Annotated in this window: 44 protein-coding genes, 1 tRNA gene and 12 pseudogenes (1 of these 57 running past the window's edge); 33 read left to right on the top strand and 24 right to left on the bottom strand. The window is 69.0% G+C overall.

The window, feature by feature from the left end:
* From AQJ46_RS49425 to AQJ46_RS49415, 3 genes and pseudogenes are all read right to left on the bottom strand, one after another.
* On the bottom strand, positions 1-932 hold the 5' portion of the coding sequence (locus tag AQJ46_RS49425) for an ornithine cyclodeaminase family protein (RefSeq protein ID WP_059211912.1). The gene continues 58 nt to the left of window position 1, outside the view; 932 of the gene's 990 nt are visible here — the first part of the coding sequence; it begins with the start codon at positions 930-932; the stop codon falls past the left edge of the window.
* A gap of 123 nt (positions 933-1055) precedes the next feature.
* Positions 1056-1348 (bottom strand): annotated as a pseudogene (locus AQJ46_RS49420) (integrase core domain-containing protein); the annotation flags it as partial.
* 4 nt (positions 1349-1352) lie between these two features.
* Positions 1353-1901: pseudogene (locus tag AQJ46_RS49415) on the bottom strand (IS30 family transposase); the annotation flags it as partial.
* Between the two features lie 368 nt (positions 1902-2269).
* Here AQJ46_RS49415 and AQJ46_RS49410 point away from each other — a divergent pair.
* On the top strand, positions 2270-3316 hold the full coding sequence (locus tag AQJ46_RS49410) for a TRAP transporter substrate-binding protein (protein WP_059211911.1): 1047 nt from the start codon (positions 2270-2272) through the stop codon (positions 3314-3316).
* Between the two features lie 196 nt (positions 3317-3512).
* Complete coding sequence (locus AQJ46_RS49405; protein ID WP_037722250.1) at positions 3513-3683, top strand: hypothetical protein; 171 nt, start codon at positions 3513-3515, stop codon at positions 3681-3683.
* Between the two features lie 714 nt (positions 3684-4397).
* Here the strand turns inward: AQJ46_RS49405 and AQJ46_RS49400 are convergent.
* Positions 4398-7703, bottom strand: coding sequence for an alpha-L-rhamnosidase (locus tag AQJ46_RS49400; RefSeq protein WP_059211910.1), 3306 nt, complete (start codon positions 7701-7703; stop codon positions 4398-4400).
* Positions 7704-8043: 340 nt separating this feature from the next.
* Between AQJ46_RS49400 and AQJ46_RS49395 the strand changes: the two genes are divergently transcribed.
* Positions 8044-8958 (top strand): DUF1963 domain-containing protein, encoded by a 915-nt coding sequence (locus tag AQJ46_RS49395; RefSeq protein ID WP_059211909.1) that lies wholly within the window; start codon positions 8044-8046, stop codon positions 8956-8958.
* A 404-nt stretch (positions 8959-9362) separates the two neighbouring features.
* Here AQJ46_RS49395 and AQJ46_RS49390 read toward each other — a convergent pair whose 3' ends face one another.
* Positions 9363-9782 carry a hypothetical protein gene (locus AQJ46_RS49390; protein ID WP_059211908.1) on the bottom strand — a complete coding sequence of 140 codons (420 nt, stop codon included), beginning with the start codon at positions 9780-9782 and terminating at the stop codon, positions 9363-9365.
* A gap of 306 nt (positions 9783-10088) precedes the next feature.
* On the opposite strand from AQJ46_RS49390, the gene AQJ46_RS49385 reads away from it, so the two are divergent.
* Positions 10089-10604, top strand: coding sequence for a DUF402 domain-containing protein (locus tag AQJ46_RS49385; protein WP_059211907.1), 516 nt, complete (start codon positions 10089-10091; stop codon positions 10602-10604).
* Between the two features lie 235 nt (positions 10605-10839).
* Here AQJ46_RS49385 and AQJ46_RS55945 read toward each other — a convergent pair whose 3' ends face one another.
* Positions 10840-11016: a hypothetical protein gene (locus AQJ46_RS55945; RefSeq protein ID WP_159064241.1), complete on the bottom strand. Its 177-nt coding sequence runs from the start codon at positions 11014-11016 to the stop codon at positions 10840-10842.
* 206 nt (positions 11017-11222) lie between these two features.
* Here AQJ46_RS55945 and AQJ46_RS49380 point away from each other — a divergent pair, with 206 nt between their 5' ends.
* Positions 11223-11537, top strand: a complete 315-nt coding sequence (locus AQJ46_RS49380; protein WP_063803963.1) for a trypco2 family protein — start codon at positions 11223-11225, stop codon at positions 11535-11537.
* 13 nt (positions 11538-11550) lie between these two features.
* On the opposite strand, the gene AQJ46_RS49375 is transcribed toward AQJ46_RS49380, so the two are convergent.
* On the bottom strand, positions 11551-12759 hold the full coding sequence (locus AQJ46_RS49375) for an RNA-guided endonuclease InsQ/TnpB family protein (RefSeq protein WP_059211906.1): 1209 nt from the start codon (positions 12757-12759) through the stop codon (positions 11551-11553).
* Between the two features lie 161 nt (positions 12760-12920).
* Between AQJ46_RS49375 and AQJ46_RS49370 the strand changes: the two genes are divergently transcribed.
* Complete coding sequence (locus AQJ46_RS49370; RefSeq protein ID WP_059211905.1) at positions 12921-16625, top strand: S1 family peptidase; 3705 nt, start codon at positions 12921-12923, stop codon at positions 16623-16625.
* On the opposite strand, the pseudogene AQJ46_RS53650 reads toward AQJ46_RS49370, so the two are convergent.
* Together AQJ46_RS53650 and AQJ46_RS55940 are read right to left on the bottom strand one after the other, a co-directional pair.
* Positions 16592-17455 (bottom strand): annotated as a pseudogene (locus tag AQJ46_RS53650) (transposase). The gene AQJ46_RS49370 and the pseudogene AQJ46_RS53650 overlap by 34 nt on opposite strands.
* A 335-nt stretch (positions 17456-17790) precedes the next feature.
* The gene (locus AQJ46_RS55940) at positions 17791-18003 is read right to left on the bottom strand and encodes a hypothetical protein (RefSeq protein ID WP_059211903.1); all 213 of its coding nucleotides are present in this window, start codon (positions 18001-18003) and stop codon (positions 17791-17793) included.
* A gap of 344 nt (positions 18004-18347) precedes the next feature.
* Here AQJ46_RS55940 and AQJ46_RS49355 point away from each other — a divergent pair, with 344 nt between their 5' ends.
* Positions 18348-18848, top strand: a complete 501-nt coding sequence (locus tag AQJ46_RS49355) for a hypothetical protein (RefSeq protein WP_059211902.1) — start codon at positions 18348-18350, stop codon at positions 18846-18848.
* Between the two features lie 185 nt (positions 18849-19033).
* Entirely contained in the window at positions 19034-19618 is a 585-nt protein-coding gene (locus tag AQJ46_RS49350) for a class F sortase (protein ID WP_167368271.1), read from the top strand.
* A 63-nt stretch (positions 19619-19681) separates the two neighbouring features.
* Here AQJ46_RS49350 and AQJ46_RS58190 read toward each other — a convergent pair whose 3' ends face one another.
* Entirely contained in the window at positions 19682-20281 is a 600-nt protein-coding gene (locus AQJ46_RS58190) for a hypothetical protein (RefSeq protein WP_059211901.1), read from the bottom strand.
* A 705-nt stretch (positions 20282-20986) separates the two neighbouring features.
* On the opposite strand from AQJ46_RS58190, the gene AQJ46_RS59320 reads away from it, so the two are divergent.
* The 7 genes and pseudogenes from AQJ46_RS59320 to AQJ46_RS49315 all read left to right on the top strand — a co-directional run bounded on the left by AQJ46_RS59320 (position 20987) and on the right by AQJ46_RS49315 (position 26296).
* Positions 20987-21259 (top strand): hypothetical protein, encoded by a 273-nt coding sequence (locus tag AQJ46_RS59320; protein WP_208617128.1) that lies wholly within the window; start codon positions 20987-20989, stop codon positions 21257-21259.
* Positions 21241-22053, top strand: coding sequence for a transposase (locus AQJ46_RS59315; RefSeq protein WP_208617127.1), 813 nt, complete (start codon positions 21241-21243; stop codon positions 22051-22053). The genes AQJ46_RS59320 and AQJ46_RS59315 overlap by 19 nt, the downstream gene beginning before the upstream one ends.
* A 217-nt stretch (positions 22054-22270) precedes the next feature.
* Positions 22271-23138, top strand: a pseudogene (locus AQJ46_RS49335) (AraC family transcriptional regulator).
* Between the two features lie 191 nt (positions 23139-23329).
* A pseudogene (locus AQJ46_RS49330) lies at positions 23330-24562 on the top strand (IS3 family transposase).
* 33 nt (positions 24563-24595) lie between these two features.
* The gene (locus AQJ46_RS49325) at positions 24596-25159 is read left to right on the top strand and encodes a dihydrofolate reductase family protein (RefSeq protein ID WP_059211900.1); all 564 of its coding nucleotides are present in this window, start codon (positions 24596-24598) and stop codon (positions 25157-25159) included.
* An 86-nt stretch (positions 25160-25245) separates the two neighbouring features.
* Positions 25246-25434: pseudogene (locus tag AQJ46_RS49320) on the top strand (transposase); the annotation flags it as partial.
* 331 nt (positions 25435-25765) lie between these two features.
* Positions 25766-26296, top strand: coding sequence for a GNAT family N-acetyltransferase (locus AQJ46_RS49315; RefSeq protein ID WP_063803962.1), 531 nt, complete (start codon positions 25766-25768; stop codon positions 26294-26296).
* Between the two features lie 766 nt (positions 26297-27062).
* Here AQJ46_RS49315 and AQJ46_RS49310 read toward each other — a convergent pair.
* A tRNA-Met gene (locus AQJ46_RS49310) sits at positions 27063-27136 on the bottom strand.
* A gap of 311 nt (positions 27137-27447) precedes the next feature.
* Between AQJ46_RS49310 and AQJ46_RS49305 the strand changes: the two genes are divergently transcribed.
* Both AQJ46_RS49305 and AQJ46_RS49300 read left to right on the top strand, forming a co-directional pair.
* Positions 27448-27783, top strand: coding sequence for a WhiB family transcriptional regulator (locus tag AQJ46_RS49305; protein ID WP_059211897.1), 336 nt, complete (start codon positions 27448-27450; stop codon positions 27781-27783).
* Positions 27784-27863: 80 nt separating this feature from the next.
* Positions 27864-28061 carry a hypothetical protein gene (locus AQJ46_RS49300; protein ID WP_059211896.1) on the top strand — a complete coding sequence of 66 codons (198 nt, stop codon included), beginning with the start codon at positions 27864-27866 and terminating at the stop codon, positions 28059-28061.
* 349 nt (positions 28062-28410) lie between these two features.
* On the opposite strand, the gene AQJ46_RS49295 is transcribed toward AQJ46_RS49300, so the two are convergent.
* Positions 28411-28866, bottom strand: coding sequence for a hypothetical protein (locus AQJ46_RS49295; RefSeq protein ID WP_225887654.1), 456 nt, complete (start codon positions 28864-28866; stop codon positions 28411-28413).
* A 217-nt stretch (positions 28867-29083) separates the two neighbouring features.
* Positions 29084-29692, bottom strand: coding sequence for a TetR/AcrR family transcriptional regulator (locus AQJ46_RS49285; RefSeq protein WP_059211895.1), 609 nt, complete (start codon positions 29690-29692; stop codon positions 29084-29086).
* 57 nt (positions 29693-29749) lie between these two features.
* Here AQJ46_RS49285 and AQJ46_RS49280 point away from each other — a divergent pair, with 57 nt between their 5' ends.
* A complete protein-coding gene (locus AQJ46_RS49280; protein ID WP_079072836.1) occupies positions 29750-30649 on the top strand; it encodes an alpha/beta fold hydrolase in 900 nt (299 codons plus the stop codon).
* A 1834-nt stretch (positions 30650-32483) separates the two neighbouring features.
* On the opposite strand, the pseudogene AQJ46_RS49275 reads toward AQJ46_RS49280, so the two are convergent.
* Together AQJ46_RS49275 and AQJ46_RS53625 are read right to left on the bottom strand one after the other, a co-directional pair.
* Positions 32484-32835 (bottom strand): annotated as a pseudogene (locus AQJ46_RS49275) (ABC transporter ATP-binding protein); the annotation flags it as partial.
* 2 nt (positions 32836-32837) lie between these two features.
* Positions 32838-33048, bottom strand: a pseudogene (locus AQJ46_RS53625) (DUF1775 domain-containing protein); the annotation flags it as partial.
* Between the two features lie 104 nt (positions 33049-33152).
* Between AQJ46_RS53625 and AQJ46_RS49270 the strand changes: the two are divergent.
* The 4 genes from AQJ46_RS49270 to AQJ46_RS49255 all read left to right on the top strand — a co-directional run bounded on the left by AQJ46_RS49270 (position 33153) and on the right by AQJ46_RS49255 (position 35983).
* A complete protein-coding gene (locus AQJ46_RS49270; protein WP_059211894.1) occupies positions 33153-33701 on the top strand; it encodes a SigE family RNA polymerase sigma factor in 549 nt (182 codons plus the stop codon).
* Positions 33698-34414 (top strand): SecDF P1 head subdomain-containing protein, encoded by a 717-nt coding sequence (locus AQJ46_RS49265; protein WP_059211893.1) that lies wholly within the window; start codon positions 33698-33700, stop codon positions 34412-34414. The genes AQJ46_RS49270 and AQJ46_RS49265 overlap by 4 nt, the downstream gene beginning before the upstream one ends.
* A gap of 118 nt (positions 34415-34532) precedes the next feature.
* Positions 34533-35777: an MFS transporter gene (locus AQJ46_RS49260; RefSeq protein ID WP_059211892.1), complete on the top strand. Its 1245-nt coding sequence runs from the start codon at positions 34533-34535 to the stop codon at positions 35775-35777.
* 14 nt (positions 35778-35791) lie between these two features.
* A complete protein-coding gene (locus AQJ46_RS49255; protein WP_059211891.1) occupies positions 35792-35983 on the top strand; it encodes a hypothetical protein in 192 nt (63 codons plus the stop codon).
* Between the two features lie 27 nt (positions 35984-36010).
* Here AQJ46_RS49255 and AQJ46_RS49250 read toward each other — a convergent pair whose 3' ends face one another.
* Positions 36011-37489 (bottom strand): MFS transporter, encoded by a 1479-nt coding sequence (locus tag AQJ46_RS49250; protein ID WP_059211890.1) that lies wholly within the window; start codon positions 37487-37489, stop codon positions 36011-36013.
* 245 nt (positions 37490-37734) lie between these two features.
* On the opposite strand from AQJ46_RS49250, the gene AQJ46_RS49245 reads away from it, so the two are divergent.
* From AQJ46_RS49245 to AQJ46_RS53615, 4 genes and pseudogenes are all read left to right on the top strand, one after another.
* The gene (locus AQJ46_RS49245; protein ID WP_059211889.1) at positions 37735-38679 is read left to right on the top strand and encodes a helix-turn-helix domain-containing protein; all 945 of its coding nucleotides are present in this window, start codon (positions 37735-37737) and stop codon (positions 38677-38679) included.
* A 121-nt stretch (positions 38680-38800) separates the two neighbouring features.
* Positions 38801-39644 (top strand): annotated as a pseudogene (locus AQJ46_RS59560) (winged helix-turn-helix domain-containing protein); the annotation flags it as partial.
* A gap of 128 nt (positions 39645-39772) precedes the next feature.
* On the top strand, positions 39773-40864 hold the full coding sequence (locus AQJ46_RS49235; RefSeq protein ID WP_059211887.1) for an IS110 family RNA-guided transposase: 1092 nt from the start codon (positions 39773-39775) through the stop codon (positions 40862-40864).
* Between the two features lie 17 nt (positions 40865-40881).
* Positions 40882-41165, top strand: a pseudogene (locus AQJ46_RS53615) (transposase); the annotation flags it as partial.
* Between the two features lie 44 nt (positions 41166-41209).
* Here the strand turns inward: AQJ46_RS53615 and AQJ46_RS59310 are convergent.
* The 6 genes from AQJ46_RS59310 to AQJ46_RS56775 form a co-directional block, all read right to left on the bottom strand.
* On the bottom strand, positions 41210-41656 hold the full coding sequence (locus AQJ46_RS59310; RefSeq protein ID WP_225887653.1) for a transposase: 447 nt from the start codon (positions 41654-41656) through the stop codon (positions 41210-41212).
* A 37-nt stretch (positions 41657-41693) separates the two neighbouring features.
* On the bottom strand, positions 41694-42344 hold the full coding sequence (locus tag AQJ46_RS49230; RefSeq protein WP_059211886.1) for a hypothetical protein: 651 nt from the start codon (positions 42342-42344) through the stop codon (positions 41694-41696).
* A gap of 317 nt (positions 42345-42661) precedes the next feature.
* Positions 42662-44401 carry a PhzF family phenazine biosynthesis isomerase gene (locus AQJ46_RS55050; protein WP_159064238.1) on the bottom strand — a complete coding sequence of 580 codons (1740 nt, stop codon included), beginning with the start codon at positions 44399-44401 and terminating at the stop codon, positions 42662-42664.
* A gap of 4 nt (positions 44402-44405) precedes the next feature.
* Complete coding sequence (locus AQJ46_RS51415) at positions 44406-45320, bottom strand: GNAT family N-acetyltransferase (protein WP_063803961.1); 915 nt, start codon at positions 45318-45320, stop codon at positions 44406-44408.
* A 128-nt stretch (positions 45321-45448) separates the two neighbouring features.
* Positions 45449-47029, bottom strand: coding sequence for an MFS transporter (locus AQJ46_RS49210; protein ID WP_059211885.1), 1581 nt, complete (start codon positions 47027-47029; stop codon positions 45449-45451).
* Positions 47030-47096: 67 nt separating this feature from the next.
* The gene (locus AQJ46_RS56775; protein ID WP_225887652.1) at positions 47097-48299 is read right to left on the bottom strand and encodes an Acg family FMN-binding oxidoreductase; all 1203 of its coding nucleotides are present in this window, start codon (positions 48297-48299) and stop codon (positions 47097-47099) included.
* Positions 48300-48488: 189 nt separating this feature from the next.
* Between AQJ46_RS56775 and AQJ46_RS49200 the strand changes: the two genes are divergently transcribed.
* Together AQJ46_RS49200 and AQJ46_RS49195 are read left to right on the top strand one after the other, a co-directional pair.
* A complete protein-coding gene (locus AQJ46_RS49200) occupies positions 48489-50690 on the top strand; it encodes a helix-turn-helix transcriptional regulator (RefSeq protein WP_225887651.1) in 2202 nt (733 codons plus the stop codon).
* A gap of 67 nt (positions 50691-50757) precedes the next feature.
* Entirely contained in the window at positions 50758-50970 is a 213-nt protein-coding gene (locus AQJ46_RS49195; RefSeq protein ID WP_225887650.1) for a hypothetical protein, read from the top strand.
* Between the two features lie 20 nt (positions 50971-50990).
* Here the strand turns inward: AQJ46_RS49195 and AQJ46_RS49190 are convergent, their stop codons facing one another.
* Positions 50991-52121 (bottom strand): FAD-dependent oxidoreductase, encoded by a 1131-nt coding sequence (locus AQJ46_RS49190; protein ID WP_059211914.1) that lies wholly within the window; start codon positions 52119-52121, stop codon positions 50991-50993.
* A gap of 128 nt (positions 52122-52249) precedes the next feature.
* Here AQJ46_RS49190 and AQJ46_RS49185 point away from each other — a divergent pair, with 128 nt between their 5' ends.
* Positions 52250-52831 carry a TetR/AcrR family transcriptional regulator gene (locus tag AQJ46_RS49185; protein ID WP_059211882.1) on the top strand — a complete coding sequence of 194 codons (582 nt, stop codon included), beginning with the start codon at positions 52250-52252 and terminating at the stop codon, positions 52829-52831.
* Between the two features lie 164 nt (positions 52832-52995).
* On the opposite strand, the gene AQJ46_RS49180 is transcribed toward AQJ46_RS49185, so the two are convergent.
* Positions 52996-53208: a hypothetical protein gene (locus AQJ46_RS49180; protein ID WP_159064237.1), complete on the bottom strand. Its 213-nt coding sequence runs from the start codon at positions 53206-53208 to the stop codon at positions 52996-52998.
* Positions 53209-53325: 117 nt separating this feature from the next.
* Between AQJ46_RS49180 and AQJ46_RS49175 the strand changes: the two genes are divergently transcribed.
* The 4 genes and pseudogenes from AQJ46_RS49175 to AQJ46_RS53600 form a co-directional block, all read left to right on the top strand.
* Complete coding sequence (locus AQJ46_RS49175; protein WP_059211880.1) at positions 53326-54543, top strand: HEAT repeat domain-containing protein; 1218 nt, start codon at positions 53326-53328, stop codon at positions 54541-54543.
* Positions 54544-54728: 185 nt separating this feature from the next.
* Positions 54729-54925 (top strand): annotated as a pseudogene (locus AQJ46_RS59305) (hypothetical protein); the annotation flags it as partial.
* A 533-nt stretch (positions 54926-55458) separates the two neighbouring features.
* Positions 55459-56316, top strand: a complete 858-nt coding sequence (locus tag AQJ46_RS49170) for an ANTAR domain-containing protein (RefSeq protein WP_225887649.1) — start codon at positions 55459-55461, stop codon at positions 56314-56316.
* A gap of 825 nt (positions 56317-57141) precedes the next feature.
* Positions 57142-57671 (top strand): annotated as a pseudogene (locus AQJ46_RS53600) (hypothetical protein); the annotation flags it as partial.

The raw sequence follows: 57671 nt of genomic DNA, 5'->3' as shown, positions 1-57671 counted from the left end.
GCCGTGGCTGCGGCATCCTGCACAGCCACACCGACGGACTTGTAGAGGGTGATCTGGTCCGGCCCGGTGCGCCCCGCTTTGCTGCCGATGATGAGTTCGCCTAGCTCGGCGTGCACGTGATCGGCTGTGATGAGGCCGTCTCGGATCGGGGTGAGCAGATCGTTGCTGCCCGCAGGGGGCGGGGCGAGGGCGGCCCGGCGGGATTCGACGCACACCAGCGCCTCGGCGATCGTGGCGTCGTCGATCTCGCGGCCGGCCGGGTTGTAGCCCACGGACGTGATGTGGACGCCGGGCGTGAGCCAGGGGCGGCGGATCACGGGGTCGACGGTGTGCGTCGTCGCCGCAGCGATGTCCGCGCCGTCGAGCGCCTCGGCGTAGCCGGACACGGCCTGTACGTCGGCCTCCAGTACATCCGCGAGTTCCTCGGCCAGGGCAGCGGCTCTCGCCGGATCTCGGCCGGCCACGCGGATCTGCTGGATCGGGCGAACCCTGAAGATCGCGCGGGCGTGGGAGCGGGCCTGCACGCCAGTGCCCAGAACCGCCAGCACCGTGGCGTCCTCGCAGGCCAACAGCCGCGCCGACAGTGCGGAGCAGGCGCCGGTCCGGGCCGCGGTGATGGCCGTACCGTCCAGCAGGGCCGTGGGCTCACCAGTGTCCGGATCAAAGGCCGTGATCAACGCCTGATGGGTAGGCAGTTGTGCCCCGTCGTTGTGGGGGAAGAGCGACACCAGCTTGGTCATGAGCATCCCGGCGGACGGCAAAAAGCCCGGCATGGCCGCCAGAAATCCATCGTGCTCGGGCACCAGGGCGGCGACACGGGCGGGTACCGAGGCGCGGCCCGCACTGAGGTCTGCCATCGCCGACGCCAAGGCATCGATCAGCGCGTCCATGTTGAGCAGGGACTCGACCTGCGAGCGGCTCAGAACGAGCATGCGCCTCAACCTCTTATTGCCGATCATTCGGTTAGCGACCGCACAAGAGTCGAGCCCCAGCCCCCGTCGCCCCTGTCACGACACGCCGCACGGGTCTGATGCAGGTTTGGGTGACAGGTTCGATCACGCGGCCTGGAGGGCCGGCGTGGTCATGACGGTTTCGTATTCGACAGGTGTCAGTCGGCCGAGCGAGGCCTCACGGCGGCGTCGGTGGTAGGTCCGCTCGATCCAGGTCACGATCGCGATCCGCAGCTCCTCGCGGGTGGCCCAGACAAGGCGGTCGAGGACGTTCTTCTGCAGCAGACTGAAGAAGAACTCCATGGCCGCGTTGTCCCGGCAGCTCCGACTCTCCCTATCGATCCGGACATCCTGTGGCGATCAAGCGCCCGGACGAACTTCCGGGAGCGGAACTGGGCAAGTTCAACGGGTCGATGCAACACCGACTTGTTGAAGCGAGCGTAGTTGCTCCTCGAAGACTTCAGCGGGTGTCCTCCACCCGAGGATCTTTCGTGGCCGGTTGTTGAGCGCGCGAGCGACGGCCTCGAGTTCGTCTGCGGACCAGCGCGACAGATCGGTGCCTTTGGGGAAGTACTGCCGCAGCAGACCGTTTGTGTTCTCATTCGTCGGGCGCTGCCACGGTGCGCGCGGGTCAGCGAAGAACACCCGCGTCCCGGTCTCCAGCGCGAACTGCGCGTGGCCCGAAAGCTCCTTCCCGCGATCCCACGTCAGGGTCTTGCGCAACTGGTCGGGCAACTTGGTCATCGACGCCGTGAGTGCGGCGTTCATCGCGACGGCCCCGTAGCCGCCGAGCGACGGCCCGTTTTTCACATACGGCTTCTCGCTCCAGCCTTCCATGCGTGGTAAGTGGACCAGGAGCGTTGAACGACTGCTGCGCTCGACAAGCGTGCCGATCGCGGACCTGTCCGTCCCGATGATCAGGTCGCCTTCCCAATGCCCGGGTACGGCCTTCCTCGTGACGCAGAACGGGTCCGGCCGGCGGCTTTGATCGTTTTCGGGGGCGTTTTGCTGCTCCTTGCCCTGCTGGGCAGCCGGATCGACAGTCTCGAATTCGCGGGGGCGACCCTGAGGCTGCGGGCCGCCGCAGCGCAGCGGTTCGCGTTGGCGGAGGAGTCCGAACGTGGGACTGTCAAACGCTCAGTTAGCGGGGTGTTAAGGGCCATACGGATGCGTGGGAGGCCTCCGGTCCGTACCGTCGAAGCGGGAGGACTGAACGCCCTGCGTGTGCGCTGCGCCTGCCCACTTGTCAGGCTGCGGGTGGCCCATCGAGAGGGGAACGTGAGGCCATGCATTTCCGATGTACGACGGTAGGTGCCGCATTGAGCGCGGCCGTTGGGCTGGTTCTGCTCGTCGTCGGCTGCTCCAGCACCACGAGCAGGGAGGAACCCGCCAAGAACACGCAGGGCCGCGGCACGGATGAGCGGGTCGTCTTGTCGCTGGCGACACCGATGGGCGCGAGTGACGAGTTCGACGCCTTCCTGCAGAACGTGAGGACGCTGTCCCACGGCTCGATCCAGATCTCCGCCGAGTTCGACGCCCACCACGAGGAGGGGCCGGATTTCGAGGAACGGTTGCTCAATGACGTGCAGTCAGGACGGGTCGACCTGGCCGCCCTCGGGAGTCGGGTCTTCGACATCCGCCGGGCCCCTGCCCTGGGCGCCCTGACCGCGCCCCTGCTGATCAACAGTTTCGACGCCGAGGAGAAGGTCCTCAGCGCACCGGTCGCCCAGCGCATGATCCGCGAGGTCGACGGCGGCGGTCTCACCGGCGTGGGCCTGCTCCCGGGCAGCCTGCGCCGTCCCTTCGGCGCCGGGACACCGCTGCTCGGTCCGCAGGACTACAAAGGACGCACGATCGGCATCCAGGAGTCCAGGGTCGCCGACTCGACCGTGCGCGCCCTCGGAGCGAAACCAAAATGGTTCGGCGCGGGCAACTCGGTGGCCGGTTTCGACGGGTTCGAGCAACAGATCGGATCTGTCAACGGGAACCGCTACGACGAAACGGGCATGATCGGCACCGCCAACGTCGTTCTGTGGCCCCGCCCGATCGTCCTGGTCGCCAACACCAAGGCCCTCGAGCGGCTCGGCGAGGACCAGGGCAAACTGCTGCAGGAAGCGGCGGAGCAGGCAGTGCACGGCGCCGGCGCCAACTTGCGCGAAGAGGAGAACAGGGACCTGGAGAGCCTGTGCGCCCGTGGCCAGAAGTTCGCCGCCGCGAGCCCGGCCCAATTGGCCGAACTGCGCAAGGCAGTCCAGCCGGTGTACGACCAGCTCTCCCGCGACCGGCAGACCAAGGAATACCTCAACACCGTCACCGCCCTGGTGCGGGATGTACCGACTGAGGCGCCCGTGTCCTGCAAGGGCTGACGTCTACGACGAAACGACGTCGCCCACCATGTCGCTAGCGCCGGTACCGTCGGCCAGGCGTGCAACTCGCTCCGACGGCGAGGTGAACGCCGTGGAGGAAGCGGTCAACTGCCCGCAGGAGTCGTGGAGAAATCAGGGAAATCGACCGTGTGTTCTTGCAGTCGGCGGGCACGAGGAGCGACGGAGGTTGATAACTATGGTTCCCCTGCTTGTCGTTCTTCTGCTGGCTCTGCTCCTCTTCGGCGCGGGCTTCGCGCTGAAGGCACTGTGGTGGCTCGCCGTCATCGTGCTGGTCGTCTGGCTGCTGGGCTTCGTCATGCGCTCCGCGGATACGGGCGGGCGCAAGGGACGCTGGTATCGCTGGTAATCCGCCAAGCAGCAACATGCCAGGACATCTCTCCCGCAAAACGGTGTAGCTATCACCTTCCTGGGAACCGTGCCTCGCTTTCTCAGTCCGGCAGCCTTCTACCAACCTACCGATGCTCAAAGGGTGTGCGTAGAAAGCATGCGCCGAATTTCATGAGGAGGATGCCGGTGGCGGCATCTCCCCACGCCGGTCGGAGCGATGCCGCATGCGGAGAGCGTGAACAGCGCCGCCGCGAGGAGCGAGGAGCGCAGCGGCGGGAACCGCGGGAGCGGGGCGGCGGGACGGCGAGCGGGTCTCATCGGGGGCCTCCCGTGGGCCGGTCGCAGCGGAACCCACGGTGAAGACGGCACCGCCCCCGGCGTGGTTCGCCGCACGGATGGTGCCGCCGTGCACATGTACGTTCCCGGCAGTGATCGCGAGTCCGAGTTGTAGAAGCGCTCGAAGACACGAGGGAGGACGCTGTCGGGGATGCCGGGGCCGCTGTCCCATACCTCCATGACCGCCCGCGTCTCCCGCCCGGTCCATTGCCCGTACAGAAGCAGCTCGACAGGGCGTGCGCAGGTCAAAGGACATGATTCAAGATCAGGCCTTCTTCGTCTCCCAGAAGTGCTACTCGACGCCCCATGGAGAGGTCATTCCTCACTCGGGCAGTGCCCGAGGCCCTCGCCACAACGGATCGGAGAGCGGGCACCGCCCCAGACGCTGTCGCTTCGGTCACGCCCGGCCCGTGAAGTCCCACTCCCCGTGCCCCACTCGGAAAACGACGAACTCGCCGTCGCCTCGAAGGAATTGCGCGTCCTTGGGCGCGGTCGTCCGGTCGCGTGTCGGCGCCGGTACGTATACCTCCGCCGTCGAGCCCACCGGCACCCGCACCGACATCCGCAGCTTCGCGTTCAGCCGCGACCAGGACACGGCGGCCTCGCCGCGCACCGTACGGATCGACGTACGGGCCCAGTTGACTCCCGTTCGGGCGTCGGGGCGCACACTGAAGGTGCGGTAGCCGGCGTCCCCTGGGCGCAGTCCGGCCACGTTCTCGTACAGCCACTGCGCGACCGTGCCCAGGAAGTAGTGGTCGCGGGAGCGGGAGTCCAGCGGCCACATCTCCCACATGGTGTCGGCGCCGTTGGCCTGCCAGTACCCCCAGCTCGGATAGGTGCGCTGCGTCGCGACGGCGTGGGCCACGTCCGGGCGGCCGTGGGCGCACAGCACCTTCAGCAGCACGCTCGTGCCCAGGCAGCCGGTGTTCAGATGGTTGCCGCGCGCCTCGATGTCCGCCACCAGACTGTCCAGCACGGAGGCGCGGGCCCCGGGCGGCACCAGGCCGAAGGCCAGCGGGATCGCGTTGGATGTCTGCCGGTAGCCGGGGTCCTTCGCCGTGCGGTAGTGGCCCTCCGGGCTGAGGAACGCCTCGTTAAACGCGGTCTTCAGGGTCTCGGCCGCCTGGCGGTACCGCTTCACGGCGTCGTCGTCACCCAGTAGTTCGCCGAGTTCGGCGGTGTGCAGCAGCGCCCGATGGAGGTACGCGGTCGCGGTCAGCCGGGTGTCCTCCGGGGGTATCTCGTAGCCGGGCGCCACCCAGTCGCCGAGCGCCGTGACCGACAGGCCGTCCCGCAGCCGGGCCAGTTCCCAGTCCAGGTACCGGGTCAGCGTCGCCCAGTGCTCGCGGGCGACGCGCTCGTCCCCGTACACCCGGTACAACTCCCGGACGACGAACGGGTAGACGGTCGTCCACTCGGGGGAGGGAGCCAGCTCCGCGTAGCCCCAGCCGCCGCTCGGCACGATCACCGGCAGCTGTCCCTCGCCGTTCTGGCTGTCCGCCAGGTCGCCCAGCCACTTGGACAGGAACCGCTGCACCCCGAACGCGTACGTCATCACCGGCGTGCCGACCTGGGCGTCGCCGGTCCAGCCGTTCTTCTCGTACATGGGGGTGTCGGTCGGGATGCCGTGCAGGTTGTTCAGGACCGTGCGGCGCATGGCCTGGTCCAGCCACTCGTAGAACGGCTCCGAGCAGGCGAACGAGCTGACCTCGTCGACCCGGGTGTGCACCAGCCGCCCCAGCACGTGCTCCGGTGACGGACGCGCGGGCAGGCCCTGGACCTCCACGTAACGGAAGCCCTTGTACGAGAACTTCGGCTCCCACACCTCACTCGCGCCGCCCGCGCAGATGTATTCGTCCGTCTGGAACCGGCCCGGCACATGGCCGGTCTCGGCCTGCACACTGCCGTCGGCCTTCAGCTTCTCGCCGTGCACGAGCCGCACGACCGTGCCCTCCTCTGCGCCGCGGACGGTGAGACGGGTCCAGCCCGCCATGGTGCGGCCCATGTCCACCACGTACACCCCGGGGCGGAGCTCGGAGATCTCCGTCGGCCGTACCGTCTCCACGATCTCGATCGGGTCGTACGGCTGCGCCTTGAGCGTGCCACGCGGGGCCTGCTGCACGCCCGCCGTCCGCCAGGCGCTGTCGTCGAAGCCGGGACTGCTCCAGCCGCGCGGGGCCCGGCGTGCGTCGTAAGTCTCGCCCGCGTAGAGGGAGTTGGACCGGGTGGGCCCCTCGGTGATCCGCCACTCGCCGTCCGAGGCGACGGTGGTGCGCGAGCCGTCAGGGTGGTCGATCTCCAGCTGGGCCAGCAGCCTGGGCTCGCCGTGCCACGGCGGGCGGTGCCAGTTCCAGACATTGGGGGTCGTCATGCCGAAGAACCCGCGGCCGAGCGTGACACCGATGGCGTTCTCGCCGCGCCTGAGCAACTCGGTGACGTCGTGGACGGCGTAGAGCACGGTCTCGTCGTAGTCCGTGAAGCCGGGGTCGAGCACCTGACGGCCGACCCTGCGGCCGTTGATCTCGGCCTCGTAGTAGGCGAGTCCGCTGATGTGGAGGCGGGCCCGGGAGATCCGCTTGCGCACGGTGAAGGCACGGCGCAGCAGCGGCGCGGGCTGCTCCGGCACAGCGACGCTCACCCCGCTGCCCCAGGGCCCCTGCCCGTACGGGGCGAGCACGGCGGCCTCGGCCCAGTCGGCGTCGTCGAACTCCGGGCGCTGCCAGCCTTCTTGGGGCTCGGTAGCGGAAACACGCCAGCCGGTGCCGGTGACCGACTCGTACGTGCGCCCTTCTGCGCCGCCGCCTCCCGTCTCCACCACCAGCCGGACCAGCAGGCCTCCGGGATTCACGGAGGCGCCGGGACGGTTGGTGGCACGGGCTGCGAGCACCACGAGGGGGCCGGCCGCGCGGACCTCCTCGGTGACGTCGACCGCACGTCCGGTGCGCCAGCCGTCCTGCTGTTCCGGCGCGTGCAGCACCTGCCGGCCGTCCAGATGGAGAGTGAAGTCGTCGTCGGCGGTGGCGACCACGGTGGCCCGCCGCACCGCCGTGCCCTCCGGCAGTCGCAGCCCCGCCCGGAACCAGCACGGCCCCACGGGGGCGTCGGAGGACGTGGCGCCCCGCGACCAGATCCATGAGGCACCGGAGAGGCTGGGTGGCTGCGACGGCGGGTCCGCGCCGATCCAGCGGGCACCAGCGGCTTGCCAGTCGGTCTCCGACAACGTTGTCTCCCACCAGCCGGACTCGCTCCAGCGGGAGGGCCGCCCGGCGCGGTCCCAGACCCGTACCCGCCAGTGGTAGCGGGTACGGGGGCGCAGCCCGGGCCCCTCGTAGGGGACGCCCACGCTGCGGTCGGAGGCCACCTTCCCCGAGTCCCAGACCAGCCCGGCCCCGGCCCCGGAGCCGTTCGCGAGCGCCCCGGGGTCGAGGGCCACCTGCACCTGGTACGCGCTCTGCCGGGCGCCGCACCCCGGGGCGGACAACTCCCAGCCCAGGCGGGGGCGTTCAACGTCGGTGCCAAGGAGCCGATCGGTGTACTCGACGGTGGTGCGCTCGACGCGGAGGGCTCCGGCGCGGTCACCCTCCGCCGCCGGCCCCGCCGGGCCGGCGGCCGCCGCCGGGGTGGCGGACAGCGCGGTGAGCCGGGCACCCGCGCCCGCCGTCGTGCCTTTCAGGAAGAGCCTTCGGTTCCAGGACTGGCCCATGCGTTCCTCGCTCGCTGTGTCGCCGCGGACAACGAAAAAACCGTGCTTGAAACGATTCAAACCCATTCTTGCCGGGCCATGCTATGTACGCGAGTGACGCCCAACAAGGCCTGTGACAGCGGTTGTTCAGGACCAGCCGTCGGCGGGTGGACGCCATCACGTCCACCCGCCGACGGCCGTGACACACTCCGGTCCGGTCAGCCCGGGTTGGTGGTCGTGGCGGGTTGGATGTGCGGTGACGAGCGTTCCGACCGCTGGAGGCGTGAGTGGAGGCGTGAGTGGGCCGATACTGTGCGGGCTGGCGGTGTATGCCACCTGCGGGTAAGTACCATGCCCAGCCATGGACTATCACCAGCAATTCCATCGCGCGGCGATCGAACGGGGCATCCCGGAGGATGAGGTCAGCAAGTTCGCCGAGTTCCTGCGATTCGCGATCTGGACAAGCGAGCGCCCCAACGGCGTTCCGGTCGGTCGTTGCGGCGGGTTACCCCGGCTGCCGGTGGGCATGGAGTGGCCGTCCTCTGAGCACGGGCCGCTGCCGTTCGTCGCCTCCTTCGACTGTGCGGCGCTTCCCGGAGTCGACGGCCTCGCCCTGCCGGCGGACGGCTCGCTGCTCCTCTTCTTGCACCACGAGTGGGCCCACGACACCTATTCCGTCGCCGACGAGCAGAAGTTCGCGCGGGTTGTGTACGTACCGGCCGGCACCGACACCGCAACAGCGGAGGAGCCCGACCACGACGAAGACATGTTCTGCGACATGACGCTCGACTTCGTCGGCCGGGAGTACGACCTGTTCGCCACGGTCAACGCGGAACTGCCCAGCTGGTTCGAGGACGACGATGAGGCTTCGCAGTCCGACGACCAGGAGCACCTGGCTCTCAACCTGGCACACAGAAAGGAACTCTGCGCTTTGGCCAGAGAACTCTGGCCAAAGCGCAACGGCGCCGACATCTATCTCGGCGGGTACTCCGCGGGCATTGGCGAGCTTGCCACCGACAACATGTACACCACGCCGGAGACCAGGATGGCGGAGGACATCCTTGAGGCACGCGAAAAGGCCGGCGAACTCGTCGTCCCGCCGGACGAGTGGAGTCTGCGCCTGGAGGAAGAGGCTCTACGGGTGATGCGCGCGTGGGTGCCGCTTGCCCAGTTCGTGCCGGACGAGGTCTATCAAGCGCGTTTCCTGATCCGCCACGACGACCTCGCCGCCGGTCGATTCGACAAAGCACTCTCCTTCACCGCGTTCACCGAATAGGCGGCGCGTCGTCGTACGTCCCGCGACGCACGCCGATCGCCACGCCCCCGCCGTCGCGGAGCTTCGGCGAACGTACAGCCACCTCCTGAAGGACCACGCCGACACACACGGGGCGGTAGCCGCCGGCCTGGCGGCGAGGCCGAAGCTGTCCATCGTTCGCGATGCCACCTGACAACCGCACCCCCGCGCCCCTGCCCTCAGAGGGGCAGGGCGAACCTCAGCGGGGCTGAGGCCGACACCGGCCTCAGCCCCGCTCCCGTTTTCAGTCCCCTGCTATCGGAGAGGTACAAGCCAGTGCTCTGATACGGCACCTGTAGACAGCCGTTGGTGAACCTTTCCGATCATGGTGTGGTGTCGGCGGGCACGTGCCAGCGGCCATGGCAGGGGCGGGCGCGGTGTTGATGTCATCGGCGCCAGGTGGACCCCCACAGCAGGTGGTCCACGTCTCGTCCGGGCGGCGGAAGAATCAAGGCCCGCAGCAGGCGGAGGAGTTCGTGGCTGCTGAGGGGGACGAGGTCGGCCTCGCAGGAATCGTCGCGGGTGGTCTGTGCGGTACGTTCGAGGGCGGCTGCGGTGGCCAGGAACGCGTAGGCGACCAGGGCGATCACGCTCCAGCGGTGCCAGGAGTTCCAGCAGGTGGCCTGGCCCTTGCCGAGGTGGCAGATCTCCTTCGCGTCCTGGAAGTCGTCCTCCACCCGCCACCTGAGACACACCAGTGACACCAGCCGCGCCAGAGTCACCGACCCGCGGGCGAAGCAGCGGTAGTAGGACACAGTCCGGGTGTAGCGGTGCCGGTAGGCGGACCCGCAGGTCTGCAACGACATGACTGCGACCCGACCGGGACGTCAATTCGACGCGGGCACAGCACCGTCGGCTCCATGACGCACATTCAGCTTCCCAGAGCCGCCTCGTCGACCGCCGGACGCCGGCCGTATGTGCCCGCATTGGACGGGTTGCGCGGCATCGCAATACTCGGCGTTCTGCTGTTCCACACGGGCCACCTTTCCGCGTTCCCCGAGCCATCGCGGCCAAGCCGCGCTTCCTGTGCTTCCTGTTCATCCTGCTGCAGGCCGACTAGCGCCCGACCGGGAAGGTTCACCGGGGGAAGACTGCCAAGTAGCCTCCTGATCATGACCGTTGCCGAGGTTCTCGTCTCCGTGCGCAAGTTCGACGGCCTCCTGCATTGGCACCATCCGATGGTCCGTCTTGGTGAGGACGAGCACGGCGTGTGGCTGGGTGCGCAGGTCGGTACGGTCTACAGCAAAGGCGAAGTGGGCCCGGTCTACACAACCGTGGAGCCGCGGGTCATGCTCTTTCCCCGCGATGCCTGGTGGACCGCGCTCTTCCAGGCGGCTCCCGCCGACCTGGATGCCTACTGCGACGTCACCACGCCGTCCGAGTGGCCGAACCCTGCAGAGGTCACCATGATCGACCTGGATCTCGACGTGTGCCGGATACGGGCGACGGGCGCCGTATTCGTGGATGACGAAGACGAGTTCGCCCGTCACCGGGTCCAGTACCGCTACCCGCAGGAGGTGGTGGCGCAAGCGACCGCGGCAGCCGCGTGGCTCACCGCCGCTCTGCACGACGGCACAGAACCCTTCAGCAGTCAGTACCGCACCTGGCTGGACATGGTCGGCCAGTGAGCTTCACGGCTGTTTCCGATTCCGCCAGGTTGCCATCAGTGGGCGTTCGCCCCGGAAAGGAACTGCTGTGTCGTTCCGTCATCTGGGCAGGAACTCAACCACGCTCGTGGTGACTGCGCACCCCGACGACGAGGTATTCGCCCACGATGCGGCGAACACCAATAGACGATCAGCTGGCCTTCGGAGGTGTGTGCCGATGGCAGAACGACAGTGTCAGCAGCGCAAGGTGCACTCCTCACGGCGCATCCGCGTCGAGCACGGCAGCGCGCACCTCAAGAAGTGACGGGCTCTGACCCGACACCTTGGCCGACGTGACCACACGAGTGACATCGCCCAAGCCGTCGCCGGACTGCTCTCGCACCAGCAGACCGCCACCTTCGACCGCGGGCCTTCGACCCTGAACGCCGACCACGCCACACACCTCGACGTACCACGGCCAACCGTGCACGAGGTCGTCAGGCCGACGGGTGAGGGGGTACGCGTCGACGCCCCTGCCGATCTCGAGTGATCGAGTTGCCCGCCCTCGAGGGAAATCGGACAATTGACGGTATCGCCGTCTTCCGTCGCGGGTCCTTCCGCTCCTCCTGATCGGAAACTCCCCTGCGAAGGAGTAAGGCAATGGCAGACAGGCAACAGGCACTCACCACCGATGAGTTGGGGCTCGCGGACATGCTCGGCGGCCTGCGTCGCGAACTGGAAGACGCCCAGCGGCGAGCCGCGGGGGAAAAGCTGCGCTTCGGCATCGCCGATGTCGAAGTGGAGGCCACGGTCCAGATCACCCGGAACGCCGCGGGCCGGGCGGGCATCCAGTTCTGGGTGGTCCAGGCCGGTGGCGACTACGCGCGCGGCAATGCCACCACGCACCGGATCAAGCTGAACCTCACGCTGCCGCCCACCACGCTCATCTCCGATGAGGGAGACGTCGCCGATTGACTTCCTCCCGCGCCTAAAGGCGGGGGATTCCAGCGGTCGCCCGCTGGGGTTCCTGCTTCACCGACGACCGCCCCGTCCGGGAGGACTCCCGTTGAGGTCTTACACCGTCTCCACAGGCAGACGCCGCCAGCCCGGCGGCCAGAATGTTGCGCGCCGCGTTCACGTCGCGGTCATGCACCGCGCCGCAATCACACGTCCACACGCGGACGTTCAGCGGCAGCTTCCCACGGACCGTCCCGCAGTTCCCGCACAGCTTGCTGCTGGGGAAGAAGCGGTCGATCACGACGAGTTCGCGCCCGTACCAGGCGCACTTGTACTCCAGCAGGGAGCGCAGTTCCGTCCACGACGCATCGGAAATGGCGCGTGCGAGCGTGCCGTTCTTCAGCAGGTTGCGGACGCTCAGGTCCTCGATCACGACCGTTTGGTTCTCACGGACGAGTCGAGTCGACAGCTTGTGGAGGAAGTCGCGGCGCCGGTCGGCGATCCGCGCATGCACCCGGGCGACCTTGCGGCGGGCCTTCTCGCGGTTCGCCGAGCCCTTCGCCTTGCGGGACAGCTCCTTCTGCGCGCGGGCCAGCCGGGCGCGATCCCGCCGCTCATGCTTGGGGTTGGCGACCTTTTCCCCGGTGGACAGTGTCACGAGGGAGGTGATCCCGGCGTCCAGGCCGACGGCCGCTGTGGTGGCGGGGGCCGGGGCGATGGTGTCCTGGCACAGCAGGGACACGAACCAGCGACCCGCCGCGTCCCGGGACACCGTCACCGTCGTGGGCTCGGCACCGTCGGGCAGTGGACGCGACCAGCGGACGTCCAGAGGGCCGGCCATCTTCGCCAACGTCAGCCGTCCGTCGCGCCACGTGAAGGCGCTGCGGGTGTACTCGGCCGACGCCCGGGACTTCTTGCGGCTCTTGTAGCGTGGGTACTTCGCGCGCTGGGCGAAGAAGTTCCCGAACGCCGTCTGAAGATGACGCAGCGCCTGCTGCAGCGGAACCGAGGACACCTCCGTCAGGAAGGCCAGTTCCTCGGTCTTCTTCCACTGCGTCAGCGCGGCCGAGGACTGCACATAGGAGAGGCGGCGCCGCTCGCCGTACCAGGCCCGGGTGCGCTCCTCGAGCGCCTTGTTGTAGACGAGGCGGACGCAGCCGAACGTGCGCGACAGCTCAGCCGCCTGCTCGCCGGTGGGGTAAAAGCGGTACCTGAACGCCCGCTTGACCTGCTGCGTCATGCCTCACACCGTATCAACCCCTATGTGAGCGGCCGGTGTCGGCCGGTGGACGGCGCACGCCGGTCCGCCCTGGCGGCGAACCGGCTCCCCCTGCCCTCCTCTTCAGGAGCTTCGTTTCCTCCCCGGCCCAAAGGCCGGGGTATCCACGAAGGACAGACCCGATGACCGGGCTCGACGCCGAGCGGCTGGTTTCGCTCTCCGCGGACGGCAGACGAGGCTCGGGGTATCTGCTGACACCGGAGCTCGTCCTCACCGCAGGTCACTGCGTCGGGCCGAAAGGCTCCGCGGTCACCGCCCGCGCCTACGCGCGCCATGAGGGGAGTTACGACCTCTCGGAGGAGCGGCACACCTTCCGGGTGGCGGTCCGGGGAGACGAGGAGCCCGACTACGCGCTCCTGGAATCCACCGCCGACGATCCGTTCCGGACGGCACGGGACGGCCCGTCGGGTGAGGTGCGCCTGGGCCGGCTCATCGGCGAGGACGCCGTCACCGCCCAGGCGCTGGGCTTTCCGAGGTCAGCGGTGGAGCAGGCCGGGGCGAGACGGTTGGTGAACCCGGAGGACGTGCGGGGGCGCGTCCTTCCGCTCACCGGGTCGAGGCGCGAGGTGCGTCGTCTGAACCTTCAGATCAGAACAGGCTCGTCGCCGCTCGCAAGGGGCGCGTCGCTGTGGAGCGGCATGTCGGGTGCGGCCCTGTTCAGCGGGGATCACCTCATCGGCGTGATCACGGAGGACCGCGCCACGATCGAGGGACGGCTGATCGCGCTGCCCGTCAGCGCGGTCTTCGGCGACGACGGGCCGGCCGAGGCGAACGCCTGCCTGCTGGCGGCCCTCGGCTGGACGGCACCCGAGCAACGCGTCACGCTGGACCCCGTCTGGGCGGGTGGCGAGATCCTGAAGCCCGCGTACAGCCCCCTGCCGCCACGCGATCAGTGGTCCGAGGCGGACCTGCTCGAATCCCGTCACGGTGTCGTGCCCTTCCGTGGGCGCGCGGAGCAGCTCGGAGCGCTGGTCGACTGGTGTGAGCACGAGGACGACCGGGGCGGCGGACAACGCATACGGCTGCTCACGGGCGGCAGCACGGTCGGCAAGACCCGTCTCGCCCGTGAGCTGTGCCGCACGATGGCCGGGAGGGGGTGGGTCGCCGGTGTCGTCGACCCGCTGCACGTGGACTTCTCCGGTGTCTGCGCCCTGCCCGAGGGTCGGCTGCTCGTCATCGACGACGCCGACGCCCACGCCGGGCAGCTGCACGTCCTCCTCGCCGAGGCCACCGAGCGCGGAGGCCACCATCCGCTGCGTGTCCTGGCGGTCGCCCACCGCGGCGGTCCGTGGTGGGACGCGGTCAGGCGGCGCTACGAGGCACTGGTCGACGCGGAGGATCCTGCCCCGCTTCCGCCGCTGCCGGAAGCCGACCGTGAGGACGTCTACCGGGCGGCCTATGCCGCCTTCCGGAGTTGGTACGAGGAGAGCGACAGCAAGGCCGGCGCCGCTGTGCGGGACGGTGCCGTGCCGGGGGGTGAGACCGCGACGGACGTCGTCGCGCCCGCCGGCACGGGCGTATCCGGCCTTGAGGAGCCCGACTTCGGTAGCTATCTGCTCATCCTCATCCAGGCGCTGGTGGACGCCCGCAGCCTGCTGCACAAAACGCACTCGGCCACCGCGGGACCGCCCACGCGCTCACGCGCCAACGCCTTGCTGGACTATGCCCTCGACGTGGAACGCCAGAGGTGGCAGGCATCCGCCGAGCGTCAGAGGCTGCCGCACGACCCGGTCCTGCTCGAACGGATCGTCGCCGTCTCGAGTCTGGCGGTGGCCGACGGCGAGACGGACGGGGAGCGGGAGACCGAGGCGGCGCGTCGACTGCGGCTCGTCCCCGACCTCGCCGACGAACCGGAGTGGCTCACGCGTGCATTCGCCCGATGGCAGCACGCGGAGCTCACCGGAGAGGGCTACCTGCGGTCGCTCCAGCCGCTGAGGCTCGCCGAGCGGCTCGGCGCGAAGGTCATCGCCGCGTTTCCCGATATCGCCCCGCGACTGCTCGACGTCGGCGGCGACGGCCCGGGGATCCCCCAGGCCGCGACCGACCAGGCACGCCAGATACTCAATGTGCTGCATGTCCTTCAGCTCACCGCCGGCTCCGACGGCTGCCGGGCCGGCGGGACGGGTGAGCCGTCGGCCCAGCAGCGGGCCCGCGAGGCGCTGGACGCCGCGCTGCGCGGTCACGCCCGCCCCCTCGTCAGGCTGGTCAAACAGGTCGCGGCCACCGATCAGGACCAGTTCGCGAGCGCCATCGGCACCTCGCTGGCCTGCGCGCTGAACTCCACGCTACGCAAGGAATCGGCGCAGGAGGTCGCCGCCCAGGCCCTCGGAGAACTCGACCTCGCCTGCCCGGACGTCCTGTTGGAGCTGGCCACGGCCGTCGCGGAACACGCGGTGCAGCACTACCGCCAGGGCGGCGGAGCGCCCGCCCAGGACAACCGGGAAGAGCTGGCGCGGGCACTTCAGCGCTGGTCGCTGTACCTGGCCAGTTCGGGTCTGCGCATCCAGGCGCACGAGGTCGCCGGGCAGGCGGTGGACATGTACCACGCGCTGCACCAGTTCAGTCCGTCCGAGGAGCACGAGTTCGCCTTGGCCGAGGCCCTCAAGGACCTGGCCGACCGGCTCGTCGACGTGGGGCGGTTCGAGGACGCGGACCTCTGTGCCCGGGACTCCATACGCCGTCTGGAACCGCTGTTCCAGCGCAACCCCAGCCGCGGGAACGCCTTCGGTCTGGTGAAGTCCTTGTGCACGCTGGCCACGGCCACTCACCGCATCGGCCGCCAGCGCGAGGCCCTGCAGGCAGCGACCGAGGCGTGCGAGCTGATCGAGCGGTTGCCGCAGGCCCAAGAGAGCGACGAGCACGCGCCGGACGAGATCCAGGGCATGCGGGCGTTCGCGCTGCGCGGTCTGGCGTGGCAGCTCGGTGCGAGCGGACGCGTCGACGATGCGGTGGCCAGGGCCTCGGAGAGCGTCGAGATCTACGAGGCGCTGCGCGAGAGGTGTCCGGGCCTGTGGAAACGGGACATCGCCGAGGCCCTGTCCATCCTGGGCGTCCAGCACGCCGCCCGGCAGGAGTGGGACGAGAGCGTCGACCGGCACACCGAAGCCCTGAAGCGTCATTACAACGCCCTGGAGCGGGAGTACCGCGAGGCCGTACGGCCGCAGCACGCCCTCGCGCTGGGCCGACTGGCGGAGGCGCACCTGGGCAGGGCGCGTGCCCGTCCGGCGGAGAGTCGGCAGGAGGACCTGCTCGAGGCGCTGGAACACGTCGAGCAGGCGCTGGAACAGTACGAGGGGATGCGCGAGGAGGACCGGTGGGCCAATCGCGTCCACGAGGCCTGGACGAGCTGTCTGGAGGCGGAGGTTCTCCTCGCGCTGGACGCGATGGGCCGGCCGCAGCGTGCCGCACCCGCGATCCGGCAGACCTGCGGACGGGCCGAGGCGGCCGCCCGCCGGGCACTGACGCTGTACGACGAGTTGGACGTACGTGCCTGGCGACTCAGGTTCAACAGGGCCCGGGCGCAGGCGGTGCTGGCCCAGTCGTACGGAGGCCGGGGCCGCCCCCGGGCCAAGGTGCTGCGCGCGCACGAGCAGGCGCGTTACGCGTTCGCCCGGCTCGACGCGGAGGAACCGGGGCGTGCCGAGGCGGAGTTGCACGCGATTGAGGACACGATCGAGAGCCTGCGGCAAGCCGGTCCGCCCGCCCAGGCGCGTGCGCAGACGGCCGTGAACCGGTCGGGCAAGCGGCGCAAGCGGCACCAGCCGAAGCCCCGCCTCCACGGCCGTCAAGGCCGTCAGGGTGCGGCCGGGCGCAGAAGACACCGGTGACACGGCACCAGTCCGGTCCTTGAGGTGCGGGTGAGCGGCGGCTTTCCTGGAGGTTGTCCCGTATGGTGCGCGGAGTAGCTGATGAGGGCCAGGTTGTGGATCCGGGCAATGCCGAGCATGGCCTGGTGAACACCGTTGCCTTTGAGGTGGCAGTCCCGCAGGATCTTCCAGTTCTTCAGCCGGGACGGGCGTGGTCGACCCGGGCGCGGGCCCGGCGATGGACGGCATTCTCTGCCTCCTGCCGTGGTCTGAGGCGTGTCTGACCGCGTCGTTTGCGGTGCTGGATGAGCAGGCCGGTGCCCTGGTAGCCGCCATCGGCGATGGTTGGGCGCCGCGGCAGGCTCGGTCGACGCCGGATTCGGTGAAGGCCCGGCAGTCGTTGCGGCTGCCGGGCAGAGGGATGCCGATCGCCACGGCCAGGCGGCTGTTGGCGTCGATGACGACCTGCAGGTTCGTCGAGTACCGGTAGTGCTTGCTGGAGGCGGCCACGCTGCGGTCGCGGGTGGGCACGGGTGCCGTCAACGATGTAGACGGTGTCCTTGCGCGGCCAGCGGCCCGGCGAGATGGCCAGCAAGGCCGCCAGGTGGTCGAGGATGCGGTCGGCAGCCGATTTCGAGACTCCGAACAATGACGCCACCTGCCGCAATGTCAGATTCGTTCGCGTACGTCGCGACCAACAGCACCCGGTCCTGAAGCGGCAGCCGCCAGGGACGTCCACGCTGGACATCGCCACCGCGACGCCGAACCAGCAGCCTGGCGAACTGCACCTCGGTCAGCCCGCAGAACGGCTCGATCCACTTCGGATCATCCGCTGAAATCACCCCAACCATGCCCAGCCAACGCAACAGCCGCCCCCACTGGTAACGGGACAACCTCTCTAGAAGAAAGCCCCCCTCTGACTATCGGTCGGCGTACGGGTGTTGGGCCGTCGGCTGGCCGGGCACGCTGGACCTCACGGGAGGCATCGACGAACGGCAAGAGGCCCGGGCGCCGGCCGCGCAGGCCCGCGACGTGGCACGGGCGGCGCACGACACTGCCTGGCAGCGGGTCCTACGCGCGATCAGAGGCGGCAGATGGGGCTGGCAGGACACTCCCTCCTCGGAACGTCCAGGCTGGAGGGAGCGCGGGCCGCGACCCTCGCCGACGATGTGGCGTTCGCCGTCGACTATCGGGCTTTGACGGCCGATTCCTTCGCCGGTCTCAGCACGCTCAGGTCGACGGCCGGGCCCTCGCCCGTCTTGGGCGTGACGGCGGCCCGTCGATCGGGCTGGTTGACCTCGACGACCTGGGTTGCCTCCCGGCTCAGGAACCGTGCCAGGGCGGCTCCGTAGGAACCGGTGCACTCCACCCCCGCACGATGCAGGGGGCCGATGGTCATTCCAAAAGCAACGTGGGGAATCTACCGACCCCCTCTTCGCGGTCACTCGCCGCGAAGGCGGATGAACCACTGCAGCGGCAGCCACCGGCGTCCTGCGCTTTCAAGGTTCACCCAGGGGACGGACGCTGGTCCTTGGTCACCTGTGCGGTGCATTCTTCGAATCTCTCCCTCAAAGCCGCTCACCTGCGTAAATGATCAAAGGACTGCGGTCGCTGGGTGTGGCCGGATGGTCCATCCGTCCGTATGCCGTGTTGCGGCCCTGACGGTCTGTCGGTTTTCTCATGAGCGGAGCACAACAACGGGGCTGCGCATTCGGGCCGGCCACTGCTTCCCCGGAGGAACTCATGCGTATCAAGTGTGCAGGCGCCGGCATCGGTCTGGTTCTCGGTGCCGTCGGTCTGTCGGGTCCAGCTGCAGCAGCCGCGAGCGGCCCCAGCAGTGATTCAGGTATCCACATCAGCACGAGACACGCCGTCCCAGGCTCCACCGTCCGCGTCAGCACGAGAGCCTGTGGCTCGGAGACTTATGGGAAGGGCGAGGCCGAGGCAGGAGGCCAGTTCCATCTCTTCCCGGGCGCCCGTACGGGCGTACTGACCGGCGAATTCCAGGTGCCGAGTGGAACCGAGCCCGGTGCCTACACCGTCACTCTGAAGTGCCCGCCGCGAGTCAAAGTCACGGGCACGTACCTGGTCGGCACCGGCAACCCCAGTGGTTCGGTCGATGCCGGTTTCGGGACGGGCAACGACAAGGGCACACAGCTTGCCCTGGGGGCGGTGCTGCTCGCCGGAGCCGCCGCAGGAGGCGCGATCAAGATGCGCCGCCGCCTGGCCGGTGCCCGCACCTGACGCTCTGCTCCATCGGCCCAGTCCCCGGGCCTGTGTCGGTCCGGGGGCCGAGTCGCTCCCGTCACTCATTTCGGCCGCAAAGCAAAGGCGCTAGAGCGATGGCACCCGGCGACGAGCCCGTCGATTCTTCCCCTGCGTTCACTCCCTCCACCAAGTTTCTCGCCTGCGCCCTGCTGACGGGCTTGATGCTGGTGATCACGGCACTCCGGGGCGGACAGCCTCCGCAGCCTTCGACCGCGCAGTCCTTCTCCCCCTCCCTGCGGCCCGGCCTCAGCAACACCGCCTCGGCCCACCACCCCTCAGTGTCGGCGTTGCCTCCCTCTGATCCGGTCCGGCTGCGGGTCCCCGCCATCGGCGTGAATGCCCCCATGACGGAACTGACCCTCGACGAGACAGGAGCACTGCGCCCACCACCGGCAGATTTGCCGGCCTTTGCCGGGTGGTACGGCGATGGCACAACTCCCGGCTCAGAGGGGACAGCCGTCACGACGGGACATGTCGACACGCAGGAAGGACCCGGGGTTTTCTACCGGCTCGGGGCACTGGCCAAGGGCGACACCATCGAGATCACCCGGGCAGACCGGCAAACAGCAGTCTTCACGGTCGACGCCGTCGAGCTCTACGACAAGGAGGCATTTCCGGACGAGAAGGTCTACGGCAGTTCCCCCCGGCCCGAATTACGCGTGATCACCTGTGGGGGTGAATACGCCGAAGAAACTGGCTACCAAGGCAATGTCGTGGTATTCGCGACGCTGACCGCGGTGACGTGACCACACCGAACCAGCCTTTTCGTCCTGCCCCGCCCCAGACAGCTGATGTGCTGGGCACAGCATTCACCCGTGTACGGCGTGCAGATCTGCAGCTCGTCTTTTGGCGAGAGTTTCGTGGAATGCCCGCACGACCGCCTCCAGGACGGTCACCGACTCCAAGACACTGAGCGCGAGGGCCCCGTCCGTCGTGGTCGGTTCCGTAAATTGGTGGGCCACATCGTCCATGCTAGTCAGGTGCACGAACCGCTCCTCCCACCAGGTATCCGGCAGCTGGAGGACCGGCTCGTCGGACAGGACCGGCTGGTCGACGCGCACCGACAGCTCCGCCCGGAGGACGGTGCCGTCGTCGACGCCGTCGTGGACAGCCAGGAGGGCGGGCCGGCGCCCGTCGAGGTCCCCGAACTGGGCGTCGAGGGCGCCCTCCCACAGCTCCCCTCCTGGGCCGCCGGCGCCTGGCTCGTCCCGCGATATGGGGTCCGCGTCATGATGGTCGACCTGCTGGCCCGGCTCGTCGACACCGTGGCTGCGGCGGTGGTGTATGGCACCGGTCGGCCCAACTCCTACCCGTGGCCACTGCTCCCGGCGCTGGTGGTGGCCGGACTCGGCCAGGGCCTTTATGCCGTGCCGTTCTTCACCACTGCACTGCACCACGTCCGCCCGCACGAGACCGGCTCAGCAGCCGGGCAAACTTGGAGGTACCCTCGGCATCGCCCTGCTCGGCAGCGTCTTCTTCCACATCACCACCAGGTCCGACGCTCACGCGCAGGAGAGCGCCGCACTGGCAGGAGCCTGGAGCGCCTTTTGCGTCGCGGCCGTGCTGATCCTCTCCACGGCGGTCGCCACCACCTTCATGCACCCCCGACAGCAGCGAAGTTCCCCGCCCACCGGTCCTACCCCAGGACACGAGCCGGCGGCGCAGCACAGCTCTCACGGGTGAACAGGCGAGCGGAGCTTGGCACATCGGAGCCAGGCCGTGCGGCATCGCGTCGGGCCCTCTCCCTTTTCGATCCTCCGACGCCTTCTCGGCCCCAGCACAGCGTTGAAGACGACGACCGAGTCGGTGAAGCACTGGGAGAACGGCCGCAGCGAGCCGAAGTCGCCGCGCCCGGATGCAGCGGCTCCTGACCGGGGGCGGCGAAGTATCCGGCCCCGGTGCCGTCTCGGATTCCGCGACGGTGCCGGCTGCGTCCGGCGCACCGGCCGCGTCCGAGGTGGAGACGGCAGACGCCCCGCAGCCTGTCGACGTTCCCGGTGCGGGACCGGCGCGTCCCGCCGCCCTGGCTGGCGCGACATCGCGACGTCCGTGGCCCCTCTAAAGGGGCTGCGAAGCCGGCAGCCGATCCGCGGTTCCCGCACGAGCCGCTCGCGGTGCTGGACGGCGACGGCTCCGCGCACGGCGCGGGCGGCATCGTGCTCGACTGCCCGGCGACAAGCGTGGTGGAGCTGGTGGAGTGGACGCTCAGGGAATCCGGGCTCGGTGCGCCGCGTCTGCACCGCAACGGCAAGGACAGCGACCCGCTGATCGTGCTCACCCACCGCGACCGCCATGAAGCTCGGACTGCCGGAGCGCCTGGAGGGCCACGAGCAGCCGCCGCTCCCTGCGCCTTGCGGAGCATCACCCAGTGGTCAAGCAGGTGGTGAAGGCGAAACGGCGGCTCACCCAGCCCGGGTTCGGGCCGTGGGCAACGATCTACCGCAAGGCCCAGGGGCGAGAGCGGCGATGCGTGCAACTGGCGATCCTGTCGTGGGACGCCCTCCATGAGCGGTCCTGGCCCGGCGTCTCCGCCATGGAGTCGGCAGACGTCGGCCGCGTCCTCGGCACCTATGCCCAGCGGGTCATCACCCCGCGCGGGTCAGCGGCCGTGTCCGGGCTGGAGCTCATGACGGCGCTGCACCCGCCCACCCGCGCGGTGCAGGACGCGCAGACGGGAAAAGTGGGTGCCCGGCCACAACCCTGGCTCGCTCGGGGCGGAGCCGATGGACCCGGCCCCGCCGGAGGCCACCGCCGAACACCCCGACGTCGTGAACTCCGGCTGGAGCGGCAGCACCGGGCCGCGGAGTTCAAGAAGTTCCTGATCCGGATCGACAAGGTGGTGCCCGCGCACCTGCAGATCCACCTGATCGTGGAAAGCTACGGCACCCACAAGACCCCTGCGATCAAGGCCTGGCTGGCCAAACATCCGCGGTTCGAACTGCACTTCACCCCGACCCGCTGTTCCTGGATCAAGCAGGTCGAGCGGTGGTCCGGCTACCTGGCCCACCAGATGATCCACCGCGGCGCACACAAGCACGTCCAGGCCCTGGAAGCCGACATCCGGGCCTGGGCCAAAAACTGGATCGAAGATTCCAAGCCGTTCATCTGGGCCAAGATCGCCGAAGAGATCCTCGACTCCCTCGCCCGCCTCTGCCGACGGATCTCTGGCGCTGGACACTAGCAATCACACCGACCGCAGGCCCAGCACCTGCTTGTGTGACTGGGCGCTTCAGTTGGCGAGTGAGAGGTCGAGTCGGCGAGTTGAGTCTGAGCCCGAGATCGATAGGTCGGAAGCGGCGAACCGCGTCAGCCCACGCGCCTGACCAGATCGGATCGCAGCGGTCGGGTATTGCCGGGGTGCCGGCTGCCAGGGTTGGAGTCGAAAGGGAGGCCCCCTAATGATCTCGGCACTCAACCAACTTGTCGATCTTGTCGAGGAGCACCTCGCCGAGGAGCTCGACGTCGACAAGTTCGCTGGGGCGCTCGGCACCACCGAGTACCACCTGTCGGATGTTCTCGTCGTTGGCCGGTATGCCGCTGTCGGAGTACGTGCGGCGGCGCCGCATGACAGTTGCCGCCGCCGACGTCGTGCGGGGCAAGGGGGATCTGCTGGGCATCGCCGTCCGGCACGGATACGGCTCGAGTGAGGCGTTCGGACGCGCGTTCCGGGCGGTCCACGGTGCCAGCCCCAGTGTCGTGCGCCGTAATGGAGGCCCCTTGCGCACACAACCGCAGCTCAGGTTCCGCCTGACTGTTGAAGGGAGTATCCCCATGAACACCCACCTGGTCGACCGCCCTGCATTCCGGCTGGCCGGACACGCAACCCGGGTTCCGCTCATTCATCAGGGCGTCAACCCGCACATCCAGGAACACATCGCTGCGCTACCACCGGAGGAGCATCTGCGGCTGAAGGCCCTCAGCGACACCGAACCGAAGGGCCTGCTGCAGGTCACCGATGACCTCGATCCCGACGGCAGAGAGGGCAGTGAACTGACCTACCTGCACGGAGTCGCCCTCAGCCGGGACACGCCGGTCCCGGACGGGCTCGACACCATCGAGGTACCACCTGGAATGTGGGCTGTCTTCCGTACCAGCGGACCGCATCCGCAGGCCCTGCAGACGACCTGGGCGGCGACCGCGACCGAGTGGCTCCCCTCCAACCCGTGGCGGCTACGGCCGGGCCCCTCGGTCGTCGCGGTCCACGAGCGCGCGGCCGATTTCAGCACCGCGACGTGCGAGCTATGGCTTCCCGTCGAACCAGCGTGACGCACTATCGACCGTCGAACGCGGTTGGGCGCTTGAGTTGACGGAATCAGCCAACTCAAGCGCTCAGCCACAGCTTGCTGTGACTGAGCACGATGAGTGTGGTTCCCCTTGAGGAACCCGGGCCCTCCCCCTTGATCGTGGGCATCTCGGAGACTGGATCATGAGTGGTCCAGGGAAAAGAGAGATCCCAAGTGGGGACGTACAGATATCCGGAGGAGTTCCGGGCTGACGCGGTGGCGATGGTGCGCTCGTCGGACCGGCCGGTCTCTCGCATCGCCGCAGAGCTCGGCGTGAACGGGGACACGCTGCGCCAGTGGGTGAAAAAGGCTGACATCGCGGAGGCTGCTGGCCTGGCGGCCGGGCAGGCGTCGCCGGTTCGGACCGCGACGCCGGTGGAACCGGCGAAGGACGCGGAGATCAGCCGGCTGCGTCGGCAGGTCCGCGAGCCGAGATGGAACGGGACATACTCCGGCGGGCTGCGAAGTATTTCGCGCAGGAGACGAACTGGTGAGTCGCTTCCAGTTCGTCGAGGACCACCGCGGCGCATTCGGCGTCAAGCGACTGTGCCGGGTGCTGGAATGCTCCCGGTCCGGGTTCTGTCGCTGGGTGGCCGGGACCACGGCCCGCGTCGCGCCCAGGCGAGCCGATGTGCGGCTGGCCGAGCGGATCAGGGCCATTCACGCCGCCTCGGGCGGCACCTACGGCTCCCCGCGGATCACGGCCGAGCTGGCCGACGACGGGCTGGCGGTCAATCACAAGCGGGTGGAGCGGGTGATGCGTGCCGCCGGGATCGCCGGGGTGCATCTGCGCAGGAAGGTCCGCACCACGATCCCGGAGCCGTCCGCGACGCCGGTGCCCGATCTTTTGCAGCGTGATTTCACCGCGGCCACGCCGAATACCCGCTACGTCGGCGACATCACCTACCTGCCCGTCGGTGATGGCCAATTCCTATACCTAGCGACGGTGTTGGACCTGTGCTCGAAGCGGATGGTGGGCTGGTCCATCGCCACCCACATGCGCACGGAGCTGGTCACCGACGCGCTCAAGGCCGCCGCCGCGATTCGGGGCGGACGCCTGGACGGGGCGGTCTTTCATAGTGACAACGGAGCGCAATTCGTCGCGAGGGACTTCGCGCAAGTCTGCGAGGAGCTGGGCGTGGTCCGCTCCCGCGGCGCGGTGGGGACCAGCGCGGACAAGGCCGCCGCAGAATCGTCAACGCGAGCCTGAAGAGAGAGACCTTTCAGGGGCGAAAGAGCTGGTCACGGGCGCGAGAGGCCCGCCACGCGGTCTTTCGGTGGGTCACCCGCTACAACACCAGAAGGAGACACTCCAGCATCGGTCAGATCAGTCCGATCGCCTACGAGCAAAGATCCAATACGTTGTGCCCGATGAGTAAGGCAGCCATGCCAGGTCTACAGCATTGAAACCAGTCTGGATCGATACAACAGGAGATTGAAGTGTCTACATCAGTGCTCGATATGTCGGTGTCTCTCGACGGGTACATCGCCGACCCTGACGACTTCCTCGGCGGTCAGGACGGCGAGCGGCTGCACAAGTGGGCCGACGCCAAAGGCGAGTCCGCTCGGACCGCCGCGCGGTTCCAGGAGAAATGGAACGCGGCCGGTGCGGTACTCGCGGGACGGCGGACCGCCGAACTCATGGATCACTGGGGCGGTGATCATGGAGGTCTCCCGATCTTCGTGCCCAGTCACCGCCCACCCGGCCCGGCCGCCCGCTGGGGCTATCCGTTGGTGACCTACGTGAACGACGGGATCGAAAGCGCGATGGCCCAGGCCAAGGCCGCCGCCGGCGACAAGGACGTGCAGGTGCGCGGTGCGTACACGGGGCAACGAGCGCTGGAAGCCGGAGTCCTGGACGAGGTGCAGATCCACCAGATCCCGGTGCTGCTCGGCCGCGGACGACGACTGTTCGACGTCCTGCCCTCGGAGATCGAGCTGGAGATCGCCCAGGTGATCGACACGCCGGAGGCCACCCACATCCGCTACCGCGTCCGTCGCTGATCCGGTCGCCCAGCTGAGCAGCCCGATCGCCTACGACCAGAGATCCATTACGCTGACCACGGATCGAAGCGGCCAGCGCCACCACCGAGCTGCCCAGCCTTCGCCAGTTTGCTCAGCACCTCCTGCGCGACCTCGACGCCGTCACCGCCGGCCTCAGCCTTCACTGGAACTCCGGCGTCGTGGAGGGCCATGTCAACAGGATCAAGATGCTCAAGCGCCAGATGTTCGGCCGCGCAGGATTCGAACTCCTCCGCAAGCGGGTTCTATTGGCGTGACCGAGCGCTACGGCACTACACGAAGTGGGCCAGAGCCAGAACTCACCGATAAAGCCAGTCGTGGCCCGCTCCCGTTCCATCTGTCCCCCTGACCCTTCCCTTGCCCTGTTCCGGGCCAGCGAAGGTCCCCGCGGCGCTGGTCGGGACAGGGCCTTGAAAGTCGACTGCCTAACGGCTCGGTCCGCGATTGTTGGTGGGTGTAGCTCCGTCTCGGGGGCAGCTGATCCGTGGTGTTGCGACGAGCGTTGACCAGCCGGCGATGTTGTGATGGGCGGTGCTCGGTCGGGATATTCACTGGTCGCCGCTTGTTGATGGTGGTCATACTGCCGCGGTGGATCCAGTGACTCTTGAGACCGACCGTCTGCTGTTGCGGGCCTTCACACCTGCCGACGTGGATGCGGTGTTCGAAGCCTGCCAGGACGAGGACATCCAGTTCTACACGCCGGTGCCGGTGCCGTACCGGCGTGCGGACGCGGAGAAGCTTGTCGGCGAGAAGCTGCCCGCTCAGTGGGCCGAGGACAAGGACTACACCCTCGGCGCGTTCCGCAAGGACACCGGCGCCCTGGTCGGCTCGTACTGCCTGACCCTCATCAGCCGCGGCGTCTGGGAGCTCGGTTACTGGGCGGTCAAGGAGCAGCGCGGACGCGGGTACTCGGTTGAGGCCGCTCGGGCCCTGTGCGACTGGGGCTGGGCCACTCTCGACGTGCACCGTATCGAGTGGTGGGCCATGGCCGAGAACACCGGCTCGCGTGCCGTCGCCGAGAAACTCGGCTTCACCGTCGAAGGGACACTGCGCAATCGCAGCATCGCCAACGATGGCAAGCCGCACGACTGGTGGGTGGGCGGACTGCTGAGGCCCTGATGCTCGGGCCCATGCTTCGCCGGCTGCGTTTGCTCTTCAGCGGGCCGTACGGCTGCCGTGTGTTCATTGATCTGTCGCAGGGGGTGCTGAGCGCTTCTCGCTGACGACCGAGTGCCGGACCGCGCAGAACTGAGGCGGTGGTGATCCGAGGCGAGCTACTCGCCGTTCCGACGCTACCGATGGGGCTGCAACGGCATCAGGCGGGGCATCCTGGACTTACCCGCCTTCCCCGCTCGCGCTGCTGGATCGGCCAAGCGGCCGCGCGCGCCTCCCGGTGAAGTCGCAGTGCCAGATTCATCCGCTCCCATGCCTCGGCCGGGGCGCCGGTCAGGACAGGGTCGATGCGCCAGCCGCCCGCTGGCTGGCTTCCGCTACCTCATCCGTTCCCGAATCCTCCGCAACTACTACGGCGCAGTGACCACCCTCAACCTGTTCAACTTCGCCTTCCAGGCCGTCTTCATCCTCTACGCCACCACCGAACTCGGGCTCAGCCCCGGCCTCCTGGGCGCCTTGCTGGGGAGCGGCGCCGCCGGTTCTGTGCTCGGGTCTGCGCTGACCGACGTGCTCACCTTGACGGCCACGAGCCAGCCGAGGCGCTCGTCGAGTGCCGTCCAGGCGTCCCCCATGCGGCCGGCCCGGAGTCGCCTCCATAGGGGTGCCGAATCCCAGACGCGTGTGGCATCGAGGGGTGATTTCGGCGGTGGGCCGACGGACCCGAGAAAGACGTCGGTCTCCGCCGCTCACTGCGGCGGAGACCGAACTCCAGTAGCGGGGACAGGATTTGAACCTGCGACCTCTGGGTTATGAGCCCAGCGAGCTACCGAGCTGCTCCACCCCGCGTCGGTTGGCCCACCGTACAACATGTTCCGGGCCAGGTGCTGGCGCAATGAGGCCAGTCGATGATTGTCGCCGTCGTTGAGCATGCTCCCAGCGCCCGAAATCGCCGCGCGATGTCCGGAAGCGAACGAGAGGTTCGCCAACGACATCCCCGCTATCGCCCCGTCCCACCCTGAGGCAAGTCCGCGTCACTCTAGGGAGTTGAGCGCTCTTCCGCTGCTGAACACGCGGCATCGGACTCGCGTACTCTCACACGCCTGCCGCATGTAGCCGGGCCTAGCTGCTGGCCGAATCGAGGAGGGGACGGTGCCGAGGTGATAACGGATACCGACTGGGGCGATCGCGGGCTGTGCAAGAGCGCCGACCCGGACGAACTGTTCGTTGAGGGAGCCGCGCAAAACCGGGCGAAGGCCGTATGTACCGGCTGCCCCGTGCGCACCGAATGCCTGGCCTACGCCCTGGACCAGCGCATCGAGCACGGCATCTGGGGCGGCATGACCGAACGCGAGCGGCGGGCGCTCCTTCGCCGCCGGCCGACCGTGACGTCGTGGTGGCACCTCCTGCACACAGCCCGCATGGAGCATGAGCAGCAGACCTATGCCGCCGTCCCGGCCGAGGACCGCATCCGGGTCTTGCACGAGGCCTGCTGACCGCGCAGGTGGGCGCCATCACGCCAGGGCAGGGCCTTGCGGAATGGCCGAAACGCGGACAGTACCGACAGGTCGGAGGAATGTTCGACAAGATCCGCCGTCGCCTCCTCCGTACGCTTCTACTCTCCGACAGCGAGGGCGAGCGGGTCGAGGCCGGCGAAGCGGTAGTTGACGAAGACGATCAAGATCGAAAGTGGAGCTGCCCGCCGGGCGAGATGGTGGCGCTTGAACGCACCGCGCAACACCTACACCACAGCGACGACGACCTCCAGGGTTGACGTCGACCACCGGGCGGGATCCGCTCCCCACACCCCTGCGGCCGCAGCCCGCCTGCTTCCGGACTCGGCGGCAGTATTCACCCTGTCGGCGGCCTGGCGGTGTCGGCGGTCATGTATTTCCCCATCGCGAGCGTCAGCTTCCCCGCGCAGGCGTTCGACCCGGTCACACCATCGTGGTCGTTTCTCGACCGATCGGAGGGTGAGGCTAGGTTCGGCTGGTCAGTCCCAGTCGGATGCCGGCTGGTCGACTCGACCGCCTCTGTGCGGTGTAGGGATGTAGTCGCGAGCGCCGCCAGGTAGCGCAGCGACACACGCCGCCGACCAGGCGCTGACCAGCAGGGGCATCGGGTCAGTGGCCACGCAGCGAGATCCACATCTGGTGGAGTCCGCTCTGTTCGATGGGGCGGTCGCAGACACTGCAGCTGTGGATGGCGGTGGCGCCCGAGTGCCGAGGATCCAGGCTTCCCAGATCGATGTCCACGACGGAGTTCGGGGAAGGATGTAGCTGTGGGAACGGCGGCGGTCGCAGCTTGTAGTTGCCGAACAACGCCCGTGTGCTCACCGTGCTGCGGGTCAGCTTCCGGCATCGGGTGATCTCGTAGGGGAACCAGTGCAGCCGGTAGGAGGTGTAGGGGGTGAACTCCTCCAGACTGGTCATGGCCCCGATCTCGGGCGGGATCCGGACCAGATTGCTGCCGTAGAGCACGAGGCGCCTGACCGCCGTCAGCTGGGCGATGCTCGGTGTCCGATGGGAACGACGCCTCGAACTCCACGACGCCTTCGTCTCCCTGGCATGCAGCCTCATCTGCTGGCGACGCCTCAAGAAGGCCCACCCATGACCCTGTTACGAGTTCCAAGAGCCCGAAGACCGAGGCGGCTCAGGTCGGCTTCTTCCCCCGGTGAGACGATTTCGTCGCCCGGGTCGGCTCAGCCCCCATGAGGGCTGGGCCGAGTCACGTCCTGCCGAGCCGCCGGCTGCCCCAAGATCTCTGCAGATCCATTGGCGACGGAGTCGTTCCCGCCTATCGCGGCCCCGACGGTTCGGCCGACCGGTTCGGCGGAGCCTTGGCATTCTTGGCGGCGGCTGCCGCGACAGTTGCCAGGTCTTCGCCCGAGAAGCCGGCGCGGCTCAGCACCGCCAGAGATTTGTTCGTCGCCAGCGTGCACAACGCCAGCTCTGCCGCCTCCTGCTCACCGGCCCCCGCCGCCAGCAACGCCTGCTCCAGCCTCGACCGCAAACCGTCGATCATGGCGCGGACCATCGCCCGTCCCTCCGCGTCAAGGGCCGGGATCTGCGTTGCCGACACCGTGAGCAGGCAGCCGTCCGGGACCGTCGGGTCGGCGATGCGGTTCAGGGCGACCTGCAGGTAGGCGGCCACAACGGCGCTCGGGCTCGGGTGGGGGCCGGACAGTGCCTGCTCGTACAGCGGGTGGTAGGTCTGCGCGTACCGCTGGAGGCTTTTGCGGAAGAGGGCGCTCTTGTCGCCGAAGGTGCCATAGAGCGAGCCCCGGCCCAGGCCCGTGCCCTCGGTCAGGCGATCAATCGAGGCCTCCGAATAACCCCAGCGCCAGTAGACGTGCATCGCACGTCGTAGCGCCTCGTCCACGTCGAATTGCTTGCGGCCAGCCATGGTCCGTCAGCCTACACATCTTGTACCGATCGTTCAAAGATGAGTATGGTCGTCGGCATGACCAACTTGAGTTCGCTGCGACTGCATGACGGATTCCTTGACGTCTTCACCAGCCGGCTCGTGGAGGTGAACGGGCTGCGGCTGCACGCGGTCACCGGTGGGGAGGGCCCGGCGCTGCTGCTGATCGGCGGGTGGCCCCAGACCTGGTACGCGTGGCGGGAGGTGATGCCCGCCCTCGCCCGCGGGCACACCGTCGTCGCCGTCGACTCGCGCGGGGCCGGGCTCTCCGACAAGCCCGACGACGGGTACGACGCCGGCACGCTGGCCGCCGATCTGGTCGCGTTGATGGCCGCGCTGGGGCACGACCGGTTCGACGTGGTCGGCCACGACATCGGCACGTGGACCGGATACGCCGTCGCCGCCGATCACCCCGAGCGGGTGGGCCGGCTCGCCATCATCGAAGCGGTGATCCCCGGTCTCACGCCGTCCCCGCCGTTCTTCGGCCCGGCCGCGGCCAACCTGAGGCTCTGGCAGTTCGGCTTCAACCGACTCACCGACCTCAACGAGGAACTGGTCCGGGGACGGGAACAGCTCTTCTTCGGCTGGCAGTTCGCCACCAAGGCCGCCACGCCGACCGCGATCCCCGCGTACGCCGTCGACGCCTACGTCGACGCGATCACCGCGGATCCTCGGGCGCTGCGGGCGAGCTTCGCGTACTACCGGGCGCTGGACGAGACGATGGCGCAGAACGAGCAGCGCAGCAAGACCCGGCTGACGCTGCCGGTGCTCGCCGTCGGCGGCGCGCTGTGGAGCGGCGCGAATGCCGCCCAGACGATGCGGCTGGCGGCCGACGACGTCACGGGGGTCGTCCTCGACGACTGCGGCCATTACCCGGCCGAGGAGCAGCCGACGCGGTTCGTCGAGATCCTGGAGGACTTCCTCGTGGCCAACCGGTAGCAGGCACGCCACACAGCTGAACTTCGCGAACGACAGGCGGAGCTTCACAAACTCCGCTACGTCGTCGAGCAGGCATTCGCCCTCCTCCACCAGTTCAACGCCTCGCCATCCGATGGGAACGACGCCTCGAACTCCACGACGCCTTCGTCTCCCTGGCATGCAGCCTCATCTGCTGGCGACGCCTCAAGAAGGCCCACCCATGATCCTGTTACGAGCTCTAAGGGCCCAGAACCAACAACCGCTCAGGGCCGGTCACCGACGCCACCCGGGAACTCGTCGCGCACTGGAGCGTCCCCGACGCCGACTGGGCGGGCCTTCGTCGACAGCGCGCGCAACCATCTCCTCAGCGAGGCATCCGAGCCAAGACCTTTTCGCCGGAGCTTGCCCCAGATCTTGCTCTCCGCGCTCAACGCCCGGTTCGCGGCCTGCGCTTCACAACCCGCTCCCCTGTCTCGATACGGGGTCACATCACCGGGAATATCCCTAAAAGGATGTACTTCAGCCATGTCGGTGGCCCTGGAGGCGAAGAGATCGGCAGAGTCTACGGAGCAACGACACCCGTCCCACGGCCTCCTGGCCAGTGAAGGGAAACCGGACAGGTGGTACCGCAAGCGTCTCGCCGTCAGTCTCGTCGCGGCATCGGCTCTCCTCGGCGCCGGCCTCGTGACAGCCTCACCGGCATCGGCAGCCCCCACGGCGTCTACGGTATCCACGCAGGGCACGGCCCCGGCCTGCGTCAAGCGGGGCGTCATCAAGCGGCGTTTCGGTGTTTGCCCAGCTCAGAATTCGAACGGCAGGGGCTGAGCGGTGAGGTCTATGGAGAACCTGGCATGACGACCTGCCGCGAGCAGCGGACCGCGCCTGACTGAACGCCTGACGCCAAGGTGGCCCGTCGCGAGACTGAAGCGGGACGTTCACGCTGGGGCGGGGAAGGGGACGGTCATGGTGCGGTGGCCGTCGCCATTGGTTGGGCTGCGGGGATCGCCAAGAGCGCCCATGAGCATCGCCAAATGGCGGGCCGCTTCGATGGTGAAGGCTCCGTCCGGCCTGGCTGTTCCTTCCGGGGGCAGCCGCGTTTCGGCTGGGGTCGGAGGGTGGCCTCCTATGGATCGCGCCAGATCTATGTTTACGAGCCAGCAGGCCACGGCCACCTCAGCTTGGTCGGCTACCGTCCGGCGGACCCTGATGTGGCCGTACAGGGTGAAGTCGTCTCCGCCGTAGGGGACTGTTGTCGTGTGTTCCTCGCCATCAGCCGCTTGTCGCAGCAACTCACGCGCGGCGGGAGCGAGCACGGATCGGGCCATCGGCTCCGCAAAGAGCACAGGGCCTCCTCGTCGAGCACGAAGACAAGCATCGCAGGGCTGAGGCCCGACCACCAGAAGCTGCCCTGGCGCAGGACCCAGACTTCCCAGAACGGCGGTTCGGAAACAGGCTCTCGGTACGAGGCCCCGGCTTCGGGCCCGCACCCGTGCCGAACGAGAGCCGGGCTGCGACGTCTATCTGCGCGCGGCGGTATCGCTGGGGATGTCGGACCAGGCGATGCGAGCCGTGATGCGCTTGCCGATCCACCCACTGGGCATTGAACCCTCTCGAGGTGGCCAGGGGCGACTCCGCATTCCCACCTCTGCTGTGGTGGCACCTCCGGGCCACCCGTCGGACGGGCCCTAGCAGAGTCAGCTGGGACCAGTCCCGGCACCCGTAAGCCCGTGCCTGTTGTTGTACGTGACCCTTGATGACCTGCTCCCGGCGCTCGAAGACGTCTCGCAGTCAGGGAGCTGGTGTCAGGCCCCGGAACCGTCTGGCTTCCGGAACCTGACGTTGACTCATCACCGGTTCAGCGGTCGACGGCCGCGGCAGCGAGGCGGGCGTCGTCGTCCTCATGGCCGTCGTCCTTCGCGAGGGGCCGGGCCTCGTAGGTGATGCGGATGACGCCGTCGGCGTGCCTCGGTGCTGGCGCGGACGCCGAAGACATCGGCGAGGAGGTCCGGGGTGAGCACCTCCAGGACCGGGCCCGCCGCCGCGACGGTTCCCTGCCGCAGGACGACCACGTGGTTGCAGAGGCGGGCGGCGAGGTCGAGGTCGTGCAGCACGGCAAGAGTGGTGACGCCGGTGGCGCGGATCAGGTCTAGTAGCTCGAACCGGGCCCGGAAGTCGAGGTGGTTGGTGAGCTCGTCCAGCACGAGAAGCCCAGCTTCAGGACCGGCGCCGGGTTCTCCGGCTCCTGACCGCCGGACGCCTCCCCGATCCAGCGGACGGTCTTGCCGTCGGAGTAGGTCTGCAGGGTCTTGAAGGTCAGCTGGTCGGTGTCCTCGGGAAGTTGTCCGAAGGCGACGTTGAAGTCCTCGTAGTGACGGGGTCGATCTTCCTCCGGTAAAGGTGATCTCCGAGACGGTGTCGGTCCCCTGCGAGGAGCCCGGCGGGCTTGGGGGCGAGAAAGTCTGGCCGGCGGGGCAGTCGAACCTCCTTCCGCGCCCGTCTTTACAGGGGAACGAGGGAGGGCGCATTGAACGCCGACGAGGAACGCCAGTTCCGCGAGTTCGTGGCGGCACGGTCGAGATCGCTGCTGCACACGGCCTACCTGCTCACCGGGGACTGGGAGCAGGGCCGGGACCTGCTCCAGACCGCGCTTGCCGCCACCGCTCGGCGCTGGTCGAAGCTGCGCGACCGGGAGCAGCCGGAGATCTATGTGCGCCGGGCGCTTTACCACGCCCAGGTGGACCGCTTCCGACTGCTCAGCTGGGGACGGGAGACGGTCACCGACACCCTGCCGGACCAGCCGTCCGCGCAGGCCGTCGACTGGGCCGAGACCGTGGTCCAGCGGCAGGACATCATGGCCGCGCTGCGGCGGCTGCCCAAGCGCCAGCGTGCGGTGGTCGTGCTGCGCTACTTCGAGGACCGGCCGGACGCGGAGATCGCCGCGATTCTGGGTGTCGCCCAGGGGACGGTCCGCAGCCAGACCCACAAGGCCCTCGCTTCTCTCCGTACCGCCTTGGCCGAGGCGGGGCAGTCGGCCGCCTCCTCCACCGCCTCCGGAAGGGGCGTCGTCGCATGAACGACTCGACCGAACACCCGCTGCACGAAACGTCGTTGCACGACGCCCTGCACGCCCAGGTCCGAGGGAGCGGCGAGGATGCCGCCGGTGCCCATCTGGTCGGCCTGGCCGACGGCGCGTTGCGGATCGCCCGGCGGCGGCAGCGGCTGGCCCGTGCCGGTGTCGGCATCGTCGCCGCCGTCGCGGTCGCCACCGCCTGGGTGGCCGTCGCGGACGGCGCGACCCTGCGCGCCCACGTGGGTCAGCCCGCCGCAGGGGGCGAGACCACGAACACCGGGAAGACGGCCCTGATCTCCTTCCTGCCGGTCATCTCGTCCAAAGAGCACGCCTGCGCCCAGGGCAGCGGCGGCTACCCCGTGCCCGCGAGCGCGACCCACCCGGAGTTCTGCGTCCAGGCCGACCGGGCCAGAGGCATGACCGACGTCCAGGTCGCCTCCGCGAAGGCCGACAAGAGCGGTGCCGACGGCACCTGGCGGGTCGAGGTGACCCTCAGCTCCGCCGACCGGACCCGTTTCGCCGCCCTCACCGGCTCCATCGCGTCGGCCCCGGCCCCACGCAACGAATTCGCCATCGTCATCGACGGCAAGGTCCGGGGCACCCCCTTCGTGACCTCGTCGATCACCGGCGGCCGTATCGAGATCGTCGGGCCCTACGTCGGAGACCTCACCGGCGCCACCGCCCACGACCTCGCCCATCGGCTGGACCCGAACTGACAGCCGGTGCAGATCACCGAGTCACCCGGAGCGGCCGGTGGCGACGCTGCCAGCCAGGTTCACCGCTCCTCGCGGTAAGGGTTGAGTAGCTTAAGGCCATTACAACAGTGTGGCCGGTATGACACAACAAACCGCCGGACGTGCCGGATCCCAGGCCCGCGACCCGTGGCGCTATCGCTGGATCGTGCTGGGCATTGCCACCTTCACCCAGGCCGCATCCGGCTTCTTCGTAGGCGGCATCGGAGCGCTCGGCGTCCACTTTCAGAACGCCTTGGACCTGAGCACGGTGCAGCTGGGTCTGCTGGTCTCGGCGGCCCAGCTCGTGCCGTTGGCCGGGCTGCTGGTGGCCGGCGAGCTACTGGACCGCTACAGCGAGCGCTGGGTGGTCGGGATCGGGGCCGGCGCGGTCGGGCTGGCTCTGGGCGCGGGGAGCCTGGCGCCGGGATACACGGCCCTGCTGGTCGCGCTGTTGGTGGTCGGCATGGGATACAGCACCGTCCAGCCGGGTGGGAGCAAGTCCGTGGCGTCTTGGTTCGACGCGTCACAGCGCGGCTTCGCTATGGGTATCCGCCAGGCCGGGCTGCCGCTGGGGGCGGCGCTCGCCTCGGCCGTACTCCCACTCGTAGCTGAGGAGTTCGGCTGGCGGGCGACACTGCTGACCGGCGGCTTCGTCGCGCTGCTTGGAGCCGGCCTCTTCATGGGCTGCTACCGTCGGCCACCCACACCGCCCGCCCCGCAGGACAAGGAACCGTCGGACCCGCTCGCGGCACTGCTTCGCGCCCGGCTACGAATGCTCCGCGAACCGTCCACAGTGAAGATCATGCTGTCGGGAACCAGCCTGATCTCGGTGCAGTACGGCGTGGGCATCCTGACGGTGCTCCACCTCCACCAGTCGTCATCGGTCGGCGCCTCGAAGGCGGCCCTGGTCTTGGCGGCCTCCCAGGGTGCGGGCGTTGCGGGCCGGATCTGCCTGGCGGCATGGAGCGACCGGAGCAGGTCCGGGCGCTATGCCATCGTCCTGGTCTGCATGGTCGCCGTGATCGCCGGGCTGGCCGTGCTGATGACACCGGCCGGGAAGGGACCGGTCGTCGCTTCCGGCGTCTTCGTCTGGCTCGGCTTCTTCGGCTTCGGCTGGTACGGCCCGTGGGTCGCCTACGTCACCGAAGCGGCCCCACCGGGCAAGACCGGCTTCGCCCTGGGTCTGGCCATGTCCGTCAACCAGATCGCCATCGTCACGGTTCCGCCTGTGCTCGGCCTGCTGGTCGACCTCACCAGCAGCTTCACCCCGGCCTGGCTACTGCTGTCCCTGCTGACCGTCGTCGCGCTGGCGGTCACGGCCGAGGCGGAACTCCGCACCCGCTGACGCGTCTCAGACCATTGACCCTTCACTTCACGCGCAGCCCCGAGGCGCTGCACGACTTCTTCGCCTGCTCCCGTCTCCCTGCTCCCTGCTGGCCCGTCGCCGGCGGTCAGTCGGTCCCCTCATCCAGCCTGCGCAACACGTCCTCCACCAGCGTGGTGGTCCGCGGCGCCGGCGGGGTCGTGCCCGGGGACCTGGAGCGGCTGTAGGCGGGCGCGTGGAGCCGATCGATGGGGTCAGCCACGGGGCAGGAGGAGGCGGGAGAGGACGGCGGTGGCGAGGAGGAGGGCGGCGACGATGAGGAGGCCGATGCGCATGCCCGGGAGGGAGAAGCCGCCGCCGGGGCCGGCGAGCAGGCTGCCGAAGAGGGCGACGGCAAGTGCACCGCCGGTCTGGCGAAAGGAGTTGAGCAGCCCGGACGCGGTCCCTGCTCGCTCCTGCGGGACGGCGTCCATGAGCAGCGCGGTCAGCGCGGGCACCGCGAGCGCGCCGCCGACGCTCAGCGGCAGCAGCAGGACGAGCACCATCCATACCGGGGTGTGCGCGGCCAGCGGCAGCATGGCCAGCATCGCTCCGGTGAAGACCAGCTGCCCGGCGACGATCACCGGCCGCCGCCCGATCCGCTCTGCCAGCCGCGGCGACACCAGGTTGGTCGCCGTCACCACCGCCGACATCGGGACGAACATCAGTCCGGCCGCTATCGCCGACATCCCGCGCAGCTGCTGGTAGTACAGCCCGAGCAGGAAGATTCCGCCGTAGAAGGCGGCGTTGACGGCGAAACCGACCGCGAGCGGGACGGCCACCGGGCGGTCCGTCAGCATGCCCAGCGGAACCATGGGCTGGCGGTGCCGGGCCTCCACCATGCGGAAGGCGCACCCGGAGGCGAGGGCGATCGCGGCAGCGGCCAGCACGGGGCCGCTGGTCCAGCCCAGGTGGCCGCCCTCGATCACCGCGAAGGCCAGCCCGGCCAGGGCCAGTACGGCGGTGAGCTGGCCACCGCCGTCCAGTGCGGCGGGCCGGCGCGGGGAGCGCGGCACCCGGACCAGCAGGCCCAGGATCACCGCGCCCACGGGGAGGTTGAGCAGGAAGACCGCTCGCCAGCCGGCCGAGTCGGTGAGCAGCCCGCCCAGCACCGGACCCGCGGCCATCGCCACCGAGCCGCCGACCGTCCACAGCGCGATGGCGCGGGCACGCGCCCGGGGGTCCTCGTAGGCCTGCCGGATCAGCGCCAGCGAGGCCGGCATCACGACCGCGGCGGCGGCGCCCTGCGCCACGCGTGCGCCGACCAGCACGCCGATGCCGGGCGCGAGCGCGCAGCCGAGCGAGGCGAGGGTGAACAAGGCGACGCCCCATGCGTAGGCGCGGCGGGCACCGGTGCGGTCGGCGAGGGCTCCCGCGGAGAGCATCAGGGCCGCGAACATCAGGGTGTACGCGTCAACCACCCACTGCAGCCCGGCCATCCCGCCACTGAGGGAGTCCCGGATCGCGGGCAGCGCGATGTTCACGGCCGAGACGTCGATGGTGATCACGGTGAAGCCGAGAAGCGAAGCGACCAGCGCGACGCCGCTCCGCCGCGACACGGCGGGTGCCTCGGCAGGCGGCGCGGTTGGCCGGGCTCGGCCCGGCTGTCGTCGCCGCAGCTCGGGCGCCGACGGTTCCGAGTCGTGCCCGGGGGTGGAGGCGGTGGACGGGGACGGGGCAGGGGTGGCAGGCATGGTGAACTCCTGGGCGACTGCAAGGGACGGCTCATCAGAGAGGACCGGGCGGGCGGCCGCAGCCCGCCGGGGCCGCGGACCGGTGTCTCGCACCCCCTGGGCCCCGGCGGACGGGCCGCCCGCTCCGGCGGATCAACTCTCCGCCCGCGCGCGGCCGCCCGGAAGACCGCGCTGTGCCCGGGGTGCGGCGTTCCAGGCCCTGACACGGCCCCCCACGCTCTTTCCCCGCCTGCGACAATGGCCGAATGGCAGCAGCAGCGGATACGAGGGGCACGGAGCTCGGCCGATACCTGAAGGCCCGCAGGGCGCAGGTACGCCCGGAGGATGTCGGTCTCCCGGCCGGTGCGGGCCTGCGCCGCACTCCCGGACTGCGCCGGGAGGAGCTGGCCGCCCTGGCCGGAGTGAGCGTCGACTACTACATCCGCCTGGAGCGCGGCCGGGAGACCAACCCCTCCCCCGCCGTCGTGGACGCTCTCGGCCGGGCCCTGCGGCTGCGTGGCGACGGTTACGAACGCCTGCACGAACTCGCGGAAATGGCCTCAGGCCGGCCCTCCGGACTGCCGGCCTGCTCGGACCACACCGTCCGCGACTCGGTGCTGCGGATGCTGGAGTCGGTGCGTCCGCTGCCCGCCTATGTGGTGAGCCGCTACAACCGCGTACTGGCCGCGAACCCGCCCGGCCGACGGCTGATGCCCGGACTCTGGGACTGGCCGGAGGACCAGCGCAACCTGACCCGCTATCTCTTCCTCCACCCGGTCGGCCGGACGCTCTACGAGCCGTGGGAGGAAACCGTCGCCCTCTCGGTGGCGCATCTGCGGGCGGTCGCCGGGGCCGACCCGGACGATCCGGAGCTGACCGCGCTCGTCGGCGAACTGATGCTGAAGTCAGCGAAGTTCGCGCAACTCTGGGAGCGGTACGACGTCTGCGAACGCGGCGGCGGGCAGAAGTGCTTCCAGCATCCGAAGGCCGGCCCGATGACCCTGACCTACGAGGTGATGCGCCTGGCCCGGACGGGCGGCCAGCGCATGGTGGTCTACCAGGCAGCCCCCGGCACCCCGGACGAGACGGCCATGCTGCGCCTGGAGTCCACGGACAACCGACCGGAGTCGGCCCCCTCGGACCATCCCGAGCCAGCCTCCGAGCCCCACCTCGCCGGCATGCCCTCCGCGGCCCACGCCTCCGCCGGCTGAGCCCGGCCCCCACCCTCGCCTCTTCGGGGCACCTCGGTCCCCGGCGAAAGCGCGGTTACTGACCTTGCTGGCGTGATGTCGCGGGGCTGACAAGTTGTGGTTGTGGCAGTAAGCCGGGCACATGAGGTATCCGCAAGGGGGCGGGTTGACCGCGGAGCGTCGGGCGTTTCGCGAGCACATCCGGATGCAGGCGGCCGAGTTGTTCGCCCTCGGACACGACAATGCAGCCGTCGCTGGGCAGTTACGTGTCAGTGTGCGGTCGGTACAGCGATGGCACCAGGCGTGGGAGCACGGCGGAACACCGGCTCTGGAGTCGAAGGGGCCGGCGTCCAGGCCCAAGCTGAGTGAGGCACTGTTCGCTGTGCTCGAGCAGGAGCTGGCCAAGGGGCCGGTCGCGCACGGCTGGCCGGATCAGACCTGGACGCTGGAGCGGATCAAGACGCTGATCGGGCGCCGGTTCCACAAGAGCATGACGCTGTCGGCCATCGCGCAGATGCTGCACCGGCACGGCTTCAGCCACCAAGTCCCGGCCCGCCGCGCGATCGAGCGCGACGAGGAAGCCGTCACCGGCTGGGTGAAGGAGACCTGGCCCCAGGTGGAAACGCCGTGGCGGCGCTCGGGGCCTGGCTCTGCTTCGAAGACGAAGCAGGTTTCTCGATGACGCCGCCCACCGCCCGTACCTGGTCCCGACGCGGGCACACGCCCGTCATCCGGGTGCGGGGACGCTCTCAACGCCGTTTCTCCATCGCCGCTTTGGCCTGCTACAGCAGGGCGAACGCTCACGGCTGATCTACCGGCCCAAGCGGCACGTCGATCACAAGCGGGGCGGCAGACGCAGTTTCACCTGGACCGATTACCGCGACCTGCTCATCGCCGCCCACCAGCAGCTCGGCACACCGATCGTGCTCGTATGGGACAACTGGCTCAGGTTGCCTTGTTCAGGATCTGTCGGCCCGCGGTCCTGGGCGGCGGTTGCTGCCCTCGGGTCGGCGGGCGTGTCTCGATAGGGGCTTTGCTGCACAAGGCACCGTCACAGTTCTGACCGCTCACCGGTCCGACGTCGGCCATCAGCCCGTGTCGATCGAGGAGTCGCGTGACCGTCACCAGCCTGCCCCAGCCGACTTTGCCTGCACCGTCTGAAGAACCGCTGGCGGAGGACGTGATCCTGGGGGTCGATACCCATAAGGACGTGCATGTTGCCGCCGTTGTCACCGTGCTCGGGGTGCTCCTGGCCCACCAGGAGTTCCCGGTCACCGCTGTCGGCTATCGCCAACTCCTGTCCTGGGCACGCTCTTTCGGCGCCCTGCGCCGAGCCGGTGTGGAGTGCACCGGCTCGTTCGGAGCGGCTCTGGCACGCTTCCTGAGCCGGGAGAACATATGCGTCGTCGAGGTCAACCAGCCTGACCGCGCCCTGCGCCGCAAGCACGGCAAGACCGATGCCGTCGATGCGGAGGCCGCAGCCCGCGCGGTTTTGTCTGGGCGAGCGGACGTCACGCCCAAGACCGGCGAGGGCCCGGCCGCCGACATGCGCGTACTGCGGCTGGCGAAGGAGTCGGCCGTCAAGGCCCGCACGCAGGCGAAGAACCAGCTCAAGGCCGTACTTCTTGGAGTCGATCCCGTGCTGCGCGAGGCACTGTCCGACCTCAGTAACACGGCCCTGATCGCCACGTGCGCCGATCTTCCCGATGCTGGCGACGCCGCCGTCTTCACGCTCCGGCTGCTGGCCCGGCGCATCCAGCAGCTGACGGTTGAGGTGAAGGAACTCGCCCGCCGGGTCACCAAGGCCGTTCGTCGGTGCCGGCCGCAGCTTCTGGACATCATCGGGGTTGGGCCCGACAGCGCCGCTGCCCTGTTGATCGCTGCCGGCGACAATCCGGAACGGCTGGCCAGCGAAGCATCGTTCGCCGCTCTATGCGGCGTCAGCCCGGTCGAGCAGTCTTCCGGAAAGACGCAGCGACGGAGACTGAACCGCGGAGGAAACCGGCAGGCCAACGCTGCCCTCTACCGCATCGTCATCACTCGCCTTCGCCGTGACACCCGCACACGTCTCTACCTCGAGCGGCGGACCAAGCAAGGCATGTCGAAACGCGAGATCATCCGTTGCCTCAAACGCTACGTTGCTCGCGAGATCTACGGTCAGATCCAGCGGGCGTCAGCTCTTGGCGCCCCGTCTGCCGCCGCTTGACGCAACATAGGGGCATCCTGAACGTCCACAGAGACCACCGGCTGAGGGAGTTCATCGACTGCTGCGACTGGATCACCGCTACTTCCTGCCGCCCTGTGCACCCGACCTCAACCCCGTCGAGGGCGTCTGGTCACTGCTGCGACGTAGCAGCCAGGCCAATACCGCTTTCACCGACCCTGACCACCTCATGAGCGCGCTTCGGCACGGTCTCCGCCAGATCCAGTACCGAAGCAACCTCATCGACGGATGCTTCACCGAAACTGGTCTCACCTTGCCGACATCACGACAACAAGGTCAGTAGCGGTGAACCCGGTGATGCGCCGCACGATCGTGTGGGGTGCGGCCCTACTTCACCTCGCCCAGCCACGTCACGCACAACCACTTTGCGGCTCGTGTCCGACATAGAGGTCTGGGGGCCTGACAGGGAGGAGCTGCCCACCCCCTCGGCTGGAAGCCAAATTCGCCCGCCATTGGACCGACTGCGCACCCTGCGGCCCACCACACCATCTGGGCGTGGTGGTCGAGGCGGCGATCGTGGTCGCGGTTGAGGCGGCGTGAGCGGGAGAGCCAGCTCAGCGTGCGCTCCACCACCCACCTGCGGGCCAGTACGACAGATTCGCGTTGCCCGTCGGAGCGGCGCACGACCTCGATCCGGACTCCGGGGCGGGCGAACGCCTTCGCCAGCGCCTGCCCCTGGTAGGCACTGTCGACCCACACCAGCTTCAAGAGGCGGCCCCGGCTGGTCCATGAACGGCTCCAGCAGCGCGGGGGCGGCCTTGGAGTCGTACACATCGGCCGTGGTCACGAAATCCGGTTTGCCGCAACGCACTCAGCCCGGCTGGGCGGACCTCAGCGCCGCCAGCCGCGAACGAGCGTCCCGGACCGTGGGATGGCCATCACCGAGACGTACGGCGACCTCGTCCACGACGCGTTCGGCGTAAGCCGTTCCGCTTGTCCCGTCATAGCCGAGCAAGGCGTGGGAGACCTTGAGGCGCAGGGCCAGGGGGTGGTCCTCGCCGAGCCGGGAGCGCGCCTCCGCGGCGAAGGCGCCGCATTCCCGGCGTACCTGGTCGGTCGACTTCGAACCGCCTTCGCGTTCCCAGGCGAGGACTTGGGCTTCGAGGTCCCGGGCCGCGGTGTCGGGGGTGCGTGCCTCGGGTCGCGTGTCACTGCTGTCGCCGCCCGTCGCCGGCCGTGCGGCGACCGTGGTGTCGTCCGGCCCCTCGAGCCGAGTGTGGACGAGCGTCTCGAAGCGGCGGGTGGCCGGGAGAGCGGCGTGCTCGCGGATGAGGGTCGTTGCCTCGGCGGGCAGGGGCGGCGGGGCGCAGCGTTCCGCCTCCGGTCCGAGGGGTGCGCCCGCAGGAGCGGCCGCGAGGGCCGCGGCGACCTCGGCGGGGTGTCGGCCGCCGGGCCTGGTGCGGCGGCTCCGCCCGGCGCGCAACACCGGCAGGCCGCCCCGATCCCCGGCCGCGCCTTCCATCCCGCCCTCCCACTCCTCGACTCATGCCAGGACATGGGCGTAGAGGGTCGCGAGGGATGTTCGCGGCCCGCCCAGTGGCTTCAATCAATGGGCAGTAGTGCTAAGTTGACGAGACCGACCAAATCTGGCTGTCCAGGCCAATCCCTGTTCACAGAAGTGTCCCGCCGCACAGCCCAGGAAGTCTGCCCGGGCTCCCCTCGCCCGCCCACCCGGCCGGAGCCAGAACCCGGGACTGCGATGGATGTCTGGGATGGGAGCGTCATCACCGATGCCGCCAAGATCTGCCAGGCCTGTCGCGCCAAAGTCCAGGCCCCCACCTATGTGGGCAGCTCCGCGAGGACGCCTTCGGCGACGAACGCCACATCGCCACCCACCGTGACGGAGTGGATGTCCTGTCCTTCTCCGTGGGCGCTGATCTCCATCTGGCTGGGGCGACCAGTGAAGCGGCCTTGGTGCAAGGTGACGGTCTCTCCGTTACCGATCCGGTCGTAGCGGCGCAGGTAGGCGGCGGCGCAGCCGGCTCCACTGCCGGTGGCCACGTCTTCCAAGACGCCGTCGTTGTTCCAGTGGCGTCCTTCCAGTGCGCCGGCGTCGAGCAGGTAGGCGAACTGGGCGCCGGCTGCAGCCAGGGGCGCTGTAAGGTCCCGTGTGATCCGGGCACGTTCCAACGCATCGCCACGTACCGGGATCATCAGGTAACGCAGGCCCGTGGAGAGCACCTGCGGAGGCAGGTCCGGGTCCAGGTCTTCGGCGTCCAAGGAGAACCAGGAGGCCAGTCCGGGGATGTGAGGGCGTTCCAGGAATTCGGCAGAGCCCTGGTCCAGCACGCTGGTGTACCGGCCCGCCGCGCGACGCCGGGTGGTGACATCGACCGTTCTGGCCTTCAGCTTCAGGTGCCAGATCTCGGTGGTGTCGCCACCGTGCAGAGCGTGCAGGACGCAGGCTGCCCCGATGAGAGGGTGACCGGCGAAGTCGAGCTCCTCGGCAAGGTCGAACACTCGCGCACGCCAGTTGCGGTCACCGGAACTGTCCTGGGTCAGAAAGACCGATTCGAAGTGACGCATCTCTTGGGTGATGCGCGCCATCTGCTTCCCGCTGAGGTCTGTCGAGTCGGGAAACACCATCAGGCTGTTGCCGCTGTAGGGCTGTGGGCTGAAGACATCAACATGGCGGTAGCGCATGTCCCGGACAGTACGGCCTGTCGCAGGCGCCGTTTCGGGTGCAGGCGGGAGAACTGCGCTGAGCGAGTACAGGATGGGCAGGTGGGTGTCGCTGAAGGGGAACCGGTACAGGCCGTCCGGGCCCTGCGGCAGGATGTGACGCCCGTCGGTCTCGGTTTCCGTGTGCTCGTCGAGGCGCTCCACGGCCAGACCTGCCGAAGCGGCCGCCGTCACGATCTCGCCGACCGAGTACGGGTATTGGGTGGACTTCTTCGGCTCCAAGGGGGCTTCGGCGAGGGCGTACGTGCCCGTCATCGCGTCGTGCTGCGGTGCGCCACCACCGTAGGGCCAGTCGGCGACGAAGGGGTCGAAGGTGAGTACCGTCTGGAAGGCGGGGTGTAGGTCTACGAGAACCAGTCGGCCGCCCGGCCGCAGCGCTGTCGCGGCGCCGCTCATCCAGGCGCCGAGGTCCCCGATCCAGGAGAGGACTCCGTAGGTGGCGACGACCAGGTCGAACCTGCCGGCTAGAGCATCGGGCAGACGCTGGGTGTCTGCTTCCACGAACTCCGCGTCCACACCGGCCTGCTCCGCCAATGTCCGCGCCCGTGCGATCGCCTTGGAGGAGAAGTCCACGCCGGTGACGCGTGCGCCCAGGCGCGCCCAGTTCAGGGTGTCCATCCCGAAGTGGCATTGCAGGTGGAGGAGATCCTTTCCGGCTACGTCGCCCGCAAGTTCTCGCTCGATTGCGCGCAGCGTCTGACCGCCGGCGAGGAATGATGGCACGTCGTAGGACCGGTCTTCAGGGTCCGTTCCGTGGAACTCGGCGAGGTCGTCCCACAGGGCCCGGTTGGCCGCGAGACCGTCCCTGGCCGCCGCACCGTCTCTGCCGGCGCGCACGCCATCAGGCTTGTTTTCGGCGACCATCGAAGGCCTTCCTTCTGAATTCAGTTCGTGTGGGTTGCGTGTGTTGCCGGGTGAACCGGAACTGGGCCATGCGCAGGTTCGGCGCGGGTTCGGTGGTGCCCACGCGGGAGAAACCGTGGCGCTCGTACAGGGCGATGGCAGGAAGATTGTCGGCGTCTGTACTCACCAGCACGTGCCCGTGGGGGGCCAGGCTGGTCGTGAGGTGGCTCAGCAGCCGTGACGCCAGACCACGCCGAATCCACGCGGGATCGACGCAGAGGCGGGCAATGTCGATGCCGTCTTCCTCGGGAAGGTGCTGCCAGGCAACGAAAGCGACGATCTGTCCGCCGTCTGTCGTGGCTCCGAGCCAGTGCAAGGGCTGGGCCTGCATCGCCTGGAGGCTCTCTCGCAGGGCCGGAATGCCGTGGAAGCCGATCAGGTCGGCTTCGATGGCATAGGCCTGGCGCCCGATGCGGTGCACGGCTGCCGCCGTCGTTTCGTCTGCGAGGTCCAACTCGCTCACCATGATGTCGGGACGGCTGTGTGCATCGTGCTCAGGGAGTTCGGACGGCGGCGTCCTTCTCGTGGTGACGTGGTCCTGTGCCCACACGGTGAGGGCGGCCAGGGGGATCAGAGAGGCCGCGCCGTGGGAGGAGAGTGTGTAGTGGGTGCGTGCTGATGCCTCCGGCTGGACGGTGCTGGTCACGAGGCCGCCTGTGGTCAGTTCCTGGAGGCGGCGGGCGAGCATGCGGTCGCTGACGCCGGGGACCCGTTCGCGCACCTGCGCGGTGTCGGCGGGGCCTTTGGCCAGGGCTGCGATGATCAGGCCGTTCCAGGGTCTGCCCAGCAGGGCGAAGGCCGCGGCGAGGGCGACAAGGGGCTCGGGCAGTTGCGGGGGTGGGGAGTCGTGCACCGGCTGTGAGCGCCTCGGAGCGGCCACGGTGTGTCCTTTCTCCGTACGGTGCGAGGTCTCGCACCGTACGGCGGCTGATATGACGTCAGTCGGCTACCGGCTACCGGCTACCGGCTACCGGCTACCGGCTACCGGGCCGACGGTGTCAATTGGTGGTTGGTGTCGCTGTCGGGTGTCTGTTCGGCGACCGTGCCGGTCTTGCCTGCACGGCGCAGCAGGAGGGTGACGGCGACGGCGGCCAGGACGGCAGCCCCGGCGCCGCTGATGAGGGCGAGGTGCATGCCGGAGGCGAAGGCGTCCCGGGCCTCTTCGATCAGTGCCGGGTTGCTCGTGGCCGCGCCGACGTGGTTGGCCGCTGCAAGGGAGGAGCGGGCTGCCTCGGCGACCGGGGCGGGAAGCCCCTGGACGTCGATCTTGTCGCGGTACTGGGCATTCAGGAGGCTGCCGAGGACGGCGATGCCCAGGGCGCCGCCGAGTTCGCGGGACAGGTCGTTCACTGCGGAGCCCACGTTCTGCAGGCGGGGCGGCAGGGAGTCGGTGATGGCGGCGGTGGCCGGGGTGGTGGCCAGGCCCATGCCCGCGCCGAGCGGCAGGAGCCCGGCAACGACGAGCCAGTACGAGCTGTCGGCGTCGAGTTGGGCCAGTACCAGCAGGCCGGCGGTGACCAGGACAAGGCCCACGGTCCACGGGGCGCGGGCGCCTCGCCGGGCGACCAGTCGTGGGGCCAGGCGGGCGCTGGGGATCATCGCCGCGGACATCGGGAGCACACTGACAGCGGCGATCAGGGCGCTGTCGCCGCGCACCAGCTGGAGGTACTGCATGGTGACGAAGATGAACCCGAAGAACGCGAAGAACTGCAGTGTGGTCGAGATCGATCCGGCCGCGAACGGCTTGTGGCGGAACAGCCGCGGGTCGAGCAGCGGGTGCGGGTGCTTCAGCTCCCAGATGATAAAGGCGACGAGGACAGCCAGCCCGACGGCTATGCCCGTCAGGGTGCGTGTGCTGCCCCAGCCGTGCTCGGGTGCCTCGATGACCGAGTAGACCAGCACCCCCAGGCCCCCCACGGTCAGAGCCGCTCCGGTGATGTCCACACGCTGCTTGTCCGGCTGCGCGGACTCCGGCACGAAGATGTAGGTACCGATGAACGCCACCCCCGCCATCACTGCGTTCAGCCAGAACACCGATCGCCATGACCACACCTCGAGCAGCGCTCCGGAGGCGAGCAGTCCCAGCGCGGCGCTGGCACCCGCGACCGCCGCCCAGGTGCTGACGGCACGCGCCTGCTGGGCGCGGGGGAACGTGCTGGTGATCGTCGACAGGGTGGCGGGCATGACGAACGCGGCCGCGATGCCCAGCACCGTACGCAGGACGATCAGGGTGCCCGGCTCGGACGTGAAGGTCGCGGCAAGGGACACTCCCGCGAACAGTCCGAGCCCGCCGAGCAGGGCCCTGCGGCGGCCGAAGCGGTCGCCGAGGGTGGCTGCGAACAGCAGGAAGGAAGCGAAGATCAGGCTGTAGGCGTCGATTATCCATGACAACTGGGTCTGGTTGGCGTGGGTCTCACGGGCGATGTCGGGCAACGCCACACTCAGCGATGCCATCGCCGAGACGACGGTCGCCAGTGCCAGGCAGGTCACGGCCAGAACGGCACCGGGGCGCAATGCGCGCACCGGTACGGCGGCTTGGTCTGATACGGGGGAGCTGGACATGGGGGAACCTCCTTTGAACGAAACGGGTGGACGGACGGGTGCTTGGGCCCCGCCGCGTGCGGGTGGATCAGCTGGTGATGACGGCGTCGAGGCTGCGGCGTGGGCTGAGGCCCGGTGTGCGCTCGGGGTGGCCGATGCGGAAGGACAGCAGGCCGGTCGAGGCGGGGCGGCCGAGCAGGGCTGCCCAGCGGGCGGAGAAGACGTCGGGGTGGCCGGCCGTGGTGTCGCGGTCGATGCGTTCGGTGATCTGGTTCATGTGGTGCAGGCCGAGGCCGAGAGTGGTTGCGGTGAGGTGCATCCGGGTCAGCAGCCGTCCGCCGTTGACCTGGGCGGTGCGGTCGGTGACGTCGTCGACGGTGATGACGCCGTAGGAGGCGGCGGTCGCGGTGTGCACCTCGCGGGTGGCCTTGACCCAGTAGTCGTCGCCGTCCTTGCGGGACTGCGCCGGCAGGAGTTTCGCGGCGAACACGGTCAGCCCGCTGAGGCCCTGGCCGTCGAGGGTGAGCCCGTCGCGGTGCTTGTCGATGCTGTCGCGCGAGCTGCGGAACCAGGAGAACGCCTCGGTCGACTGGGCGGTGTCCGCGGTGATCGCCTCGGTGGCCTCGACGTAGAGCCGTCCCAGCCGTTGCCGTGCCTGCTCGTCGGTGATCCAGAGCACGCTCGCCCCGTGGACGCGGGAGCTCTGCTCGGTGAAGCCGCTGAGGTCGACGGGCGCGGAGGTGTACGGGCCGCGGTTGGTGTGCCGGTGCGGGATCGCGGCGGCGAGGTCACGGTCCTCGCCGGTGCGGTCCTTCCTGAGCGCAATGCGCGCGACATGGTCCGATAGAGGGCCGTCCGGAAAGAGGGTGACCTGCGACGTCGAGCCGGCTGCTCGGGCGGCGATCACCATGTTCTCGACAGCGCAGCCGAGGCCGGCGAAGTGTTCGCGGCCGCTCGCGTCGTTGAGCGGCATCCGCCTGCTGGGGTCGGAGTGGACGTCGATGGTGTCGCCGTGGACGACCATGCGCCAGGGCTGCGTGTTGTGCGGGTTGCACGCCAGGACGCCGGCGGCGACCACCCGCTCGATGCCGGACATCGTGCTCCAGTCGTGCCAGAGGTCGTAGGGATCGCCGGATCCGGCGCTGAAGGCGCCGTTGGTGACGGCCCGGAGTCCGCCGACGCCGACGCCCAGAGTTGCTACCGAGCCGATGCCGAGGGCGGCCAGTTTCAGCCCGTCCCTGCGGGTCAGGGATATTTCCGGATGTTCGTCTGTGACGGTGTTCGTGGCCATGGCGTCTCTCCTGTCGCGCGGCCCCGGGTTGTGACAGGACAATCGCGTCGGACAGGGTGCTGGCACACCACCCCGCCGCCAGATGTACCCCGGGTGGTCCAGCTGGCAGAATCGGCGTCGAGTTGCGGTGCCGGGCCGCAGGTCGGGAGCGTCGTGACATCGGACAGGCCTGTGCGGCCACTGCTCACCGTGAAACAGGTGGTCCCACCGGCCCGGGCCGGCGCGGTCCCCCGCGAACGCCTGCAGCAGCAGTTGCGTCTGGCCGGGACCCGGCTGACCGTGGTGGTGGCGCCCGCCGGCTGGGGCAAGACGAGCCTGCTCAGCGGCTGGGCCGCGGACCCCGGCGAGAAGCGCCGTATCGCCTGGGTCTCGCTCGACGAGAGCGACGACGAACCCGTCCGGTTCTGGAGTTACGTACTCACCGCGCTGCACAACGCCGGCGACGCGATCAGCACCGGCCCGCTGCAGGCATTGGCCGCGGCCGACGTCTCCCCGGTCGACCTCGCGCTGCCGATGCTGCTGAACGAGCTGGCCGCATCAGAGGTACCGCACGTGTTGGTGCTCGACGACTACCACCTGCTCGCCGACTCGCGGATCCACGAGGCGGTCGAATACCTGGTGGCGTACCTGCCCGCTTCGCTGCGGATCGTGATCGCCGCGCGTACGGACCCGCCGCTGCCGATCGCGCGGCTGCGGGCCCGCGGCGACCTGACCGAGCTGCGGGCGGCGCAGCTGCGGTTCTCGCCCGAGGAGGCTGCCGCCCTGGTGTCGGCGGTGTCGGGGCACGACCTCGACAACGCCGCGGCGGCAGCCGTGTGGGAGCGGACCGAGGGGTGGGCGGCGGGTCTGCAGCTGGCTGCCCTGGCACTTCGGGCGAACCCGGCGAAGGTGCACGCCGATGACCGGCACCTGCTGGACTACTTCGCGGCCGAGGTACTCCCGAGCCTCGCGCCGAGCCACCGCGACCTGCTCGTCAGGGCCGCGCCGCTGGAGCGGCTCTCCGGATCGCTGTGCGACGCCGCACTGCAGGTGACGGGGTCGGCCGAGGTACTGGCAGGTCTGGTCCGGGCAGATCTGTTCGTGGCCGCCCTGGACGACGAACGGCAGTGGTACCGGTGCCATCACCTGCTCCGCGACGTCCTGGCCCGCGAGGCCACCACCGACCCGCGGGAGGTCCTCGGCCATGCCGCGGCCTGGTTCGCCGACGAGGGCCGCATCGATGACGCGGTACACCACCTGCTGCGCGCCGGCCGCGACGACGACGCCGCTGAGCTGATGCTGCGCCACGCGGAGAGCTGGTTCTTCCCACGCGGGGCCGCGGCGACCTACCTGCAGTTCGGCGAGCGGTTGCCCATGCGGGCGGTGGGCCCCGCGCTGGCGTTCTCACTGGCCTACACGGCGGCGCTGTGCGGCGATCAGGAGCGGGTCAACCGCTGGCTGGACGTCTGCGAGGCGGGCGGCGCCCCCGACACCGCCGTCCCCGGCTGGCACAGCTTCCGCAGCGCCGTGCTCTGCGTGCGGGCGGGCTTTGGCATGTCGGACGCCGAGGCCGCGCGATCCATCGTCATGGTGCAGCAGGCGCTGCGCGAGGAAACCGAGGCAGGCGGCGCCGGGCATCCCACCGTGCGGGCGGCACTGGGGGCCATGCTGGCCCGCGACGGACGTTTCGACGAGGCCGCGACGCTGCTGCTCCACCTGTGGTCGTCACCGACCCACCGCAAGGCGTGGCCGCCGTCGCTGATGCTTCAGGCAGCCGGCACGCTGACGATCAGCCTCGTCGAAGACTGCCGCGGCGAAGACTGCGACCGGGTCCTGCGCGAGGCCGGTCCGCTCGCCGACGCAGTCGAGCGCGACGGGCAGGAGACGAGCACGCCGGGGCTGGCCCCACTGCGCATCGCCCAGGCCAGGCGCAGCTACCAGAACGCCGACACGGAGGCGGCCGCCGCTCTGCTGCGCCGCGCCGTCCCCCTCGCCGAACTGCACCCGCGGCCGACCGTGCTCTTCCTCGGTCTGCTGTACCTCGCCGACGCCGAGCTCGCCCGCGGGGACCGGCCCGCCGCCCGCGCCGCACTGGCGCGAGCCCGCGAGGTGGTGGACGAGGAGCCGGTGAGCACTTACGCGAGGCAGCGGCTCGAAGAGAGCGAAGCGCGCTTGGGCCGGGCCGGCGCCCGCACCGCCGTACGCTCCGGCGTCCTCGCGGAGGAACTCACCGACCGCGAGCTGTCCATCCTGCGAGCACTGCAGGGAACGGCGACCCAGCGGGAGATCGGGGCGGCACTGTTCCTGTCCATCAACACGGTCAAGGCGTACAACAAGGCCCTCTACCGCAAGCTCGGTGTCGCCTCCCGGCACGACGCCGTCACCACGGCACGCGAACTCGGCCTGATCTGACCCCACCCCGGGTACTCATCCGCCACGGGTGGTGCGCTGCCGCCCGGACGGCGTGTTCCCTGAACGCATGGCCCCCACCCGCTACGAGCTGACACTGCGCGGACCGATCTCCCACACCCTGCTGGACGTGATCCGCACCAGGTTCGACCACGTGTCGACGCCCGGCGCGGACGGCACCGTACTGGTCGTCGAGAACGTCGACCAGGCGTCGGTACGCGCCCTGCTGACCCTGCTCTGGGACACCGGCCACGACGTACTGGCATTCGAAGAGACGCCCTGAGGGGCCTTCGAATCTGCTGGTTACCGGTAGTTGAGTTCAGCGAGTTCGGTGGCAAGCTTCCGGGGCATCGCCGTGTGGCCGAGCAGGGGAAGCGCGAAGTTTCGTGCCCCGCGAGCCATCGCGTTGCGCGTGGTGGCCACTCGGGTCATCCGGTGGGTGAAGCCGACCACCCGCTGGGCGACGCGGCGGCGTTGCGCCTCGTAGCCGTCGAGCTGCCCGGTGGCGAACGCCCGGCCGAGCGTGTAGCCGTCCTGGATGCCGGTGTTCATGCCCTGGCCACCGGCGGGGCTGTGGACATGGGCGGCGTCGCCGGCCAGCAGCAGACGGCCAACGCGGTAACGGTCGGCGACCCGGTGGTGCACCCGGAACCGTGACGACCACGCCAGGCCGCTGATTTTGGCCTGGCCGGGGGCCCGTTCGTCGAGCAGACGCTGGACGAAGCCGAGGTCTGGTGTGGCGGGCGCGTCGTCCACGGTGGCGACGACCCGGTAGTGGCCGCCGGGGAGCGGAGCGACGACGGTGAGTCCGGCGGTGCCGAAGGTGAGTGAGACCTCGATAGGCCCGGGGGCCCAGTCCATCGTGACGTCGGCGAGCACGAAGGACTGGGCGTAGGCGTTGCCGGTGAAGCTGATGCCAGCCGCTTCGCGCACGATGCTGTGCATGCCGTCGGCGCCGACCGCGTATGCGGCGCGCAGCGTCTGGCCGGTGGTCATGGTGAGCGTCACGCCGTCCTCGTCCTGAACGACGGAGGCGACCTCACAGGGGCGGTGCACGGCGCCACCGAGCGCGCGCAGCCGGTCCAGCAGCACGCCCTCGGTCTCGTACTGGGGAACCATCAGCGTGTACGGGTGGGGCGTGGGGAGCTTGTCGAACGGCACGGTCAGCAGCCGACGGCCGCCGTCGCGGACAGCGAACCGGGTGACCTGAACGCCTCGCGCGATCAGCTCCTCGGAGGCTGCGAGTTCGTCCAGGACCTCCAAGGTGCGGGCATGGACGACGGCAGCCCGCGAGGTGTTCGCACCCTCGGCCAATCGGTCCAGGACGACGAAGTCGATGCCGGCGGAGGCGAGCGTGACAGCGAGTGCGAGCCCGGTCGGTCCGGCGCCGACGATGGCGACCTCCGTACGGGCAGGGAGTGCGGTGGTGTTCATGACGGTGTTCCCCTTCTGATCCAACAGGAGCCAACAACCGTTGGCCAACATATGTTGGCCAACGTTCGTTGACATGATGCGCGGTTCCGCACTGGAAAGTCAACACGCGTTGGCCTACATTCGTTGGCATGACTCAAGGCACCAAAACCAGCACCACCGACAGGCGCTCAGATCGCACCAAGGCAGCGATCCTGCGCGCCGCACGCGAACGATTCGCCGCCCAGGGCTACGAGCGCACCACCATCCGAGCCGTGGCCTCAGACGCGGGTATCGACGCGTCCATGGTCATGCGCTACTTCGGCAACAAGGCCCAGCTCTTCGACGCGACCCTCGCCATCGACCTGCGCCTGCCGGACCTCACCGGCATTCCGGCGGATGAAGTCGCCGAGGCCCTGGTGCGGCACTTCCTCGAACGCTGGGAGGGCGACCCGGCCGACGACGCACTACTGGTCCTGCTGCGTTCGGCGGTCACCAATGAACAGGCCGCAGCGCGGATGCACGAGATCTTCGCAGCGCAGGTCAACCCGGCGCTTGCCGCCGCCCTGCCCCCCGAACTCGCCGCACGCCGGGCCGGCCTGGTCTCCGCGCAGCTCCTCGGCCTCGGGCTCACCCGCTATCTGCTACGCCTCCCGGCAGTGACCACCCTGACGCCGGACGAGATCGAAAGCGGCCTCGCCCCGGCCATCCAGGCCACCCTCGACCCGAACTAGGTGCAGCCCCTCCCCTCATTCCCCTCTTCCGCTACCCCCATATACGCACCGCGTGAGTCCTGCGAACTCTTCGCTCGCTCAGCAGCCATGAATTTCAAGATCCCCGACAGCGTCACGCACTCAAGCCGATGAAGCCTCGTCCGCTGTTTTCACTCACAACTCCTTCAACACGCTGACTTGCCAAGGAAGACGATCCTGTCCGGGTGCGGGCGGTCGTCGTTCGGGGATCCGATGCCGGCGACGTGCAGCCCGCCGTAGGTGATGAACCCGTTGCCGGCCGCGTCGTCACGGATTGGGGTCCAGATGCCTTCGGCGGGGACCATAGTGCCGTCGTCGGCCTCGCTGGTCCCGATCTTGTACAGGCTCGTGGTGCTCACGCGCTCACCCACGCGAGGGTGTCGGCCAGGAGCGCGGCGATGGTTTCTCCTCGGCGACGGTAGCGGTCGGCTCCGCTTCGCCCGCATCACCTATTCGAGGCGCCACCACTCCGCCGCGTGGGCTTCCCGCTCGCGGTGCGGGATCTGTTGGATCGGGGCGCGGATCCGGACGCGGTGGACGCGGGCGGGCTGCCGGTGCTGTGCGGGGCCGCGCCGGTGTACGACGCGCCGGTGGCCAAGGCGCTGGTGGAGGGAGGTGCGGATGCTGACCTGGTGTTGCCGGACGGGACCACACCGCTGTGGGGCGCCATCGACGGTGGCTCCCCGGCGGTTTTCTCAGCGGTGCTGGGCACGGAGCCCCGGCTGCGGCTTTCGCAAGCCACCCGTGAACGGATGCTCGCCTTGGCACGGCACTGGTACGAGACGGGCGCGGTCGAGGAACTGCGGCGCAGGACGAGCGTTCCGGGTCCGGCCACGACGGTCCGCGTTCAGGACGACGAATACGACTGGGTCGATCAGGTCTCACTCGGCGACCTGATCGTACGAGATGGGCATGGGGCCATCCTGACCTCGCTGGAGTGGGCCTTCCGCATCACGCAGCGCCGCAGCCTTGAGACCTGGTCGGCCGTGGTGGCCCATCTCCACGACCGTGACCCGGCGCATCGCCGGTTCGTGGTGGATTACCTGCGGATGTGGGGGTTCCTCGACGCCAGCCCTCACTTCGAAGAAGAGGAGAGCGAACTCCTGGCCGCCTGGTCGGTTGAGGAAACGGACGGCGAGATACTCGCGAAGGTGCTCGACGGCTTCACCGACCACGACCATCCAGGCCAGGAAGCCATCGGCCTCCTCTACTGCGACCACCCCGACCCGCGCGTACGCCGCGAAGTGCCCTACGCCCTCTCCGCGCACCACGCTCCCCGCACCCCGGCAGCCAGGGCCGCCGTGCGCGCCCTCATGCGCGACCCGGACGCCGAGGTGCGGCTCATAGCATGTACGGCGAGCATGCGAGACGACGACCTCCTCTCGGAGACCACCCGAGCGCTGCGCCTACTGAACGAGGACCCGGATGCCGTCCCACGGGGTGTGGCAGTGGCGGCACTGGCCGGCTCCCGGGACGGTACGCCCGCCGTCGCCGACGCCCTGGCAGAGCTGCTCGACGACGACAACCAACTCGTGCGTCTGGAGGCCGCCTACGGTCTCGCCCTGCGCGACGACCCGCGCACCGCCAAGGCGATTGAGCGGGTAGGTCCTCTCGGTGACGGCTTAGAACACCACCACCGGGCCAGCGCGCTCTGGCAGTGGAGGTGGCAGAAAGAGAACTCGGCTGACGAATGACGACCGTTCAGAGCGAACACCGATCTCCGACAGGAGCTCCCCGGGCCCATGGACGCGGAGGAGCCCGGGACGCAGGCTGGCTTCGTCACCATGGGGGGAACGACGGAGCCAGCCTGGCTCGGCGGTGCCATACGTGAGTGCGACGTTCTCGCTCCCCGAGCAGAAGTCGCCTCCCCAGAAGTTACCTGACTCAGCAGGCCCGGCATCGTGCGCAGGAGTGGTCGACCTGTTGGTGTGTGCGACCGCAGTCCATCACGGGCACATCGTCCTCCGAGTGGACAATGACTTCGTGACGGTGGCCGGAGTGCCACGCGTACACGGCCTGTTAGATACGCAGCTCATCAGGCGTCGTCTACGAAGCAAGATCAATCTCATACCCTGACAGGGACCAGAGCCGAGAGAGCAGCAGAGAATCTCAACCACACTGGTGCAGTGTCTGGTCGTCTTGGTGTCTGTCGCGCCACCGTGTGCGGTACCGGCGCGCCTTGGTCGGGACGATGAGCATCAATGGGCAGCGGTCCTTCCCCCGGTACCGCACACGCAGCTCGTCGACGGCGGTGGTGGTCGGCTCCACGTCCAGTCCGCATTCTCGAGCGTCGCCACCAGGATCCGTACCGCCTCCAGTGCGACGTTCGGATCCGGCCTCCGCGCCCTCCGCCATCCAGCAGACGCACACGCGCCCGTCCGGGAACTCGCGAACTCTTCACCGCACACGACAGCCCACGCTGAAGCCCGAAGACTCCGCGAGCCCGCGATTTAGAACTTCTGGCAGGTGAGGCCCTGTATCGAGCCGGGAGGTCGTGTGTTTAGGCTGAGGGCGAGTGCTTAGGCCACAGGCACACCGCAGGACGCGTCGCGAGCCGGCGTGAGCTCCTGCGGTCCTTTCGTGTCCTTATGCCCTCAGGAGGTGCCGTTGTGATCGACGGAAACCAAGACATGTCCGGCCCCTTGCCAGTCGGTCCCCGCACGGACGTGCCTCGTGAGGGCGTACCCACGGCTGCGGCGGGTGCACTCGAGGTGCGCAACCGGCAGCTCGCGCGGGCCGCGGTCGAACTGGCGCAGCGAATCCTGGTCCACCGCTACCGTCTGGCCGGTCCCGCCGATGGGTTCGAACTGCTGAAGCAGACGTCTCAGCGCTTCAACATCAAGCTGCATACGCTCGCTGACGCCGTGGTGCGCATCGCCGGCCCGGACGCCGGGGCCAGGCAGTGGTTTTCGCGCCGGGTCCGCTTCGTCGCCCCAGCGCTGCCGGATCTGGCGCTGCAAGGGGCGGATGTCGAAAGTCAAGCAGTGGTTCTTCGGACGGCGCTACGGCGGGTCCTGCACGTCACCGAAACCGATATGGGCAACGTCCAGCTCGCCGAACACGGGATGCTGCGCCTGGAGAAGCACACTGGCCTGAACCGCCATTTCACCGACTTCTTCGCCTTCGTCCAGGATTCGACCACCCTATGCGCGCAGGCCGCCCAGCAGCGTCAGCAGATCACCGTGAAAGACGTGGAATCAGCCGACATCTTCGATGACGATTCCCGCCACGCCATCCTCCAGGCCGGCAGCCGCGCCGCCCACAGCCTCCCCCTGACCAGTCGTGGCCACGTGCTCGGCATGATCTCCTCCCACCACGAACAACCCCTGGCAGGCCTCAGCCAGACACAGCTCACCGCCTTGGAGAAGACCGGCGCCACCGTGGGCCGATGGCTGCACTGGCACCGCCACACCATCGTCCTCGACGCCCTGGAACACATCCACACCACCGCGCGCAATCACCGCTGACCGTTTCGCGTCGGGCCAAGATGTAAGCATGCCAAGGAGTAAGCGGGGCACACTGGCCAAAACGCCGCTTGCGGTGACAGTGTGGGCAAGCGGGGGCAGGCTCTGGGCGAAGCAGAGACGGGCCGTCGCATACGGGGCTCGCTTAGGAGAACAGGCGAGAGCCGTCAACTCTTTCGAGGTGGACGGCTGTGTGTCCGCTCGGCCGTGCCCAGTGCCTGGCCCCGCAGATGCATCCCCACCCACCGCGGCACCGAGGCCCTCGCCCGCCTGCGCACCCACACCGGTCCCGGCCACAGCGCGGTCGTCAACCGTTCTGCGACCCGCTGCTTTGTGCGCTCCTCGGGAGGCTGAGGCGGGATACTCCTCGTTCCTGTCGCATCTACGGATGTCCAGCTTGCGGAACTGCGTGCTTGATTGCTCCTGCCTGCTCCCAACACGCCCCCCGAGCGCCGCCTTTTGACCGCTGGCGGGGCCGACCGGGGTCGGCTACTTCGCAAGCATGACTCCGCACGGCCCCTGTCCCAGCGACCTGTCGGACGCGCTGGGCGCTGGTGGTCTCCAGCGTGCCGCAGGTGCCGTTGAAGGTGGTCTCCTCGCGGGGCATGCCGGCGAAGGCCGGATGATCGGTCGCCGCGATGCGTTCGTGGTCTTCGACCTGGGCGCCGGCGATGCCGCGGAAGGAGCGGTACTCCTTCAATGTCTGCTGGTCCTTACCGGCGCGCCGGTAAGGACCTACGGCACCGCGCACACCCGGCCAGGGGCACCGGTCGGGCGGCAGGTGGTGGACCTTCCACCCGCGCGGCTGAACTTACGGCCGATCACCTCATGCGCCGGACACCGGACCCGCTTCGAAGATCACGGACTATCCCCTCCAGTGGTCTTCGTGAAGGAGTCCCGCCGTGCGTTCCACCACCGCCCGGACTGCGGCCGCCGCGCTGTCCCTACTCGCCGTCCTGCTCACCCCCACCACCGCCCACACGGTCTCCAGCCCCTGGCGACACGATCGCGCTGCCGGCCCGCAACGCCCTCGCCGCACTCCCCGTTCAGACCGAGTCCCGCACCGGGTACGAGCGGACGAAGTTCCGGCACTGGACCGACGCCGACCGCGACGGCTGCAACACCCGCAACCAGGTCCTCCTGGACGAAGCGGTCACCGCTCCCAAGGAGGACACCAGTTGCCGGCTGACCGGCGGCAGCTGGTACTCGCCGTACGACGACACCTCCTTCACCGCGGCCCGCGCCCTGGACATCGACCACCTGGTCCGCACGCCGAGGCCTGGGACTCCGACGCCTCCACCTGGACGGCGAAGGAACGCTGCCGAGAGCTGCGGCGTGATCGAAGACCTCGGCCGGCA

Source organism: Streptomyces canus (assembly GCF_001514145.1).
GTDB lineage: Bacteria > Actinomycetota > Actinomycetes > Streptomycetales > Streptomycetaceae > Streptomyces > Streptomyces canus.
This window is presented reverse-complemented; position numbering and strand designations above follow the sequence as displayed.

Coding starts and splice junctions, on each gene's coding strand:
- AQJ46_RS49405 (WP_037722250.1), top strand. CDS start 3,513: ATGGTTCCCCTGCTTGTCGTTCTTCTGCTGGCTCTGCTCCTCTTCGGC.
- AQJ46_RS49400 (WP_059211910.1), bottom strand. CDS start 7,703: ATGGGCCAGTCCTGGAACCGAAGGCTCTTCCTGAAAGGCACGACGGCG.
- AQJ46_RS49395 (WP_059211909.1), top strand. CDS start 8,044: ATGGACTATCACCAGCAATTCCATCGCGCGGCGATCGAACGGGGCATC.
- AQJ46_RS49390 (WP_059211908.1), bottom strand. CDS start 9,782: ATGTCGTTGCAGACCTGCGGGTCCGCCTACCGGCACCGCTACACCCGG.
- AQJ46_RS49385 (WP_059211907.1), top strand. CDS start 10,089: ATGACCGTTGCCGAGGTTCTCGTCTCCGTGCGCAAGTTCGACGGCCTC.
- AQJ46_RS49380 (WP_063803963.1), top strand. CDS start 11,223: ATGGCAGACAGGCAACAGGCACTCACCACCGATGAGTTGGGGCTCGCG.
- AQJ46_RS49375 (WP_059211906.1), bottom strand. CDS start 12,759: ATGACGCAGCAGGTCAAGCGGGCGTTCAGGTACCGCTTTTACCCCACC.
- AQJ46_RS49370 (WP_059211905.1), top strand. CDS start 12,921: ATGACCGGGCTCGACGCCGAGCGGCTGGTTTCGCTCTCCGCGGACGGC.
- AQJ46_RS55940 (WP_059211903.1), bottom strand. CDS start 18,003: ATGACCATCGGCCCCCTGCATCGTGCGGGGGTGGAGTGCACCGGTTCC.
- AQJ46_RS49355 (WP_059211902.1), top strand. CDS start 18,348: ATGCGTATCAAGTGTGCAGGCGCCGGCATCGGTCTGGTTCTCGGTGCC.
- AQJ46_RS49350 (WP_167368271.1), top strand. CDS start 19,034: ATGCTGGTGATCACGGCACTCCGGGGCGGACAGCCTCCGCAGCCTTCG.
- AQJ46_RS49300 (WP_059211896.1), top strand. CDS start 27,864: ATGTTCGACAAGATCCGCCGTCGCCTCCTCCGTACGCTTCTACTCTCC.
- AQJ46_RS49295 (WP_225887654.1), bottom strand. CDS start 28,866: ATGAGGCTGCATGCCAGGGAGACGAAGGCGTCGTGGAGTTCGAGGCGT.
- AQJ46_RS49285 (WP_059211895.1), bottom strand. CDS start 29,692: ATGGCTGGCCGCAAGCAATTCGACGTGGACGAGGCGCTACGACGTGCG.
- AQJ46_RS49280 (WP_079072836.1), top strand. CDS start 29,750: ATGACCAACTTGAGTTCGCTGCGACTGCATGACGGATTCCTTGACGTC.
- AQJ46_RS49265 (WP_059211893.1), top strand. CDS start 33,698: ATGAACGACTCGACCGAACACCCGCTGCACGAAACGTCGTTGCACGAC.
- AQJ46_RS49260 (WP_059211892.1), top strand. CDS start 34,533: ATGACACAACAAACCGCCGGACGTGCCGGATCCCAGGCCCGCGACCCG.
- AQJ46_RS49250 (WP_059211890.1), bottom strand. CDS start 37,489: ATGCCTGCCACCCCTGCCCCGTCCCCGTCCACCGCCTCCACCCCCGGG.
- AQJ46_RS49245 (WP_059211889.1), top strand. CDS start 37,735: ATGGCAGCAGCAGCGGATACGAGGGGCACGGAGCTCGGCCGATACCTG.
- AQJ46_RS59310 (WP_225887653.1), bottom strand. CDS start 41,656: ATGTGTACGACTCCAAGGCCGCCCCCGCGCTGCTGGAGCCGTTCATGG.
- AQJ46_RS49230 (WP_059211886.1), bottom strand. CDS start 42,344: ATGGAAGGCGCGGCCGGGGATCGGGGCGGCCTGCCGGTGTTGCGCGCC.
- AQJ46_RS49210 (WP_059211885.1), bottom strand. CDS start 47,029: ATGTCCAGCTCCCCCGTATCAGACCAAGCCGCCGTACCGGTGCGCGCA.
- AQJ46_RS56775 (WP_225887652.1), bottom strand. CDS start 48,299: ATGGCCACGAACACCGTCACAGACGAACATCCGGAAATATCCCTGACC.
- AQJ46_RS49195 (WP_225887650.1), top strand. CDS start 50,758: ATGGCCCCCACCCGCTACGAGCTGACACTGCGCGGACCGATCTCCCAC.
- AQJ46_RS49190 (WP_059211914.1), bottom strand. CDS start 52,121: ATGAACACCACCGCACTCCCTGCCCGTACGGAGGTCGCCATCGTCGGC.
- AQJ46_RS49185 (WP_059211882.1), top strand. CDS start 52,250: ATGACTCAAGGCACCAAAACCAGCACCACCGACAGGCGCTCAGATCGC.